Annotated in this window: 51 protein-coding genes (2 of these 51 running past the window's edge); 31 read left to right on the top strand and 20 right to left on the bottom strand. The window is 56.8% G+C overall.

What is annotated here, in order from left to right:
* The 12 genes from cmk to ACGSLL_RS17770 form a co-directional block, all read left to right on the top strand.
* Window positions 1-253: the end of a (d)CMP kinase gene (gene cmk, locus ACGSLL_RS17825; RefSeq protein WP_203418935.1), read on the top strand. Its footprint begins 437 nt before the window's first position; the window shows 253 of its 690 coding nt (coding positions 438-690); its start codon lies off the left edge, out of view; its stop codon occupies window positions 251-253.
* Window positions 254-372: 119 nt separating this feature from the next.
* On the top strand, window positions 373-2,058 hold the full coding sequence (gene rpsA / locus ACGSLL_RS17820) for a 30S ribosomal protein S1 (RefSeq protein WP_016770920.1): 1,686 nt from the start codon (window positions 373-375) through the stop codon (window positions 2,056-2,058).
* Between the two features lie 194 nt (window positions 2,059-2,252).
* Window positions 2,253-2,531: a hypothetical protein gene (locus ACGSLL_RS17815; protein WP_394507354.1), complete on the top strand. Its 279-nt coding sequence runs from the start codon at window positions 2,253-2,255 to the stop codon at window positions 2,529-2,531.
* A gap of 152 nt (window positions 2,532-2,683) precedes the next feature.
* On the top strand, window positions 2,684-2,980 hold the full coding sequence (ihfB, locus tag ACGSLL_RS17810; protein ID WP_007950920.1) for an integration host factor subunit beta: 297 nt from the start codon (window positions 2,684-2,686) through the stop codon (window positions 2,978-2,980).
* 30 nt (window positions 2,981-3,010) lie between these two features.
* Window positions 3,011-3,250, top strand: coding sequence for a lipopolysaccharide assembly protein LapA domain-containing protein (locus ACGSLL_RS17805; RefSeq protein ID WP_394507353.1), 240 nt, complete (start codon window positions 3,011-3,013; stop codon window positions 3,248-3,250).
* 222 nt (window positions 3,251-3,472) lie between these two features.
* Window positions 3,473-4,549 (top strand): dTDP-glucose 4,6-dehydratase, encoded by a 1,077-nt coding sequence (gene rfbB, locus ACGSLL_RS17800; RefSeq protein ID WP_394507352.1) that lies wholly within the window; start codon window positions 3,473-3,475, stop codon window positions 4,547-4,549.
* On the top strand, window positions 4,546-5,439 hold the full coding sequence (rfbD, locus tag ACGSLL_RS17795) for a dTDP-4-dehydrorhamnose reductase (RefSeq protein ID WP_394507351.1): 894 nt from the start codon (window positions 4,546-4,548) through the stop codon (window positions 5,437-5,439). The genes rfbB and rfbD overlap by 4 nt, the downstream gene beginning before the upstream one ends.
* Complete coding sequence (gene rfbA, locus ACGSLL_RS17790) at window positions 5,436-6,326, top strand: glucose-1-phosphate thymidylyltransferase RfbA (protein ID WP_394507350.1); 891 nt, start codon at window positions 5,436-5,438, stop codon at window positions 6,324-6,326. Before rfbD ends, rfbA begins: the two co-directional genes overlap by 4 nt.
* Before the next feature lie 249 nt (window positions 6,327-6,575).
* Window positions 6,576-8,018, top strand: a complete 1,443-nt coding sequence (locus ACGSLL_RS17785) for a mannose-1-phosphate guanylyltransferase/mannose-6-phosphate isomerase (RefSeq protein WP_394507349.1) — start codon at window positions 6,576-6,578, stop codon at window positions 8,016-8,018.
* A gap of 145 nt (window positions 8,019-8,163) precedes the next feature.
* Entirely contained in the window at window positions 8,164-9,528 is a 1,365-nt protein-coding gene (locus ACGSLL_RS17780; RefSeq protein ID WP_394507348.1) for a phosphohexomutase domain-containing protein, read from the top strand.
* Between the two features lie 51 nt (window positions 9,529-9,579).
* Window positions 9,580-10,845, top strand: a complete 1,266-nt coding sequence (locus tag ACGSLL_RS17775; protein ID WP_394507347.1) for a glycosyltransferase family protein — start codon at window positions 9,580-9,582, stop codon at window positions 10,843-10,845.
* Window positions 10,842-12,227, top strand: a complete 1,386-nt coding sequence (locus tag ACGSLL_RS17770) for a glycosyltransferase family 4 protein (protein ID WP_394507346.1) — start codon at window positions 10,842-10,844, stop codon at window positions 12,225-12,227. Before ACGSLL_RS17775 ends, ACGSLL_RS17770 begins: the two co-directional genes overlap by 4 nt.
* Window positions 12,228-12,275: 48 nt before the next feature.
* On the opposite strand, the gene ACGSLL_RS17765 is transcribed toward ACGSLL_RS17770, so the two are convergent.
* Genes ACGSLL_RS17765 through ACGSLL_RS17730 form a run of 8 tightly spaced genes read right to left on the bottom strand, consistent with a single transcriptional unit; the run spans window position 12,276 to window position 20,343 of the window.
* Window positions 12,276-13,571 (bottom strand): glycosyltransferase, encoded by a 1,296-nt coding sequence (locus tag ACGSLL_RS17765; protein ID WP_394507345.1) that lies wholly within the window; start codon window positions 13,569-13,571, stop codon window positions 12,276-12,278.
* Entirely contained in the window at window positions 13,568-14,605 is a 1,038-nt protein-coding gene (locus tag ACGSLL_RS17760; RefSeq protein WP_394507344.1) for a glycosyltransferase family 4 protein, read from the bottom strand. The genes ACGSLL_RS17765 and ACGSLL_RS17760 overlap by 4 nt, the downstream gene beginning before the upstream one ends.
* Window positions 14,602-15,639, bottom strand: coding sequence for a glycosyltransferase family 4 protein (locus ACGSLL_RS17755; protein WP_394507343.1), 1,038 nt, complete (start codon window positions 15,637-15,639; stop codon window positions 14,602-14,604). The genes ACGSLL_RS17760 and ACGSLL_RS17755 overlap by 4 nt, the downstream gene beginning before the upstream one ends.
* Window positions 15,639-16,742: a DegT/DnrJ/EryC1/StrS family aminotransferase gene (locus ACGSLL_RS17750; protein ID WP_394507342.1), complete on the bottom strand. Its 1,104-nt coding sequence runs from the start codon at window positions 16,740-16,742 to the stop codon at window positions 15,639-15,641. Before ACGSLL_RS17750 ends, ACGSLL_RS17755 begins: the two co-directional genes overlap by 1 nt.
* Window positions 16,743-16,752: 10 nt before the next feature.
* Window positions 16,753-17,382, bottom strand: a complete 630-nt coding sequence (locus ACGSLL_RS17745; RefSeq protein ID WP_394507341.1) for an acetyltransferase — start codon at window positions 17,380-17,382, stop codon at window positions 16,753-16,755.
* Window positions 17,383-17,395: 13 nt separating this feature from the next.
* Window positions 17,396-18,757, bottom strand: a complete 1,362-nt coding sequence (locus tag ACGSLL_RS17740) for an FkbM family methyltransferase (RefSeq protein WP_394507340.1) — start codon at window positions 18,755-18,757, stop codon at window positions 17,396-17,398.
* 5 nt (window positions 18,758-18,762) lie between these two features.
* Window positions 18,763-19,506, bottom strand: a complete 744-nt coding sequence (locus ACGSLL_RS17735; protein ID WP_394507339.1) for an ABC transporter ATP-binding protein — start codon at window positions 19,504-19,506, stop codon at window positions 18,763-18,765.
* A 12-nt stretch (window positions 19,507-19,518) separates the two neighbouring features.
* Window positions 19,519-20,343: an ABC transporter permease gene (locus tag ACGSLL_RS17730; RefSeq protein WP_394507338.1), complete on the bottom strand. Its 825-nt coding sequence runs from the start codon at window positions 20,341-20,343 to the stop codon at window positions 19,519-19,521.
* Window positions 20,344-20,694: 351 nt separating this feature from the next.
* Here ACGSLL_RS17730 and gmd point away from each other — a divergent pair, with 351 nt between their 5' ends.
* The 5 genes from gmd (at window position 20,695) to ACGSLL_RS17705 (ending at window position 27,036) form a co-directional block, all read left to right on the top strand.
* A complete protein-coding gene (gene gmd, locus ACGSLL_RS17725; protein WP_394507337.1) occupies window positions 20,695-21,726 on the top strand; it encodes a GDP-mannose 4,6-dehydratase in 1,032 nt (343 codons plus the stop codon).
* Window positions 21,726-22,622 carry a GDP-mannose 4,6-dehydratase gene (locus ACGSLL_RS17720; protein ID WP_394507336.1) on the top strand — a complete coding sequence of 299 codons (897 nt, stop codon included), beginning with the start codon at window positions 21,726-21,728 and terminating at the stop codon, window positions 22,620-22,622. The genes gmd and ACGSLL_RS17720 overlap by 1 nt, the downstream gene beginning before the upstream one ends.
* Window positions 22,623-23,768, top strand: coding sequence for a glycosyltransferase family 4 protein (locus ACGSLL_RS17715; RefSeq protein WP_394507335.1), 1,146 nt, complete (start codon window positions 22,623-22,625; stop codon window positions 23,766-23,768). It abuts the gene before it with no gap.
* Entirely contained in the window at window positions 23,765-24,892 is a 1,128-nt protein-coding gene (locus tag ACGSLL_RS17710; RefSeq protein WP_394507334.1) for a glycosyltransferase family 4 protein, read from the top strand. The genes ACGSLL_RS17715 and ACGSLL_RS17710 overlap by 4 nt, the downstream gene beginning before the upstream one ends.
* Window positions 24,893-25,005: 113 nt before the next feature.
* Complete coding sequence (locus ACGSLL_RS17705) at window positions 25,006-27,036, top strand: acyltransferase family protein (RefSeq protein WP_394507333.1); 2,031 nt, start codon at window positions 25,006-25,008, stop codon at window positions 27,034-27,036.
* A gap of 126 nt (window positions 27,037-27,162) precedes the next feature.
* Here ACGSLL_RS17705 and ACGSLL_RS17700 read toward each other — a convergent pair whose 3' ends face one another.
* From ACGSLL_RS17700 to ACGSLL_RS17675, 6 genes are all read right to left on the bottom strand, one after another.
* Window positions 27,163-29,382 carry a hypothetical protein gene (locus ACGSLL_RS17700; RefSeq protein WP_394507332.1) on the bottom strand — a complete coding sequence of 740 codons (2,220 nt, stop codon included), beginning with the start codon at window positions 29,380-29,382 and terminating at the stop codon, window positions 27,163-27,165.
* Window positions 29,383-29,507: 125 nt separating this feature from the next.
* The gene (locus tag ACGSLL_RS17695; RefSeq protein WP_394507331.1) at window positions 29,508-31,700 is read right to left on the bottom strand and encodes a hypothetical protein; all 2,193 of its coding nucleotides are present in this window, start codon (window positions 31,698-31,700) and stop codon (window positions 29,508-29,510) included.
* Window position 31,701: 1 nt separating this feature from the next.
* Window positions 31,702-32,112 (bottom strand): GtrA family protein, encoded by a 411-nt coding sequence (locus ACGSLL_RS17690; protein ID WP_394507330.1) that lies wholly within the window; start codon window positions 32,110-32,112, stop codon window positions 31,702-31,704.
* Window positions 32,109-33,065 carry a WxcM-like domain-containing protein gene (locus tag ACGSLL_RS17685; protein WP_394507329.1) on the bottom strand — a complete coding sequence of 319 codons (957 nt, stop codon included), beginning with the start codon at window positions 33,063-33,065 and terminating at the stop codon, window positions 32,109-32,111. Before ACGSLL_RS17685 ends, ACGSLL_RS17690 begins: the two co-directional genes overlap by 4 nt.
* Window positions 33,058-34,002: a glycosyltransferase family 2 protein gene (locus ACGSLL_RS17680; RefSeq protein ID WP_394507328.1), complete on the bottom strand. Its 945-nt coding sequence runs from the start codon at window positions 34,000-34,002 to the stop codon at window positions 33,058-33,060. The genes ACGSLL_RS17685 and ACGSLL_RS17680 overlap by 8 nt, the downstream gene beginning before the upstream one ends.
* Window positions 33,999-35,096 (bottom strand): DegT/DnrJ/EryC1/StrS family aminotransferase, encoded by a 1,098-nt coding sequence (locus tag ACGSLL_RS17675; RefSeq protein WP_394507327.1) that lies wholly within the window; start codon window positions 35,094-35,096, stop codon window positions 33,999-34,001. The genes ACGSLL_RS17680 and ACGSLL_RS17675 overlap by 4 nt, the downstream gene beginning before the upstream one ends.
* A 380-nt stretch (window positions 35,097-35,476) precedes the next feature.
* Here ACGSLL_RS17675 and ACGSLL_RS17670 point away from each other — a divergent pair, with 380 nt between their 5' ends.
* From ACGSLL_RS17670 to fabF, 5 genes are all read left to right on the top strand, one after another.
* Window positions 35,477-36,448, top strand: coding sequence for a UDP-glucose 4-epimerase family protein (locus ACGSLL_RS17670; RefSeq protein WP_394507326.1), 972 nt, complete (start codon window positions 35,477-35,479; stop codon window positions 36,446-36,448).
* A complete protein-coding gene (locus tag ACGSLL_RS17665) occupies window positions 36,445-37,476 on the top strand; it encodes an MraY family glycosyltransferase (RefSeq protein WP_394507325.1) in 1,032 nt (343 codons plus the stop codon). Before ACGSLL_RS17670 ends, ACGSLL_RS17665 begins: the two co-directional genes overlap by 4 nt.
* A gap of 95 nt (window positions 37,477-37,571) precedes the next feature.
* Window positions 37,572-39,566: a polysaccharide biosynthesis protein gene (locus ACGSLL_RS17660; protein WP_394507385.1), complete on the top strand. Its 1,995-nt coding sequence runs from the start codon at window positions 37,572-37,574 to the stop codon at window positions 39,564-39,566.
* Window positions 39,567-39,676: 110 nt separating this feature from the next.
* Entirely contained in the window at window positions 39,677-40,012 is a 336-nt protein-coding gene (locus ACGSLL_RS17655; protein WP_394507324.1) for a ComEA family DNA-binding protein, read from the top strand.
* 255 nt (window positions 40,013-40,267) lie between these two features.
* A complete protein-coding gene (gene fabF, locus ACGSLL_RS17650) occupies window positions 40,268-41,542 on the top strand; it encodes a beta-ketoacyl-ACP synthase II (protein WP_394507323.1) in 1,275 nt (424 codons plus the stop codon).
* On the opposite strand, the gene ACGSLL_RS17645 is transcribed toward fabF, so the two are convergent.
* The 3 genes from ACGSLL_RS17645 to eat all read right to left on the bottom strand — a co-directional run bounded on the left by ACGSLL_RS17645 (window position 41,539) and on the right by eat (window position 43,892).
* Window positions 41,539-42,093 (bottom strand): TetR/AcrR family transcriptional regulator, encoded by a 555-nt coding sequence (locus ACGSLL_RS17645; protein WP_394507322.1) that lies wholly within the window; start codon window positions 42,091-42,093, stop codon window positions 41,539-41,541. The genes fabF and ACGSLL_RS17645 overlap by 4 nt on opposite strands.
* A 138-nt stretch (window positions 42,094-42,231) precedes the next feature.
* Window positions 42,232-42,399 carry a DUF2897 family protein gene (locus ACGSLL_RS17640; protein ID WP_016770901.1) on the bottom strand — a complete coding sequence of 56 codons (168 nt, stop codon included), beginning with the start codon at window positions 42,397-42,399 and terminating at the stop codon, window positions 42,232-42,234.
* Window positions 42,400-42,527: 128 nt separating this feature from the next.
* Window positions 42,528-43,892 carry an ethanolamine permease gene (eat, locus tag ACGSLL_RS17635; RefSeq protein WP_394507321.1) on the bottom strand — a complete coding sequence of 455 codons (1,365 nt, stop codon included), beginning with the start codon at window positions 43,890-43,892 and terminating at the stop codon, window positions 42,528-42,530.
* Window positions 43,893-44,291: 399 nt separating this feature from the next.
* Here eat and kdpF point away from each other — a divergent pair, with 399 nt between their 5' ends.
* The 6 genes from kdpF (at window position 44,292) to ACGSLL_RS17605 (ending at window position 52,479) form a co-directional block, all read left to right on the top strand.
* Window positions 44,292-44,381: a K(+)-transporting ATPase subunit F gene (kdpF, locus tag ACGSLL_RS17630; RefSeq protein ID WP_007899818.1), complete on the top strand. Its 90-nt coding sequence runs from the start codon at window positions 44,292-44,294 to the stop codon at window positions 44,379-44,381.
* Window positions 44,382-44,389: 8 nt separating this feature from the next.
* Window positions 44,390-46,084, top strand: a complete 1,695-nt coding sequence (kdpA, locus tag ACGSLL_RS17625) for a potassium-transporting ATPase subunit KdpA (RefSeq protein ID WP_394507320.1) — start codon at window positions 44,390-44,392, stop codon at window positions 46,082-46,084.
* A gap of 10 nt (window positions 46,085-46,094) precedes the next feature.
* Complete coding sequence (kdpB, locus tag ACGSLL_RS17620) at window positions 46,095-48,152, top strand: potassium-transporting ATPase subunit KdpB (protein WP_394507319.1); 2,058 nt, start codon at window positions 46,095-46,097, stop codon at window positions 48,150-48,152.
* Window positions 48,153-48,386: 234 nt separating this feature from the next.
* Window positions 48,387-48,932, top strand: coding sequence for a potassium-transporting ATPase subunit KdpC (gene kdpC, locus ACGSLL_RS17615; RefSeq protein WP_394507318.1), 546 nt, complete (start codon window positions 48,387-48,389; stop codon window positions 48,930-48,932).
* A gap of 146 nt (window positions 48,933-49,078) precedes the next feature.
* Window positions 49,079-51,730: a DUF4118 domain-containing protein gene (locus ACGSLL_RS17610; RefSeq protein ID WP_394507317.1), complete on the top strand. Its 2,652-nt coding sequence runs from the start codon at window positions 49,079-49,081 to the stop codon at window positions 51,728-51,730.
* 50 nt (window positions 51,731-51,780) lie between these two features.
* Window positions 51,781-52,479 (top strand): response regulator, encoded by a 699-nt coding sequence (locus ACGSLL_RS17605; RefSeq protein ID WP_394507316.1) that lies wholly within the window; start codon window positions 51,781-51,783, stop codon window positions 52,477-52,479.
* 122 nt (window positions 52,480-52,601) lie between these two features.
* On the opposite strand, the gene ACGSLL_RS17600 is transcribed toward ACGSLL_RS17605, so the two are convergent.
* Window positions 52,602-53,639: a patatin-like phospholipase family protein gene (locus tag ACGSLL_RS17600; RefSeq protein ID WP_332767487.1), complete on the bottom strand. Its 1,038-nt coding sequence runs from the start codon at window positions 53,637-53,639 to the stop codon at window positions 52,602-52,604.
* A gap of 213 nt (window positions 53,640-53,852) precedes the next feature.
* Here ACGSLL_RS17600 and ACGSLL_RS17595 point away from each other — a divergent pair, with 213 nt between their 5' ends.
* The 3 genes from ACGSLL_RS17595 (at window position 53,853) to ACGSLL_RS17585 (ending at window position 56,028) form a co-directional block, all read left to right on the top strand.
* Window positions 53,853-54,131, top strand: coding sequence for a hypothetical protein (locus tag ACGSLL_RS17595; protein WP_090285007.1), 279 nt, complete (start codon window positions 53,853-53,855; stop codon window positions 54,129-54,131).
* Window positions 54,132-54,237: 106 nt separating this feature from the next.
* Entirely contained in the window at window positions 54,238-54,999 is a 762-nt protein-coding gene (locus ACGSLL_RS17590; RefSeq protein ID WP_394507315.1) for a CHAD domain-containing protein, read from the top strand.
* A 234-nt stretch (window positions 55,000-55,233) separates the two neighbouring features.
* A complete protein-coding gene (locus ACGSLL_RS17585; RefSeq protein WP_208940287.1) occupies window positions 55,234-56,028 on the top strand; it encodes an acyl-CoA thioesterase in 795 nt (264 codons plus the stop codon).
* Between the two features lies 1 nt (window position 56,029).
* Here ACGSLL_RS17585 and ACGSLL_RS17580 read toward each other — a convergent pair whose 3' ends face one another.
* Window positions 56,030-56,395, bottom strand: coding sequence for a DUF962 domain-containing protein (locus tag ACGSLL_RS17580; RefSeq protein ID WP_007908547.1), 366 nt, complete (start codon window positions 56,393-56,395; stop codon window positions 56,030-56,032).
* Between the two features lie 212 nt (window positions 56,396-56,607).
* Window positions 56,608-57,032, bottom strand: partial view of a methyl-accepting chemotaxis protein gene (locus tag ACGSLL_RS17575; RefSeq protein WP_394507314.1) — the final stretch only. The gene runs 1,057 nt beyond the window's last position; only the last 425 of its 1,482 coding nucleotides appear in the window; its start codon lies beyond the right edge, outside the window — the gene reads right to left on this strand; the stop codon is at window positions 56,608-56,610.

Genomic DNA, 57,032 nt, shown 5'->3' with positions numbered 1-57,032 from the left:
GATTTTCCTCACCGCCAGTGCCGAGGAGCGGGCGCGCCGTCGATATTTGCAGTTGAAGGGCAAAGTCGAGGGTGTTAGTCTGTCGAGTCTGCTAGATGAGATCCGTGCACGCGATGAGCGTGACACCCAGCGCGCAGTAGCCCCGCTCAAGCCGGCGGCCGACGCGATTCAGCTGGATTCCACGGAGCTTTCCATCGATCAGGTGCTTGAACGCATCATGAGCGAGATCGCCATTCGCGATATCGCCGGGTGACCAAGAGGGTCGCAGGGGACCAGTCATAGTCCTGCGGTGCTTCTTTTAAATGAAACTAACCCACACCGTCTGGGGTGTGGAGATGGGCGTTTACTTCGCCCTCATCTACAGGAATTAAAATGAGCGAAAGCTTTGCGGAACTCTTTGAAGAAAGCCTGAAAACCCTGAACCTTCAGGCAGGCTCCATCATCACCGGTGTTATCGTTGATATCGATTACCAGGCTCGCTGGGTAACCGTTCACGCTGGTCTGAAGTCTGAAGCACTCATCCCGCTTGAGCAGTTCTACAACGATGCTGGCGAACTGAACATCAACGTTGGTGATGAAGTTCACGTTGCTCTGGATTCGGTTGAAGACGGCTTTGGCGAAACCAAGCTGTCCCGTGAAAAAGCCAAGCGCGCTGAATGCTGGATCGTTCTGGAAGCAGCCTTCGCAGCCGAGGAAGTGGTCAAGGGCGTTATCAACGGTAAGGTTAAAGGCGGCTTCACTGTCGACGTTAACGGCATCCGTGCGTTCCTGCCAGGTTCCCTGGTTGACGTCCGTCCAGTGCGCGACACCACGCACCTGGAAGGCAAAGAGCTGGAATTCAAGGTCATCAAGCTGGACCAGAAGCGCAACAACGTTGTCGTTTCCCGTCGCAGCGTCCTCGAAGCCGAGAACTCCGCCGAGCGTGAAGCTCTGCTGGAATCCCTGCAGGAAGGCCAGCAAGTCAAAGGTATCGTCAAAAACCTCACCGATTACGGCGCATTCGTCGATCTGGGTGGCGTGGACGGCCTGCTGCACATCACCGACATGGCCTGGAAGCGCATCAAGCATCCTTCCGAGATCGTCAACGTTGGTGACGAAATCGACGTCAAGGTTCTGAAATACGATCGCGAACGCAACCGTGTTTCCCTGGGCCTGAAGCAACTGGGCGAAGATCCATGGGTTGCTATCAAAGCCCGTTACCCAGAAGGCACTCGCGTTACCGCTCGTGTCACCAACCTGACCGACTACGGCTGCTTCGCTGAGCTGGAAGAAGGCGTTGAAGGTCTGGTACACGTTTCGGAAATGGACTGGACCAACAAGAACATCCACCCTTCGAAAGTCGTACAAGTCGGCGACGAAGTGGAAGTCATGGTTCTGGACATCGACGAAGAGCGTCGTCGTATCTCCCTGGGCATCAAGCAGTGCAAGTCGAACCCATGGGAAGACTTCTCTGGCCAGTTCAACAAGGGCGACAAGATCTCCGGCACCATCAAGTCGATCACCGATTTCGGTATCTTCATTGGTCTGGACGGCGGCATCGACGGTCTGGTTCACCTGTCCGACATCTCTTGGAACGAAGTGGGCGAAGAAGCCGTACGTCGTTTCAAGAAGGGCGACGAGCTGGACACCGTCATCCTGTCGGTTGACCCAGAGCGCGAGCGCATCTCCCTGGGCATCAAGCAACTGGAAAGCGATCCGTTCTCCGAGTACGTCTCGGTTAACGACAAGGGCGCTATCGTGACCGGTACCGTGAAAGAAGTTGACGCCAAAGGCGCCATCATCGTTCTGGCCGACGACATCGAAGCTACCCTGAAAGCCTCCGAAATCAGCCGTGACCGCGTTGAAGACGCGCGCAACGTTCTGAAAGAAGGCCAGGAAGTTGAAGCCAAGATCATCAGCGTTGATCGCAAGAGCCGCGTAATCCAGCTCTCGATCAAGTCGAAAGACGATGCTGAAGAGAAAGAAGCCATCCAGAGCCTGAAAGCAGCTCCGGAAGGTGAAGCAGCTGACACCACCATGGCGGCACTGCTGCGTCAAGCAATGGCCAAACAGAACTGAGTTCTGCTTGATCATGAAAAAGGGCGACTTCGGTCGCCCTTTTTTGTGCCTGCGATTTGCTCTTTGTACGTCCGTGCATGAAACCAATGTCGTGGCCTGCGGGTCTGTTTCTTTAATCGGATCAATCGCCTATTCACGACTAAGCTTGGTCTTGAGCGTGTAGTCGTCGGGCATGGCCTGGCATAAGGAAGTGGATGAACAAGTTTATTGTGTTGGCAGCAGCGTTGGCGCTGGCAGGGTGTACTACCAGCGCGAAGACTCATGCAGTACGCGGTGTCAGCGGAATCGAGGTCGACTGCTCGGGTCTTGGCTCCGGTTGGGAGAAGTGCCAGAAGCGCGCAGCGAAGGAGTGCAAGGGCGCCGGTTACAAGGTCGTCACAAGGTCCGATGATGCAAAGGAGGAGGACGAGTATCCGTTCGGCTTCAACCCCGCAGGCTATCTGACCCGGACCATGCTGGTGATCTGTCGTTGATGATGCAGTGATCCGACTGTCGGCGGGGTGCCCTGAAAATGGGCATTTCAACGCCGGGAAAGATATGTCAATCCCTGGGCTGTTCAAATTCTTCCGGGCATGCTAAAACCTTTCAAGCGCTGATCTAGCTGCTTGAAAAAGAAGGGAAAAATATGACGAAGTCGGAGTTGATCGAACGAATTGTCACCCATCAAGGGCTACTCTCATCCAAGGATGTGGAGCTGGCCATCAAGACCATGCTTGAACAAATGTCCCAATGCCTCGCCACCGGTGATCGTATCGAGATCCGTGGATTTGGCAGCTTTTCCCTCCATTACCGCGCGCCTCGCGTGGGCCGTAATCCGAAGACCGGTCAGTCGGTGAGCCTGGACGGTAAATTCGTTCCGCACTTCAAGCCGGGCAAGGAATTGCGCGACCGCGTGAATGAGGAAGAGGAGGAGGGCGCTTGATCTTCGCTATTCAAATTCGAGGAGGCGTGAATGCGTAATCTGAAACGCATACTGCTTGGCGTTTTTCTTCTGCTGATGGTTCTGATTGTTCTGGCGTTCGTGCTGGAGAATCAGCAATCGGTTTCGCTTTTGTTTCTGGGTTTTGCCGGCCCGCAATTACCAGTGTCTGTGGTGGCCGTGTTGGCGCTGTTGATTGGTATGCTCATCGGCCCTGTATTGGCCTGGTTTCTGGGGCGTTCGTCCAGAGCTGCACGCAAGCGACTGGTGTAAAGAAGGAAGGCGCACGGCATCTGTCGAAATTGCGCCTCAGCCTGTCTTTATCCATTAGTAAAACCATCATTAAGCTGTAAAATGCGTCCCTTGTTCGATCATGCTTCCGGCATGTCGATTCAGACTGACTCTGACGGATGCCAACCGATAGTGGCTTCTGCATTCATGGATTAGATGGCGCTCGCTGGCAGCGCTGTCTGCAGCTCAAGGGTATCGCTTCGCGTGAAAATTCTAGTTACCGGCGGTGCCGGCTTCATTGGCTCGGCAGTCATCCGCCACATCATCTCCAACACTCGTGATGCGGTTGTCAATGTCGATAAGTTGACCTACGCCGGCAACCTGGAGTCGTTGACAGAGGTCAGCCAGAATTCACGTTACGCCTTCGAGCGCGTCGATATCTGTGATCGTGATCAGATCGACCGTGTCCTGCGTGAGCACCAACCCGATGCAATCATGCACCTGGCCGCAGAATCTCACGTCGACCGCTCGATCTCGGGCCCGTCTGAATTCATCCAGACCAATATCATTGGTACCTACACACTCCTCGAAGCTGCGCGCCATTATTGGGCTACGCTGGATGACGCGCGCAAAACCGGGTTCCGTTTTCACCACATTTCGACTGACGAAGTCTACGGCGACCTCGAAGGTCCGCAAGACCTCTTCACCGAAACCACGCCTTACCAGCCAAGCTCACCCTACTCGGCGAGCAAGGCCAGCTCCGACCACCTGGTTCGTGCCTGGGCGCGCACTTATGGTCTGCCTACGCTGGTGACCAATTGCTCGAACAACTATGGGCCTTGCCATTTCCCGGAGAAGTTGATCCCGCTGATCATTCTCAACGCGCTGGAAGGCAAGCCGCTGCCGGTGTACGGCAAAGGCGATCAGGTCCGCGATTGGTTGTACGTCGAAGATCACGCGCGCGCGTTGTACAAAGTCGTTACTGAAGGCGTCATCGGCGAGACCTATAACATCGGTGGTCATAACGAAAAACAAAACATCGACGTGGTGCATACCTTGTGTGCATTACTCGATGAGTTGCGTCCTGATTCGGCCCACCGCCCCCATGCCAGTCTGATTACCTATGTGCAGGATCGCCCAGGGCATGACCTGCGATATGCAATCGATGCGAGCAAAATTGAGCGTGAACTGGGTTGGTCGCCTGAAGAGACCTTTGAAACCGGGATTCGCAAGACAGTCGAGTGGTATTTGAACAACGCTGAGTGGGTTGAGCACGTGAAGAGCGGTAGCTACCAGCAGTGGATCAATCAGAACTACAAGGATCGCTCGACCAAGGCATGAAAATTCTGCTGCTGGGCAAGAACGGTCAGGTGGGTTGGGAGCTGCAACGTTCGTTGGCCCCGCTTGGAGAATTGATTGCTCTGGATCGTCATCCGGCTGGCGGATTGAATGGCGATCTGTCCAATCCCGAGGCACTGCGCGCGACGATTCGACAGGTACAGCCCGACGTTATCGTTAACGCTGCTGCTTACACGGCGGTAGATAAAGCCGAGTCGGAAACCGAGTTGGCCGAACGTGTAAACGGATTGGCAACTGGCGTCATGGCTGAAGAAGCTGCAGCCTCGGGCTGCTGGCTGGTTCATTACTCGACAGATTTCGTTTTCGATGGTCAGGGTACGACGGCCTGGCGGGAGACGGACGGCGTGGCACCGTTGAATCACTACGGCGTCAGCAAACTCGCCGGTGAGCAGGCAATAACTGCTTCGGGTTGCAAGCATCTGATCTTCCGAACCAGTTGGGTCTACGGTGCTTACGGTAACAATTTCGCAAAAACCATGCTCCGGTTGGCAAGGGAGCGGGAAACGTTGAGCGTGATCGCGGATCAGATCGGAGCGCCTACGGGTGCCGATCTGATTGCCGACGTGACGGCTCTCGCTCTTCGCCAAGTGTTGCAACAGCCCGAGCTGGCAGGCTTGTACCACTTGGCGGCTGCTGGCGAAGTGTCGTGGCATGGATACGCGAGCAAGGTGATCGCGTTCGCGCAAGCCAGCGGTGAGTTGCTCGCTGTGAAAACCATCGATCCGATCAAAACCGTTGCCTATCCAACGCCTGCGCGACGACCTTTGAATTCAAGACTGGATACTCGGAAGCTGCGCGATAATTTTTCTCTACACTTGCCGGATTGGCAAAGTGGTGTAACCCGAATGCTCAGGGAAATTCTGAATAAATGATCAAGACCAATCGTAAAGGCATCATTTTGGCCGGTGGCTCCGGGACACGTTTGCATCCGGTCACGCTGGGGGTGTCGAAGCAGCTTTTGCCTATCTACGACAAGCCGATGATTTTCTACCCGTTGTCGGTGCTCATGCTCGCGGGCATACGTGAAATCCTGATCATTTCCACCCCTGAAGACTTGCCCAATTTCCGCAAGTTGCTGGGCGATGGCAGTCTGTATGGCATCGCGTTGAGTTATGCCGAGCAACCGAGTCCGGATGGCCTTGCGCAGGCTTTCATTATTGGCGAGTCGTTTATCGGCACCGATCCTTGCTGCCTGATCCTGGGCGACAATATTTTCTATGGGCAATACTTCACCGAAAACCTGCGCTCGGCCAACGCACAGCCCTCTGGCGCGACGGTGTTCGGTTACCACGTTTCCGATCCGGAGCGCTTCGGGGTCGTTGAGTTCGATGCCAGCGGCAGCGCGCTGAGCATCGAAGAAAAGCCAAAGAAGCCGAAGTCCAATTACGCAGTGACCGGGCTGTACTTCTACGACAACCAGGTCGTGGAAATTGCCAAAAACATCCAGCCGTCAGAACGTGGCGAACTGGAAATCACCGATATCAACCGGGCTTATCTGGAGCAGAAAACCCTCAACGTCGAAATGTTGGGGCGCGGCTTTGCCTGGCTGGATACCGGCACGCATGATTCGCTTCTGGAAGCCGGGCATTTCGTCCATACGATCGAGCACCGTCAGGGGCTCAAGGTCGCGTGCCTGGAGGAAATCGCCTACCACAACGGCTGGATTACTGCAGAGCAGGTCGAAGCTCAGGCGCAGCGCCTGAAGAAAACCGGATACGGGCAATACTTGTATAAGTTGCTGGAACAGTCAGCGCGTTGAAGGCTGTGTGTTTGGCCGCGTCGTTTGTTGCATTCTGCCAAGCTATCGATTGCGGTTAGCGCTGTAGAATGGTGGCCAATCAGGCAATGAATAGTCGCTCGCGAGGGCGCGCGTGTCATAAGCTCCGTCGTCTTGATACTGGCAGGCGGGGAAGGATTCTGCACCGCGTTCGGTGTAGTTCAACTGCAAACATAATTGAGACCGCTTTCCTGAAATGAAATGCAGGGGAGAGGGTTAAGGACTTTGAGCATGGAACTGATTCCCGTAATTTTGTCTGGCGGAGTGGGCAGCCGGTTGTGGCCTGTATCCCGTGAAGCCCATCCCAAGCCCTTCATGGAATTGCCGGATGGTCAGAATCTGATCCAGAAGACGTTCCTGCGCGCCTCACGGCTGGATGGTGTGGTGGAAGTCCTCACCGTGACCAATCGTGAGCTGCTGTTCAAGACTGAAGATGAATACGGGCTCGTCAACACGGCCAGGCACGCGCAGGGCTTCATTCTCGAGCCGTTCGGGCGCAATACTGCAGCGGCGGTCGCGGCGGCAGCCTTGCAACTGGAAGCCACCCATGGCCCTGATGCGCACATGCTGGTGCTCGCAGCCGATCATTTGATCCAGGACGAAAAAGCGTTTGCCGCGGCGGTGTCCAATGCCGTGGCGTTGGCCAGTGAAGGCTGGCTGGTCACGTTTGGCATTCAGCCAACCTATCCGGAAACCGGTTTCGGTTACATCGAAGCGCAGAAAGAGGCACCTCTCAAGGGTGGTTTGAAAGTTGCCCGCTTTGTAGAGAAGCCAGATCTGGAAACAGCAAAGACGTATATCAGTGCCGGTAATTATTTCTGGAACTCGGGAATGTTCTGCTTCCGTGTCGGAACCGTACTCGAGGAGCTGCGCACGCACGCTCCCGATGTTGTCGACGCGGTTGCCAAGACCATTGAGGTATCTCGCCTGTCATCGTCCAGCAAATACCGTTGCCTGGCGCTGGACAGCGAAAGCTTTGCTCAAGTACCCGATATTTCCATCGACTATGCATTGATGGAGCGTTCCAACAAGGTCGCAACCATTCCATGCGATATTGGCTGGAGCGATATCGGTTCATGGAATGCGGTAAGTGAACTTACCGCACCGGATGAAAACGGCAACCGCTTCGAGGGCGAAGTGCTGTCTCACGGGTCTCGGAATAATTATGTGAACAGCGAAGGGCGTCTGACTGCGCTGGTCGGCGTGGAAGATTTGCTGATCATCGATACTCCGGATGCCGTGATGATCGCCCACAAGGACCATGCTCAGGACGTCAAGCACATCGTCAATCAGCTGAAGGCGTGCAGCCATACCGTGCATCTACTACACCGCACTGTGCATCGCCCATGGGGTACGTACACCACCCTGGAAAATGGCGAGCGCTTCAAGATCAAGCGGATTGTAGTCAAGCCCAAAGCTTCCCTGTCATTGCAAATGCACCATCACCGCAGTGAGCACTGGATCGTCGTCAGCGGTATGGCGGTCGTGGTCAACGACCAGCAGGAACTGATGCTCAACACCAACGAGTCGACGTTTATCCGTGCCGGTCACCAGCATCGCCTGATGAACCCGGGCGTCATTGACCTGGTGCTGATCGAGGTGCAAAGCGGCGATTATCTGGGTGAAGACGATATCGTCCGTTTTGAAGACAACTACGGTCGCGTAGACCAATAACGATCGAGGCAGCCTGAGCCTGAGCGGTAAAGATTCAACCAGTCGGGCTTATTTGCATATTGCTGCTCGTGGCTGCTCCTCCCATTCACGCTTACAGTCGTGGCTTGTCGCGCGACTGTCTCGGATTTCCAGGCAAGAGACTAAAATGCATACCCCGATCAAAACCCATTGTTTCAAGGCTTATGACATCCGTGGCGAGGTCCCGGTCGATCTAAGTGTGGAGATTGCTTACCGGATCGGTCGGGCCATGGTTGTCGAGTTGCAGGCCAAGAGCATTGTGCTGGGGCGTGACATGCGATTGGAAAGTCCGATGCTTGCCGAGGCGATGACCCATGGACTGAGGGAAGCAGGTGCCGAAGTCATCGACATCGGGCTTTGTGGTACTGAGGAAGTTTATTTTGCCACCAGCGCCTTCAATGCCGACGGCGGAGTGATGATCACGGCCAGCCACAATCCCAAGGGCTACAACGGCATGAAACTGGTCAAGTCGCAGTCACGGCCGATCAGTGGCGACACGGGCTTGAATGCCATTCGCGATCGGGTGGAGAGCGGCGACCTTGGTGTGGTGGCCGATTCCATTGGAACGGTTCGGTATGAACTGGACAAAAGCCGCTACATCGATCATTTGCTGACCTACATCAATGTCGCGGACCTCAAGCCGCTGAAGATACTGGCAGACCCAGGCAATGGTGCAGCCGGTCCGGTCCTGCAAGCTTTGATCAACAAGTTGCCCTTTGAGTGGGTTCTGATCAACGTTGAACCGGACGGGAACTTCCCCAACGGCGTACCCAATCCACTGTTGCCGGAAAATCGTGAGCTGACTCGCCAGGCCTTGCTCGATAATAACTGCGATGTCGGATTGGCTTGGGACGGCGATTTCGATCGTTGCTTCTTTTTCGATGAGGCCGGTCGTTTTATCGAAGGTTATTACCTTGTCGGTCTATTGGCGGAAATGCTGCTCAAGCAACACCCCGGCAGCAAGATCATCCATGACCCTCGTCTGACCTGGAACACCATTGAACAGGTTGAGCAGGCGGGAGGCGTGCCTGTCTTGTGCAAGACCGGACATGCATTCATCAAAGAACGCATGCGTCTGGAAGATGCCATTTATGGCGGCGAAATGAGCGCCCACCATTATTTCCGCGATTTCGCCTATTGCGATAGCGGGATGATTCCGTGGTTGCTGGTTACAGCCTTGATGTCCACAACTGGCAAGACTCTCGCCCAATTGGTGGATGAGCGTATTGCGGCTTATCCATGCACTGGCGAGATCAACTACCGGGTTGAGAATGTACCGGCGATGTTGCAAAGCGTGCTGGAACATTATCTTCCACTGAATCCCGCAGTCGACAGGACTGACGGTATCAGCGTGTCGTTCGACGATTGGCGCTTCAATCTGCGTGGTTCCAATACAGAACCACTGTTGCGCCTGAATGTCGAAACCCGCGGCGATCAGGCATTGATGTGGGCGTGTCTGAAAGACATCGAGCTGTTGATCAAAGGCGCTTGAGCGTTCGACTCCCTGGTATTCAAAGTGCTTCGGTGAACGAAATATTGCGGTGTGATCGCGGGTTGGCAAATATCATTTTTATGGGTTCTCACTTTGAAAACGGTTTTATTATTAAGCACGTATCCGATTGCCAGTCCCCGCCATGGTGGACAGGTTCGGGTCGCCAATATCGCTAAGACTTTTGGCGAAAATGGCTGGAGTGTGACTCATCTGGCTGTTTATGAACCAGAGGGCTATCCACCATCGACCTTGGGCGGCAACGATGTCAGTTTTCCCGCCGACAGTGAGTTCAGAAAATATAAAGGCACCTATGTGCCTTTAATCAACGATTTGTTATCAGGCGAGTTCGCAGCGTCGGAACGCGGCGGTTTTGCCGATATTCTCAATAAGCTGCCTCCGGCAATCGATGTCATTCATGTCGAGCAACCTTGGTTATGGCCACTGGTGCTGAAAATTCACCAGATGCCGCAGTACGCCCACGCCTGCCTGATTTACGGCTCGCAGAATATCGAGGCTCCGCTGAAGCAGGAAATTCTCGATAGCTATGGCATCAAGGGTGCCGAGTCGGTCATTGCTGACATTGAGACGCTCGAGCGCAAGGCTGCGCTGGAGGCCGATATTGCCGTAGCGGTGACTCAGGCAGATTTCGACATTCTCGAGGCCTGGGGAGCAAAGAAACCGCTGCTTGCCTCCAACGGAATCGCGCCGTGGTCAGCCAAACCGGAGCTGCTCGCCAGTTGGAAGGAGCGCCTGCCGAAGTCGCCCTGGATTCTCTATGTTGCCAGCGCTCACCCGCCCAACTTCACAGGTTTTAATGAGTGCCTCGGCAGCTCTTTGGCGTGCATTCCGCCGGACAGCAAGCTAGTGGTGGTCGGGAGTGTGTGTGAGCATCTGGAAACGACACTTCGCGACAGTCGCTGGGGCCAACTGAATCTGTCGCGCCTGCAACTGCTTTATATGTTGCCAGATGAAGATCTGGATGCCGTAAAGACCCTGGCGCACGCGTTTCTGTTGCCGATCCCTCATGGCGGCGGCTCCAATATCAAAACCGCAGAGGCCATCTACTCGGGCAAGTACGTTATTGGCACCGAGTCTGCTTTCCGTGGGTTCGAGCGGCATCTGGATTTGCCGGAGATCAGCGTGGCCCGTACACCGAGTGAGTTTCATGCGGCGATCCGCATGCGCTTGACCGGGCCGGCGACGATTGATGGTAGCGGTCCGGATAGGGCAACGCGTGAGCCGTTGACCTGGGCTCGCAGCCTGGAATCGATTCCCCTTGCAGCGGCACAAGTCATTGAAAAAAAGGCGCAGGCATGAGTATCTGGTTTGATGTAACAACCATCCTCGGCTGGCGTCGGCCGGCGGTGGGCATTATCCGTACGGAGGCTGAGGCAGCTGCTCATGCGCTGGAGCTGATTGCTGCCGGCGAGGACGTAAAGTTTTGCTCTTACAGCCACGCCAGAGGTTACAGCTCGGTCGATGCGGATGACGTTGCGACGACCTTGAAAAGAATTTCAGGGGCGCACACGACAGCGCCTGGGCAGGTTGTCACGAGCAGTCCGAATAGAAAATCGATCGAGGCTCGGTTAAAGGAAAAAGCGATCAAGGTCCTCAATCGGTTGCCACCCAAGTTGAGCGGCCGCATCTATCAGTTCCTTCAACAGCGCCGTGTTTCTATCGTGGAGGCGGTAATCGGGCTTCGCCACCTGCGTTCGGCTATACGGGCGTTTTTCAAGCCGGCGAATCGCCCTCATGTGTTCAGTCCTTCAACCAGAAAAACGGATGCCCTCGGCCATCCCTTTGCGAAAGGCGACAGCTATATATCGGTCGGATTGGACTGGGATAATAAAAATCTTCCCTATCTTTATGAGCTCAAAAAGCGAGTCGGCTTGCGCATCGTTCTTTTCTGCTACGACGTGATTCCGGTCCGTTTACCTCATTTATGCGTAGGCGATGTGGCGGCCAGGTTTGCCAACTACTTTACCGACGTCGCATGGTGCGCTGACAAAATCCTGTGCATATCGGAATGTACCCGCAAGGATTTGATGTCGCTGCTCAATGAGTTAGGTGCGCCCGTTCCCGAAACGGCGGTCGTCAAATTGGGTTGCCAACTCTCTCATGAGTTGAGCGAGACCATCAGTGATGATGTGCGCTCTTTGTTGCAAGAGCGCTTCGTTCTGTTCGTATCAACGATCGAGCGTCGCAAAAATCATGAGGTGCTTTACCGCGCCTACACACGCTTGATCGACAATGGTGTCAAAGACTTACCCAAACTGGTGTTTGTCGGGATGCCGGGTTGGGGAGTAGGGGACTTACTATCCGACATTCAGCTGGACCCGAGGACAAAAGACTACATACGCATCCTCAATAATGTCTCAGACTCTGATCTGATGTATCTCTACCGTCATTGCATGATGACGGCGTTTCCGTCTTTGTACGAAGGGTGGGGATTGCCAGTCGCGGAAAGTCTGGCTGCTGGTAAATATTGCCTCGCTTCCAACGCAGCCTCGATTCCTGAGGTGGGTGGTGAGCTGCTCGATTATCTCGAGCCCTGGGACGTTACGGTGTGGGCTGCGGAGCTGCAGAAATACGCGTTCGATTCTGAAGCGCTGGCAGCGAAGGAAGCAGCCATCAGGCGCGAATACATGCCTGTGGCTTGGGAAGATACTGCAAGATTTGTTTTTGACAGCCTGAAGTAATAACGGCGACGTAGCGGTGGATCAGGCTACTGATCCACCGCTTGCTTGCTACACGATGGTGTTGGTGTTGAACAGGTTCAATGGCTGCAATATGTCTGGAGTACTCAGCAGCTCTGGATTGACGGACCATCTCTCGAAAATCTTCGAAAAATGATCAACTGCCGAAAGAATCACCTTCGCTCTTAGTGCGGCAGGGACAGCTTGCTCGATTTTGAGAGCGTAGTTTTCAGCAGTGAAAGTACCCTCTGCCCATTTCCGGGCTTCCTTCCCGAGATGGTCGACAGAAGACGGTTGGTTGTGAAGCTGAAGAAAGATTCTCTTCAGATCCTCCACTTCGTTATCTGCCGAAATCTTCAGAACATATTGGTCAGGTAGTTCGCTGTAGAAACCGGTGTCGGTCACAATTGTGGCTTTACCGTATAGCATGGCTTCAATCGCGGAAGCCGATGCCGCCTCCAGGCTGGGCCAGCGCAAACAACTGATGACGTCGGCTTCTCTGATCGCTTCTGACAGAGTTGCATCGTCAACCTCATTGGAGATGATCAGCTCGACTCCATTGTCGTTCGCCAGCTCGGTCAGTCTTTTTTCGGTTTCCGGAAGAATGGCACCGACGAGTCGATAGCGAACATTCGCCCGCAGAGCCGGGCTGTCAGCGATTGCCAGGATGCAGCTTTCGACCCGTTTGTTCGGGTTGACATGGCCGATAGTCAATACATTCAGTTTGCCTTGAGAACGAATATCGGCACCTGTGGCACCAGGAGCGTCGTAGGCCAGCGGTGTGACAAAAACAGGTCCGGGACAAGCCGCCATTACCCGATCACATCCCCAATTGCTGTGCGTGATTACACACGTAGCCATTGAGCTGATCCACTCTGTAAGTGGGGCTTCGGTACGCGTCTTATTGATGAACGTGGCACCGTCATGGATCTGGAAATATTCCTCTGCAACCGTCTTCCCGTACCACTGTTCCAATATTTGAACGGCTTCGCTGCGACGGCTCTGAGCCCAGCCGAAGAACAAGTGCCCGAGGAAGAAGTCATGAAGGCATACGATGCCGGGGACTTTACCGATCCATGCGATTGCGCCTTCATGGAATTCGAAACTGTTTCCGATCTGATAGACGCAGCAGTCAGCGTCGTTAATGGCATGCTCGACTTGCTCGTCGTTTGTCCATGGCACAACGGTGCAGTTGAAGTCATGCGACTCACTGATTTGAACGTGTTGGCTTTCAGTGCGGATCACTACAACTTCATGCTGCCTGGCCAGAAGTTGATGCACAACAAGACGGGTCATGCGGCCAATCGCCGAGGTCTTGACTGCCGGTGTGAATATGACAACTTTCATTTGAGAAGAGCCTCGACAGTTTCTGGCCAGTTAATGCCCAGGCTGTTCCACAAAAACTGCGCTCCCTCTCCATACTGGCGAGTTCGAGCCTTGTTTTCATATGCAGCGTTCATTGCTTCGGCCAGGCCTTCAGCGCTCGGTTCCGCTCTCCAGCCGGTCTCTGCGGGGACCACCAGGCCAAGAATGCCGCCACTGTCGGTTGTGGTAATCAATGCCTTGCGGGCGGTAGCCGCTTCCATGCTTACATACCCCAGTGAGTCTTCATCGAACGGAATGTAGGCAACGGCGAGTGCGCGATTGACGTAGTCAACGTAGACAGCGCGTGGCAGAAAGCGCAAGTCCAGCTTTACACGGTCCTGCAGACCGAACTCTTCGATGATCTTGTGCAGTTGCCGGGTGTCGGCCGGGGACTCTGGTGGACCGGCGATAATCATCTTGACTCTGCGATCGGCTTTCGCCAGTGCCTGCAGGAGCAGGTACTGCCGTTTCATGCTGTTTACGCGGCCACCGGCAAATATATAGTCACCGCATTCGCCGCCGGTGAACACTTCAGGGTCATTGACTGGTGGCAGCAAAACCTTGGAGTCGAAGCCGTTGTACTTGAGCAAGCGCTGCCTGGTGACTTCAGAGTTGGTATAGATGTGCCGGCTTTCGGTAAAGCTTTCATTGTCAGCCTGCGCAATCGCTTTGCGAATATCCGCGCCAGCGTCGCCGGGCGGCAGGTTGGTCTGCCCTGCATCGAAAAGGTCATACGCCTGGCGATACTGGTGTAGCAGCCACAACGATTTGCGATGATGCCGAACCAGGTAGGCCGGAAATTTCAAGGCAATCACATGTTCGGTGTTGGCGATCTCCATGGTCCGTGCCAGCAGCATTTGCGAAGGGATGCGAGTGCTCGGCTCCCATTGAAACGGAATGCGCAGAATTTCTGCATCATGGCCAGAAACGATCAGATTTTTCTGCAGATTGACAGCGAGCTCTTCTGCGCCACCCCAAATGAAGGGCGCCATGTTGTTTACGATTAATACTTTCATGCCAAAAGACGCTCCAGCACCTGCGACCATGAAATCTTCAAATCGACCAATCTCTGCCTGGCGTTGATGCCCATGGCTTCGGTCGCGTTTTTATCCTGGTACAGTTTGTCCATGGCGCGTGCCAGTGATTCGGGAGTCGATTCGGTAATGTAGCCGTTGTAACCGTCCTGAATCAGTTCCAGCACTCCGCCGGAGTCGCGGGTGGTCAGAACAGGTTTTTGCGAATGGCTGGCTTCCAGGCTTGGATAGCCATATGAATCTTCGTCCAAGGGGAGATAGGCGGCCGCCAGGCATTGTGACAAGTGCAGCACCTTTTCTTCCTCCGTGATCCAGCGGTCTTCAACAATCACTCGATCCGCGACGTTCAACGCCTCGCTGCTTTGTCGCAGGGCATTCGCATAGTCCGGGCTCGCACCCGTCCCCATGATTCGCAACCGAACCGGAGTGGTCGTGTGGCTCAGGGCCTCGACCAGCAAATGCTGGCGCTTATAGTGTTCCAGACGACAGATGCAGACGATTTCGTCGTTGTATCCTGCGTTGAAGAACCGTTCAGGCTCGAACACCGGCGGGTACAAAACCTGACTGTCGACATCATTGAATTTTTTGAGTCGATCAGAGACCACTTTCGAATTGGTGAAAATGGTCTTTGCTTCTCCCATTGCCCGGCTGTCAATTTCGATCAGGGATTCACGGATGGCGCGGTTATGTGGCGTATCTGGAAAATCGCGATATGGCGTATCCCACAGATCGTAAAAAGTACGAATGTGGTGAATGAACCACAGAATCTTGTGCGGATGAGGAATCAGATGCGCCTGGGGGCGGAAGCAGATGATCCGATCAGCCGCTTGAAGATCCACCCAGCGCAAAGCCATCATCTGTTGGAAAAGGATATCGGGCGGAGAATCAAGTTCCGGGAGATAGACGACTTCCACCTCATGGCCGGCCTCGAGCAAAGTCGAAGCCAGCCAGTCAACGATATTTCTTCCGCCGCCTCGGATGAAGGGCATAAACGAAGAACAAAGGGCGATTTTCATCAGTCCGCGAGGACCTCGCGCAAGCTGGCCGCGATTCGGATAATGTCTTGTTGGGTCAGATCCTGGTGGGTTGGCAGATTGATTCCGCGTCCCGACCACAGGTCTGCTACCGGATAGCTCTCGTCTTCCTTGTAAGGAGGCAAGACGTGCATCGGATAGAAAACCGGACGGGTTTCAATGCCCTTTTCATCGAGCTTTCGCATGACCGCGTCGCGCTTATGCTCATCACCATCGGCAAGGAAAATGTTGTACATCCAGAATACTTGCTTGGCCCAGGATGCTTCGGTTGGCAAAACGATCTTGTCTTTAAGGTCCGCCAATGCTTCGTTGTACCAGCCTGCCAAGCGCTCACGATCGGCGAGAGCCGTGGCGATGCCTTCCATTTGTGCCAACCCGATGGCCGCCTGGATATTGGTCATGCGATAGTTATAACCGATTACCGGGAACCAGTAGCGGCGGTTCGGATCCATGCCCTGTCCGCGGAACAGGCGTAGCTTGGCCGCCAGTTCGTCATCATTGGTGGTGACCATTCCACCTTCGCCAGTAGTAATAATCTTGTTGCCAAAGAAGCTGAATGTGGCGCACGTACCAAGGCTGCCAACCTTATTACCCTTTACTTGTGCGCCATGAGCCTCGGCGGCATCTTCAACCACCCAAAGATTATGTTTGCGAGCAATTTCGTTGATAACGTCCATTTGCGCCGGATGACCGTACAGGTGGACCGGGATGATGCCTTTGGTCTTCGCGGTGATCTTGCTTTCGATCGTTTGAGGATCGATGTTCATGGTGTCGGCACAGACGTCCACCAGGACCGGTGTTGCTCCGCAATAGCGCACCGCGTTGGCGGTTGCGATGTAAGTCACGGTTGGAATGATGACTTCATCACCAGGTTGCAAGTCGAGTACAACCAGCGCCAGGTGCAGAGCTGTCGTGCCATTGTTGGTAGCGATCGCGTGCTTGACGCCGCAAAAGGCAGCAAAGCTCTCTTCGAAGGCGCCGATATATTTGCCGTTTGAAGATATCCAATTGGTATCCAGGCAATCGAGCACGTAATTGCGTTCGTTTCCTGCAAGCTTCGGTTGTGCCACGGAAATACGTTTCATGTCTCTTCCTTCAAATTTTGTGTAAAGCTTTGGCAGGCACACCCACAACGGTGACTGCTGAATCGATATTCGAGATGACGACGCTGCCGGCTCCAACCACAGCGGATTCACCGATGTAGATTTCCGGAATGATTTTGCTGCCTACGCCGATAAAGCTGAGACTGCCGATGTGCACATTGCCCGCCAGTGCACACTGAGGTGCGACGTGCACCCCCAGGCCCAAAACACAATCATGGTCGATGGTAGCCCCGGTATTTACGATGCACAGGTCACCAATCGACGCTTCGGCATTGATGACGCTACCGGCCATCACGGCAATGCCCAGACCCAGGCTCGCCGATGGTGAAACGATGGCTGCCGGACTGATTGCATTGACCAGCTGAAAACCCATCTCGGTAGTTTTCGTAGCCAGTTTTTTTCGTACAGCATTAGAGCCGATCGCAATGAACACTCGCTCATAACCTTCCGTGCGAAGTGCCTGCAGGTGGTCGTCGCTTTTCAGGACCTCGATACCCAGGCATGAGTCCACACTGTCCGGATTGCCGACGCAGTATGCGACTTTATCACCTTGAGCCTGCAGCAGCTCAATACACACCTTGGCGTGCCCACCGGCACCGACAACTATAATTTCAGGCCTCATCAGTCGCATCCTCTTACTTGAGTCCATTCGGGCGATGAAACAGCAGATTCACCGATTCCGTGCGGGCCAATTGTTCAACGGACCAGTCCTCAAGTTCACCGGATTGCTCATTGATGACGCTGAACGCCAGTCCCATATTTGTGAAGTGTTTGATCCAGTCTTCAAGGCCTATCGCGTTTCTTTTCAAATGTACGAGGCCCAGCTCGACGATCATCATCATTTGCGGATTGGCAAGAATTGCTTGTCTGGCGCCTTTGATAATGTCGATTTCAGCGCCTTCGGCATCGATCTTCAGCAATTTGATCTTGATTGGTTCGTTCAGGTATTCATCAAGGGTGATGGTTGAAATTTCAACCGATGTTGTTGGCGTGAACGAGGGCGTTTCCAGCTCGTAAAGCGAGTGGTGCCCGCTGGTTGCGCCCAAATGAAGCTTGTCAACGCGCTTGCTGTCCGACAGCGCATAGTGAGAAATCTCGCTGATGTCGGAAAAGCCATTCAACCAGAGATTTTGCTCAAGCAGTTTTCGGGTGGGCTCAAAAGGCTCAAAGGCAATGATCTTTCCTTTACCGGACATGGCCCGGGCCGCCGCGATGGTGTGCAAGCCAATATTGGCGCCGATATCAATGAATACGTCACCCGGCTGCACCAGACGCTCTATCAGCTTTCGCGTGCCAGGCTCGAGTTCGCCGGCCTCCATCAGATTTGCCAGCAAGGCATGATCTTTAGCGTCGCAAAGAACATAACCCACGGCGGTTTTGACCAGGGTTTCCTCTGGGCCGGAACTGATTGCGATGCGATTTACATCCAGCAGGGCATATTGTTCGATTCGATCAAGCTGGGGGCCTGTATTTTCCTGCGACAGCTGGCTTGCAGAGAATTTCTGCACTAGCGACGTCTGCGTATCCGCCGAATTGGCAAGGCGTTGGAGTTCCTGGATGACCAGCCTGTTCTGTTCCAGTAGTTGAGCCTGCATCTTGAGCTGTTGCTCGTGTAGCTTGGCCAGTTCGCCGAGCATTTCCTGGCGAATGCCAGAGCTGGAAGCTTGCTCCTTCAGCTTGGCGAACTCGTTGAGCATCTCGTGACGAATGCCGGAGCTGAAGTATTCCCGCAGACGGAAGAACACCGGTCGCGCAAAAGGGCGTGTAACGTGATAAGTGTCGCGCGCAAGGCGCCGCAGTATCCGCTTGATGTGGTGGCGAATCATTGTCGTCTTCCTCGGCTGGACACTCGAAGCCTCCATGGCACAAAGAACAGCATCAACAAAATCGGTAGGCGGCGTCTCAACAGGTTGAGTGCTCGTACGTGCTAGCAGGCGCCGGGAAGCTAGCGAAAGCGCGACTCCCATGTCCACGCCATTGCGCTTTATGCTGTTCATTGCCTTCAAGCTCCAAAATAGGCCGCAGTGACTGTTTCCGGATCACCATCCATTTTTATCTTTCCGTGCTCCAGCCAAAGCACTCGATTACATGTATGCATCACGAGTTCGCGAGAGTGGCTGGCGATGACCAGGATGTTGGTCGACTTCACCAGTTCATTCATGCGGATCTCGGCTTTGTGTTTGAACCCTTCGTCGCCCACCGACAGCCACTCATCCATCAACAGTATTTCCGGCTTGATGGTGGTCGAGACCGCGAACGCAAGGCGCAGGTGCATGCCCGAGGAGTAAGTCCGAATTGGCATGTCGACAAAGTCACCCAGCTCGGAGAACTCAATGATCTCTTCGAGTTTCTCGGTGATCTGGGCCTTGGTCATGCCCAGAATGCCGCCGCGCAGATAAATATTTTCCCGTCCGGTCGCTTCCGGGTCTGTACCCAGGGATATATCGATCAGTGAGCCGATCTCACCCTGTATACGTGCGGTGCCCGAGGAAGGTTCGTAGACGCTGCTGAGCAAGCGCAACAAGGTACTTTTGCCCGCGCCGTTATGACCAAGCAGTCCGACACGGTCGCCATCGCGCAGGGTGAAAGTCAGGTCTTCGAGCGCTCTGACGATAACGCGTCCCTGTTGGTCGGCCCCAAGTTGCCCGCCAGTGGCGACCTGGATCAAGCGCTTCTTCAGGGAGCGGCCGTTAGCGTTATAGATCGGAAAATCTACACAAACATTTTTGAATTCAATCAAGGACATTAGGAGTTCTTCTTAGAGCCAGTATGCAATGCGGCGCTTGTAGCGGCCATATATAACGAGCGCAACAACCCAGCCAACAATGGCCATCCCCACGGAGACCCACCAGTTCGTCTCGGTTGGCAGTTGCCCGATCAGGGGCGAGCGCACCACCGACATGATGTGATAGACAGGGTTCAGATCAAGCAGGTACAAGCCGGCACGTTGTGGCAGCAGGTTAGGCATCCACATGATAGGTGTCAGATAGAAAACCACTTGCAGCAGACTGCCGACAATTTGCGGCAGGTCGCGGTAGCGCGCGCACAAGACGCCCAGCAGCAAGGCAATCCAGGTCAGGTTCAGCAGGGCCAGGATGAACCCGGGAATACTGATGAAGGCGAGCCAGGTGATTGGCTTTCCAACCGCCAGTAACACCAACGGAAATATGACGATGTTATGGCCCAGGATGAGAATGTTGCGCCAGATCATCCGCATGATGTGAGCAAACATGGGAATAGGCAGTTGCTTGATGATGCCTTCGGCCGCAATGAAGCCGGTACATCCTTCCGTGATGACGGTGGACATGAAGCTCCAGAGAATCATGCCAATGGCGAGGAACGGCAAGAATTCCTGGATCGGCGAGTTGAAAATCTGTCCGAATACTACGCCGATGGTGCCAATCATCACGCCCATGCTGATTGTCAGCCAGAAAGGACCCAACGCGGACCTTCTGTAGCGCTGCCGAACGTCTTGCCAGCCGAGCATCCCTACCAAAGCGTATCGTTTGGTCGCTGCGACGATATCCAACAGCGCGATACTTACTGAACCATTGCGCATTAATAGCACCAGATTATTGATCAAAAAAACACGCCATTTTAGGCCTGGGTGCCGGCAGTGTCACTCTTTCTAAGTCTTTTCTTTCTCATTGTCCGCGCAAGGCTTTGCGCTGGCTGTCGCGATGCTCGAATGAGGTTTTCCAGGCGGGATCGATGCGCACAAGGATATTCGTACACAGCCGTGAAAACAGGGTTGTACGCGTTGGGTGGCAGAGGCGAGTCGGCTGGTACATCTGTTGCAAAAGGTTAAGGTATCGTCGTGCGCGGCAGCATTCTGTATGATTGCGGAAATTTGCGGCTCTCATCGAGAAGAGCCCTTATCGCGTCAATACTACAGAGCCTGTCAAGGCACTCAAATGGAGTTCAGAGGATTCGCATGAAAGCTATCGTTACTGGCATCACTGGGCAAGACGGCGCCTATCTGGCGGAACTGCTGCTGGAAAAGGGCTACACGGTTTATGGCACCTATCGTCGGACCAGTTCTGTCAATTTCTGGCGTATCGAGGAGCTGGGGATCGAAAAGAACCCTAATCTGCATCTGGTCGAATACGATCTGACCGATCTGTCGGCCAGCATCCGCCTGCTCCAGACGACGGAAGCGACCGAGGTATATAACCTCGCTGCCCAGAGCTTCGTAGGCGTGTCTTTCGATCAGCCTCTGACCACGGGTGATATCACCGGTATGGGCTGCGTGAATCTTCTGGAAGCGATTCGTATCGTCAATCCGAAGGTGCGTTTCTACCAGGCTTCGACTTCGGAAATGTTTGGCAAGGTGCAAGCCATTCCGCAAATCGAAAGCACCCCGTTTTATCCTCGCAGCCCCTATGGCGTTGCCAAGCTGTATGCCCACTGGATGACTATCAACTACCGCGAATCCTATGGAATCTTCGCCACCAGCGGCATTCTTTTCAACCATGAGTCCCCATTGCGTGGTCGCGAGTTCGTGACTCGAAAGATCACTGACTCGGTCGCCAAGATCAAGCTTGGTCTGCTTGATAAGATGGAACTGGGTAATCTGGACGCCAAGCGCGACTGGGGTTTTGCCAAGGAATACGTAGAAGGCATGTGGCGCATGCTGCAGGCAGACGAGCCGGACACTTTCGTTCTGGCGACCAACCGCACCGAAACCGTACGTGATTTCGTCACCATGGCGTTCAAGGCGGTAGGCATTGACCTGGACTGGAGCGGCGTTGCCGAGGACGAGCAGGGCACGGATGCGGCCACTGGCAAGGTGCTGGTGACGATCAACCCGAAATTCTATCGTCCGACCGAGGTGGAGTTGCTGATTGGCAATCCGGCCAAAGCCAAGGCAGCATTGGGTTGGGAGCCGAAAACCACGCTTGAAGAGTTGTGCCGCATGATGGTCGAAGCTGACCTGCGTCGAAATGAAAAAGGATTTTCGTTCTGATGATTATTGCCGGTAAACGCGCGCTGATTACAGGGATTCAAGGTTTCACCGGTCGATATATGGCCGCCGAGCTCAAAGCCGTTGGCTATGAGGTGTTCGGAACGGGAACACAACCCTCGGATGAGGCTGGGTATTTTCAGGTGGATCTGGCTGACGGCTCTGCTTTGCGTGATTTGCTGGCAAATATTCAACCTGATGTGGTGGTGCATCTTGCGGCATTGGCCTTTGTCGGGCACGGTGCGGCGGATGCTTTCTACCGGGTCAACCTCATCGGCACTCGCCATTTGCTGGAGGCGATTGCTGCTTGTGGAAAAGTACCGGACTGCGTACTGCTAGCGAGCAGCGCAAATGTCTACGGTAATGCTTCAGCCGGGCTGTTGAGTGAAATAACAGCCCCGGCTCCGGCCAATGATTATGCTGTTAGCAAGCTCGCAATGGAGCATATGGCGCGTCTTTGGCATGACAGATTGCCAATTGTAATCACGCGCCCCTTCAACTACACCGGCGTTGGTCAGGCTTACAGCTTTCTGCTACCCAAGATTGTTGCGCATTTTCGCCAACGGGCTGAAACGATTGAATTGGGGAACCTGGATATCTCGCGAGATTTCAGCGATGTCCGGGCAGTGGTCAAGGCCTATCGAGGATTGATTGAGGCCAGGCCGGTCGGAGAAACCGTCAATGTCAGTTCCGGCACGAGTCATACGCTTCGCGAAATTATCGATATGTGTTCCGCATTCACCGGCCATCAACTCAGGGTCGAAGTAAATCCTGCTTTTGTGCGTGCCAATGAAGTGAAAATCCTGTGCGGTGACAACTCCCGCCTGCGTGAATTGGTACGAGGCTGGGAGACCCCAAGACTGGCTGAAACTTTGAGTTGGATGCTTTCGGCGGAATAAATGAAGCTAGTCCTATCTGCCGAGCCGATCCGCTTCCCGCTGACCGGTATTGGCCGCTATACCTATGAACTGGCGTTGAGGCTTCAACGCAACTCTGAAATTACCGACCTGCAATTTTTTGCGGGTCGCCGTTTGTCGCTTGAATTGCCCACTGCAGCTGATGAATCCGGCCGCAGTTATGGCTTGAAGCGAGCAATACAAAAAAACTTTCTGGCCGTAGAGGCCTATCGTTTGCTGATGCCGATGCTGCGAAAGGCCGCACTCAAGGGGCATGGCGACTTCCTTTACCACAGCCCCAATTACTATCTGCCGCCTTTCGCGGGACGTAGTGTGGCGACATTTCATGATCTCTCGCCTTTTACCTGGTCTCATTGCCACGCACCACAACTCGTTCGCTATTTGCAGAAGGAACTGAAAACTACGCTGGTTAGAGCTGATGCCTTGATAACGGACTCAGAATTCACACGGCGAGAGCTTTCTGACTATTTCTCTTGGCCGATCGAGCGAATACACACGGTGCCGTTGGCCAGTTCCCCAGAGTTTTATCCAAGGCCGGAGCATGAAATCAGTGTCACCCTGGCTCGGTATGGTCTTCATTCAAACGGCTATACGCTATTCGTTGGCACTATCGAGCCACGCAAGAATATCGAGACGTTGCTGGCTGCCTATGAGCGGCTTCCCTTGGCCATGCGTACTCGTTGGCCCCTCATATTGACGGGTTACCACGGCTGGCGCAGTGATGCGATTCATCAAAAGCTGGAGCGTGCACGACGCGAAGGGTGGGCGCACTATCTCGGGTTTGTGCCAAGTGCAGATCTCCCTTTGCTGTTTGCCGGGGCACGCTTATTTGCCTTTCCTTCCCTCTATGAAGGATTCGGATTGCCGGTGCTCGAAGCCATGAGTTCCGGCGTGCCAGTCGTATGTTCCAACAGCTCTTCCTTGCCCGAAGTGGCAGGTGAAGCAGCGCTGATGTGCGCACCCTTGGATATCGACATGCTCACTGCTCTGCTGGAGCAAGGATTGACTGATGAAGCATGGCGTGAAACGGCAATTATCAACGGTATTGCACATGCACAACGTTTCTCCTGGGAGCGTTGCGCCCAGGAAACCTTTGAGGTCTACAAACGGGTGGCTGGTAAGAAATGATCAAGGTCCTGCATTTTTTCAAAACTTACTATCCAGACACTATGGGTGGTATCGAGCAGGTCATTTTTCAGATCGCCCAAGGGGGCGCCAGGCACGGTTATTCGTCACAAGTGTTGTACCTCAGTGAGCGAGGGGCAGCTCGCAACGAGCCGGTGGGCAATCACATAAGTCACCGTTCGAAGCTGGACATGCATGTAGCTTCGACAGGGTTCTCGCTGTCGGCTTACAAGGATTTCTCACAACTGGCCCAAGAGGTGGATGTAGTTCACTACCATTTTCCGTGGCCCTACATGGATTTGCTGCATTTTGCCAGCCGGCATGGAAAGCCCACAGTCCTTAGTTATCACTCCGACATCGTCAAGCAAAAGACTCTGCTCAGGCTTTATCAGCCATTGATGAACCGGTTTCTAGCCAGTGTTGACTGTGTTGTGGCGTCTTCGCCCAACTATGCGCAGAGCAGCCCCGTACTGACTCGCTTGCGCGACAAGTTGCAGATCATTCCGTATGGTCTCGATGCATCGACGTATCCTGTGGCGACTGAGCAGCTGCGTGCCGAATGGCGCACCAGAGTTGGTGCGAAGTTCTTCCTGTTTGTCGGCGCGCTGCGCTATTACAAGGGGCTCGATTATCTCCTTGAGGCAGCCAAAGTGACGGGATTACCGGTTGTCATTCTCGGCGGTGGACATGAGGAAGCAAATCTCAAAGCGCAAGCTGTGCGACTTGCGCTAACGAATGTGCATTTCCTCGGTGGCTTGGGTGATGAGGACAAGGCCGCATTGTTGACGTTATGCCATGCTTTTGTGTTCCCCTCGCACCTTCGTTCGGAATCATTCGGTATTTCTCTGCTCGAAGCTGCTATGTATGGCAAGCCCCTGATTTCCTGTGAAATCGGCTCCGGCACCACCTTTATCAATATCGCAGGAGAAACCGGTCTTGTGGTTCCGCCGCGGGATTCGGCCGCGTTGGCCGGCGCCATGAATGCGCTATGGAACGATGAGCAGATGGCCAGCGACATGGGTCAAAGAGCCTTGCATCGCTACGAAGATGTATTTTCGGCCGACGACATGGCTAAAGCCTATGCCGCAATCTATGAAGGCCTCTGCAGAAAAAAACATAAAGGCTGATAAAGGACTCACGCCCTCTCGTGGGAGAAGGGTAACTGAACAGAATGTCAGACGATGTGATTCGCCTTTCTGAGTTCCCGGAATATGAAAAGTCGGCCGCCCGGTAGCTATCCATGACTGCAAACGAAATGCAAAACAACAGGTTGTCCGCCTCCGTTGTGATCGGCAATGTCCGACACATTGGTTATCGTCCAGATATTGATGGTCTGCGCGCTATCGCTGTTTTGGCCGTATTGGTTTTTCATGCATTTCCAGCCTGGTTGCCGGGCGGTTTTGCCGGGGTGGATGTGTTCTTCGTCATCTCCGGCTTTCTTATTTCAAAGGTAATACTGGCAGCGTTGGAGCGAGGAACGTTCACGGTTGGTGAGTTTTACTCGCGGCGTATCCGGCGCATCTTTCCAGCATTACTAACGGTCCTGCTGTGTTGCCTTGCGTTCGGCTGGAACACAATGCTTGCCGAAGAATTCGCACAACTGGCGAAACATGTTCTTGGGGGGGCAACGTTTGTTTCAAACTTGATGTTGTGGAGTGAGGCTGGTTATTTTGACAGAGCCTCCGAGTTGAAGCCGCTTCTGCATTTGTGGTCGTTAGGAATCGAAGAGCAGTTTTATATTGTCTGGCCATTGTTGCTCTGGGCGGGCTGGAGACTGCGTATTTCCATATTGGCCATTGCGATTGTCGTGGTTCTCGCTTCACTTGCCTTGAACTTGGCGGATGTTCATGAGCATACGACCGCGACGTTCTACTCGCCGTTATCCCGGGCTTGGGAGTTGGGTCTTGGTGCGGTGCTGGTTTTAGGTATTCAGCATTTCCGGGGTGTCCCGAAAAATCCATTGTCCGGCACTGTCTTGTGCGTGTTGACTGCGCCAGTTGTTCGCGCAACGCTCTCAATCATCGGATTACTCCTCATCGGTTATTCGTTTCTAAGGTTCGAAAGCACGCTGCCGTTTCCTGGCGCATGGGCGCTGCTGCCCACCCTTGGCGCCGCGCTGATCATCGCCGCAGGATCCCGATCATGGGTTAATCGGGTAGTGTTAGGTCATCGTGCGATGGTTGCCGTTGGTCTTATCAGTTTTCCGTTATACCTTTGGCATTGGCCTGTACTGATCTTCGCCAGGCAAGCCTATCCGCAGGGGCTGTCCTGGGAGGTCCGATTGGCAGGGTTGTTGGTCAGCGTGATTCTTGCAACGTTGACTTACCTGTATATCGAACGCCCATTACGAGCGAGTACGAACAACCGAGTCAGCGTATTCGTACTCTGCAGCGTAATGGGCGTCCTGATCGCACTGGCGGGCACTATCTACAAGTCCAACGGTTACCCCTCTCGTTATCCTCCTATTATTCAACGAGCAACGGAGTACGATCTTGAAGGTTACCGTGCAGCATTACGCAACGGTATTTGTTTTATCGAGTTCGGTCATGATGCGAGGGAATACGCACCCGAGTGCGTGGATAACGGCGAAAAGCCTCTTTGGGTATTATGGGGAGACTCGGGAGCGGCCGCTCTTTATTCCGGGCTGCGCGGTCTCGCGGAACGTTCTGCCGCCTTCCGCATTGCGCAGTTCACGTCATCCTCCTGCCCTCCGATGTTGGGTTATAAGGGCAAAGGGGAGGGTTGTGAGTCGAATAATGAATGGACTATCGAAAAGGTCCGCGAGCTCGTTCCGGATACAGTAATTCTTGCCGGTATCTGGGAGGATTATGAAATAACGCAACTAGCCGCGACCATCGCGCAAATAAAGCAGGCGGGGGCTCGCCGAGTCATCGTGTTGGGGCCAGCGCCTGCGTGGAAAGATACGCCTTCACGTATCGCCTTCAATCTATGGCGAAATGATCCGTTCCATCGCGTGCCTTCTGAGCGGCTGGATTATGCCAAATACGGGATGGGGCAGGGCGCAATCGGCGAGAAAGGTATGGATACCCGTACCGAAGTCATAGAGCAAAACTTGAAATACATCGCCGAGCAGGCTGGCGCTTCGTACATATCGATTGTGCAGAAAATGTGCAACGAGGAAGGTTGTCTCATGCGCGAGTCAGCAATGAGCGGCGATGCTTTCTATCTGGATATTGTTCACCTTACACCTCACGGTTCTGCTTTTGTAATCAAGGCGATCGCTAGTGAAATGGGTGTCAATGATCGCTGATACAAGAAAGCAGTCGATTGTGGTCACCATACCGGTGCGCCGCAACCGACTGCTGGATCTCTTTACTCTGTTCTCCTGAGGGATGACACGTGTCATCCCTGTTGTGCGATCAGAACCAAACAACCATCATTTTAGCGGTGCAATGTGCACACCTGCCAATCTGGCCGACAGACCATAGTAGGTATCGTCGGTCGGTGAGTTGAACTCTAAAGTGTTAGTGCCACTGGTCAGGGCGCCTGCTTCGATTCTGGCCTGGAAATCACCCGCGCCACTCCACTGAACCGGCAAGACCTTTCCGTTGAGGCTAATAATCATGCTGCTGGAAGGTGATGTGCTGGCAAAGATATTGAAAGTGCCATTGAGTTCGTAGGCTTTCGATTGATCGGGCGCAAACTCGAAAACAAGGGTCGCTTCTTTCTCGACTTTCCAGGCGGTGGGTTGGTGGTGAAACTTACCAACGTCCCATTCGGTTTCACGCCATCCGGTACCGTGAGTGGGGATCTCCATGCTCCACCATTTGCCGAACGTCCAGTCAAACCGGTCGTTGACAATCGAGTCCCGGAAGTTGATGAAACGAGTTTTTGCATTGAGCGTCTCGAGGATGCTGGCACGGCGTTCCGGAATCGAACCTTTAACATTCGACGCAGGGGTAGGGTGCTCTAAACCTTCCGGTTGTTTACCGATTTCCAATGTAACGATCGATGATTTCGGTATCACCAGATCAGGGGGCGGAGCTGATGCCGGAAAGCCGGGGCCGCTAACCGACGTAGGGTACTGAAATGCCCAGTTCTCCGCAGTTTCTACGCACTTACCCTTGCGCCCGAGCTCATCCGAGTGTTGCCAATGCCTGCTCGGCATATGACAGACCTGAACGTTCCTCACTGGTTTGTTATATAAAAAGGACAGGGAACCCGTCAGGCTCTCATTAATGAACATCCACCTGTAGTCCAGTCGGTTGCCATAATCAAGAATCAATAAAGTCTTGTTCTCAATGTTGCCATCAAATTTTTCGGTGACTTCGTTCAGCACGCTTGCCTGAACTTTGGAGATCTCGACGTAGTGGTGAAATTGATACAGTTGAAAGGATAGGCCTACGGCGACAAAGAACCCCGCGCACAGGTACGCCACGATTCTGGACGCGCCATAAGCGACGCTCAGCAAGGCAATCACCAACAGGGCAGCGCCAGGCGTTGCGAACAGGAACGTTCGTTGGCTTATGAGAAGGTGCGAGTACGATATCAAAAAAGGAAAGTAACCGAGCAGTATCAGAATGATGCCTGAAATGGCCAGTCTGATATTTACGCTAAACGTATTGCGAACAGAATCGGTTTTGGTGTCGTTATCAAGTTTCAGGAAAGTCGCGACGACCACAAACAAGATTGCACAAGCGATCACCGTATAACCGTAACTGCTATATTCCTGAGCGGTTATACGAACGGCGTCAAACCATCCGCCCAGTGTGCTTCTGAGTAAACCGACACTGAACAGTTTCGGGTAGGTGACCTTGATCGTTGTCAGCCAGTCCGTACCGGCAACGCTGGCCTGATAACTGTTTATCAATGGCGCGGTACGTATAGCGTAAATGACGTACACGAGCGCGCCGGCGGCCCAGATCGCATGCTCGGCGAGTTTTTGCGTTATCTGGATAGTTGCAAGCTTGAGGCCGTCCCTTGAAAAGAGGATCAAAGCAGGAATGCAGGCGAGCAGAAGCGAAGCCTCGTACATGAAACATGCTGACGCAAACAACGCGCTGGATACGACACTCAACAGGCAGCCATGGAGTTTTCGCCGCTGCGATAACGCGTGCATGAAAATTGCGCTGCCGAGCAGTGCAAGGCTCAATGCCCAGTTGATATGCAGCCCCCTGAACGATAGCTGCATGGTGTCTGCTGGATAGACGATGACCAATATGCTGGCGATGATTGCCAGTCCCGCGCTACCGGTAACTTTTTTAATGATATAGCTGACGGTCGAGCCCTTGATAAGCAGCGCAAGCATCAGCAGCACGTGCCAAAAGAAGAACGAGTTGTTGTCCAGCCAGAAAGCCACCGCGTGAGGGAACACAGTCAGTGGTCTCATGGCATGCAAGGGCAGCGGACTGGAAGTGTCCGCCAGGAAGAACACGCCATGCTGGACGAAAAGTCCAAGCACTCCCCATTCCTCGATCAGGCCGGTCAATGCGAAGCCGAAGGGTAGCCAGAGCAGGAAAATGACCACGGTTGCTGGAAGAATATGTACCAGCCAGTGTTTTGCAAGAGGCCGAGGATCGTCAATTGAGGGATGTTCGGGCGTTAAAAACGGGGGACTCGTGTTCATCGATGGCCTTTCGCTCATTTTCAGTTCCATGGCTTTCTTGCAGGTTGAAGTTCAGATTCTCGGCTAGCCGAATTTGGAGACATCAACAATCAAAACAGCCGGTAATCGACTCGTCGTACAATCAAATGCTTGCAAATGAAATTGTGCGTCACGTTTCAGTTGTGCTGTCTTACAACTTTTATCCAGTCGAGCCTGGCGGAAATTCCCCCTTGAGCGGGATCTACGCTGGAAACAAACTCGATAATGTTGCGTCCGGTCTTGAGCGCTGACTGTGGCACATGACCGTTGAATTCGCCGTTTTCCTTCCATTGCAGCGTTACGGGATATCCATTTACCTGAATCTCCATCTCGGAGCGGATGTTGGCATTGGCAAAAGCGCTAAAAAAACCGCTGATGCTGTATCGGTCTGGTTTCGGTTCAAGATCAAAAACAAGCGAAGCCTGTGGTGCATTTATCCAGGCGGAGGCAATGTGAGCAGTCCGCCGGGTTCGCCATTCGGTGTTACGCCACCCCGATCCCGCTATAGGGGGAGCCATGCTCCACCATCTGCCAAAATCCCAGTGATACTCATCGTCGGCCCGGTTGCGAAACTTGAAAAAGGCGAACCAAGGGTGCGTCTCGGTGATGCCGCGTAAGCGAATACCCGTAGCGGATGTGCTCGATGACAGTTGCTCTCGCCAGGCTTGCAGTTCTGCACTTGCCGACATTGTCAGACCGTTACCTACCTCGACGGTAATGACTTGTGCCTCGGTCAGTTTTTTGCTGACAGGCGCCTGTGAGCCAAACGGGGCAGGATAGTTGAGTGTCCAGCCTTCTGCGGTTTCTTCGCATGTTCCCTTGCGTTGCAAGGGGGCTGTCTGCTGCCATTCGTGACTGGGCATATAGCAGACTTCGAGGGCATCGACAGGTTTGCCATACAGGTGAAATAACAGGGCGCTCAGATCAGGATTGAGAAACATCCAGTCGTGGTTCAGCTCATTCGAATAATCAAGGATCAGCACGGTTTTGTTAAGTGCATTGCCATCGAAATTATGCGCGATGTCATCGAGAATCGATTGTTGTCTTTTTGAAATGTCGATGTAGTGCTGGAACTGAAACAGCTGTGCTCCCAGTCCCGTAAAAATGAACACGGCAGCGAATATCCCTGTGCTGATCTTCGAATAACGATAAAGAACTTGAAGTACAGCGAGTAGCACCAATATGGCGCCAGGTGCGGTGTAGAGGAATGTCCGCTGGCTGACAGCCATGTGTGCAGGATTGAAAATGAACGGTAAATAGCCGAGACAGACGAGAATGAGGCCGACGGCAATCACACGACTTGTCAGCTGCCACTTCAGTTGCACTTCCGCCACTGAAAGTGCTTGAGTTCGCAGGCTTCTTGCAAGAACGGCGATCAAGCCCAGAAGCGTCACGGTGGCAACGACGAGGTACCAATAGCTGCCGATTTCGGACCAGGTTATGTTCCATGCATCGATCCAGCCACCGAGGATGCTTCTGTTCAGGCCCAGGCTGAATATCTTCGGGAAAGAGGTCTTGAATGAGTTGAACGCGCTGTCGCCGACCACAGCACTTTGATAGCTATGTACTTGGGGCAACGTGTAGAAGACGTAAGCGATATAAGCAATCGGCGCGGCGGCCCATATAACGTACTGAGCGTAGAACACCTTAAAGTGCGCGATCACTCCGGACGCTCCGATCCGGATAAAAACAATCAGTGCCGGAGTTGCAGCCAGCAGCAGCGCTACCTCGTACATTGTGCACGCTGCTGCGAGCAGCAGACTGGCGAGCGCACTCATTGCCAATGAGCAAGCCTTTCTTTTCTGTTCCAGAGCATTGAGAAACAAGGCGCTGGCGATCAATGTCAAGCTAAGTGCCCAGTTGATGTGAATCGACCGGAATGACAACTGCATGGTATCGGCAGGAAATACGATTATCAGGACGCTGGCCAGCATTCCCCATTTCAGTGTCCCGAAGATGCGCGTTATCAACATGCTGGTGGCCATGCCTTTCACTACCAGCGCGACAATCAGCAAAATATGCCAATAGTTGAACGATGCAGGGTCGAGGCTGTAACCAATGGCGTGAGGAAAAACCGTCAGGGGGCGAAGTGCGTGTGCTGGCATTGCACTGGATGCGTCAGCTAGGAAAAATACCCCGACTCTGCTGAATAGCCCGATAACTCCCCATTCTTCCAACAGACCGGTAAGGGAAAAGCCAAATGGCAACCAGATGAAGAGTACGATCATTGCGGCTGGTGCGATATGCGCCAGCCAGACCGGTTTTTTGTCGTGACATGACAGCGCGCCGAAAGATGGCGCCGCTCGATGCAGGGGTGTTTTGCGAAGCATGTCAGTCTCGTGATGGAATTTTTTTATGTGTGAGCTTCAGGACGAATTTATTGAGTAGGTAACTGCACGGAAGCAATAACAGTATGACTATTATCGGCGCGATGGTCTTGTCCAACAGAAACTGCTCAACCAGTAATTTTAGTAATAGCGCGCCTATTACGTACTGCCCGATATAAATACTTGGGTAGATAGCCATGCCCAGCCACGACTGTTTTACCCTGAACACAACTTTAGAATTGAAGAAGTAAGCGAAGACTATCCCTGCTGCGTAGGCTATTGCGTAAGCTATTTGATAGTTCATCAAATAGCTTAACAATAGGTAGAGGCAGTATGTCAGGCCAGTGTTCAGGCCGCCGCCAATTAGAAAATTAATCCAGCGGCGGGCCTTCGGGCTATCCTTGAGTGCGTTCACGTAAGCGCTTTTTGCGAGGTGATTTTGGTAAACTCTGAATAATCACGGATGTAATCGTCCGCTTCGTAGTAATCCGAGGTGAACACCAACAATACCGCATCTTCTGAATATTTGTACTGAATGCCCCAGGTCAATGGTGGCAGATAAATGCCTTTGTTCGGCGCATCCAGCAATACTTCGGCGCGATTGGTGCCGTCATCCACCACCACGGCGCAGCTGCCTTTAACGCAAATCAGAAACTGGTGGCACTTGTGGTGGGCATGTTCGCCGCGGGTTTTCTGGCTCGGAACGTTGAACACGAGAAAGTACCGCTTGGGGGTAAACGGAATTTCCTTGTGGAACTCACCTACAGACAGATCGCCCCGCATGTCCGCAATGTATTTGAAGCGGTGGGTAGTGACATCCCCGACGCCAATACGCACTACAGCCTCGTCCTGCCCCTGGTTATTGACCGCAGGAGGTTTGACGGCATTGCTGGAGGCAGAGTTTTCCACGTAACCGGTGATGCGTGCGGGCGAGCCGGTAACAATCGCATACGGTGGCACGGACTTGGTGACGACCGCGCCTGCACCCACCATCGCGCCGGTGCCAATCGTGATGCCAGGCAAAATGACCGCGCCGCCGCCGATCGAGGCGCCGTCCTGGATGACCGTCTGGGAAAACGACTCCGGATACACCTTGGAGCGGGGGAACTTGTCATTGGTGAACGTGGCGTTGGGGCCGATGAAGACGTCCGAGCCGATCCGCAGGCCGTCCCACACGTAAACGCCCGACTTGATAGTCGTGCGGTCACCGATGACCACGTCATTTTCAATCAGAGAGTGAGAGCAGACGTTGACGTCGTCTCCAATCACTGCATTCGGGAACACCACCACGTATTGCCAGATGCGAGTGTTCTTGCCGATGTTCGAGCTTTTGACGTCGGCGCTGGCGTGGATGAACGGCTCAGTCATTGGAGTGTTCCTTGTTGTCGAGTTTCATGCAGACAATTGCGAGCGGTCGTTGTTTGCTGTTTTCGTAGGCTCGCCAGGCATAGGTGCCCACCAGGCCGATGCCGAGCAGGTTCATCGTTCCCAGCAGCAATACCATCAGGATCGTGGCGGCATAACCGGGCACGTCGATCGCTCCGGAAAGTTTCGCGATGATCACCATCAGGCCGATGAACAATGACAGCAGCGTGCCCATGGCGCCCATGCGCGTCAGCAGTCTGATCGGGTAATCGGTAAACGCGAATACACTGTCCATCATGTACTCGAGCTTCTTCTTGAAGGTCCATGCCGATTTGCCTTCCAGGCGTGTCTGCCGTTCGTACTCGATGAACTTGCGACGAAAGCCCAGCCAGAATATCAGCGCAATCAGCGACGAACGCGATTCGTTCAACTGCAGCAACTGCTCGCGAAACGCTTTGTTGCAGCCGAAGATATCAACGCCACCCTTGGGCATGTCGTGAACTACCAGGCGGCGGTACAGACCCCAGAACATCGACGATGCCATGCGACTGGAGAACGGATCCTGGCGGGCATTGCGCGTGCCGATGGCAACGTCGCATTCGTCGTTGGAAAGCGACTTGAAAAAGTTGATCAAAAGCTCTGGCGGCTCTTGCAGGTCAGCGGCCATCACTCCGAAATAATCACCCTTGGCAGCCATCAGGCCGGTGCGAATGGCTGGAAACGAACCGAAGTTGCGCGAATGTGCCAACAGTTGGGCAGAAAAACTCATGCTGCCCAGTGCCTGTTTGAGCAGCACAAACGAATCGTCCGGACTGCCGTCTACGACAAACACCACCTCGAGCTGGTTCTCGAGTGTGGTGTTCATGTCGGTCAGCGCCTGGATGAGCCGGGGGATGGAGTCAGCGTTCTTGTAGACCGGGACGATGACCGAATATCTCATGCAGCCCATCCATTGACCGCCGCGATGACATTACCGACTTCCTCATCGCTCATTTCCGGGTAGCAGGGCAGCGTCAGGATCAGCGATGCCAGTTGCTCCGTGTTGGTCAGATGCACTCCGGCAAACTGCTCACCGAACACCGGTTGCTTGTAGTCGGGGATCGGATAGTGAACGTCAGAGGCGATCTGTGCCTGACGCAGGTGCTGCTGCAGGGCGTCGCGCTTCGGTGACTTGATCACGTACAAATGCGCTACCGAGGCCAGGCCAGCGTCCTGCGCATGATTGATCTCGCCGTGGCGGATCTCGTTGCGATAGCGCTGAGCAATTTCGCGACGGCGGGCATTGCCCTCATCAAGATGAGGCAGGAACTCGGACAGAATGGCAGCCTGCATTTCATCGAGGCGGCTATTGCGCGCGCCCGCGAGCTCGACGCAATACTTGGACGACCAGCCGTACTGGCGCAATTGCGCAACACGTTGGGCAATTGCAGCCGAGTTGGTCACGACAGCGCCGCCATCGCCAAGGGCGCCAAGGTTTTTCGTGGGATAAAAGCTGAAGCTCGAAGCGTCACCGAAGGTGCCAACACGCTGACCATCGCGTTCGGCGCCATGAGCTTGAGCGCAATCTTCCAGCAGGGCCACCTTGTGCTCAGCGCAGTACGCGGCGATGGCCTTGATGTCCGGCACTGCCAGACCGTACAAATGGGTCACGACGACTGCTTTGGCCCCGGCTTCGATCGCTTGCTTGACGCCCGCCAGCGTGACGACGTGAGTGTCTGCATCGACATCCATGAACAGCGGGGTCGCGCCGATGGCCAGCACCGATGTGGTGGTGTACATGCCGGCGTTGGCAACAGTCGCAACCTGATCGCCTTCAGCGACACCGAGTGCCTTGAGGGCCAGCTCAATGGCGTCGGTTCCATTGGCGACGCTGACGCAATGCCCGGCCTTGAGGTATTCGGCGAAAGCTTTTTCAAAACGTTTGACTTCCGGTCCTAAAACCACCCAACCGCTTTCGACCACGCGTTGCACCGAAGCATTTATCTGCGACTTGTATTTGTCGATCTTCGCCGCAAGGTTGTTGATCTGCTGCATGGGTGCTCTCCATTTCGAAGCAAAAGGCGTCTGGTATCTTGGTTTTGCCCGGCGTTAGCCGAAATTTGGCGTGATGACGGAGCTGAAATCCTTGAAGCTGCGAGCGCTCCGATCACTTTTCCGCACGGATTCTATCCGTACCCTGAGTCCGCTCCAACTGCAAAGTGCGATTAGCCTGTGTGCCGGGCTTGAGCGGTGGTGGCGGCCAGCAGGATTGCCGTCGCGCCAGAAGTGGCTATGACGTCGTGGATTCAATAAACTGCCCGCCTCGAGTCGATCTCCAAACAGATTCTCCTGGCGCGGTGCCAGACGCATCGATTCGTTACTTGCAGCAGGGTCGCTGAAGTGCGTTCGCAGTTCCATTTCTTCAAGGGTCGCCCATGAGCACCAAGACATTTCTGGTAACGGGTGGCAGCGGTTTCGTCGGTCGGGCGTTGATCGGGCAATTGCTCGCGTCAGCGCACTGCCGTGTTGTGGCCCTTTCGCGCCGCGCTGAAACGGCTGTGGACCCCAGCGTGCGGACGGTCCAGTGGTCCGGCCTTGACAGCGGGCAGGACTTGTCGGAGGCATTGCAGGGCGTTGATTGCGTCGTTCATACCGCAGCTCGCGTGCATGTCATGAATGAGGTGACGGCTGATCCGCTGGCAGCGTTCCGTCAGGTCAATGTACGAGGCACTCTGGAGCTTGCGCGGCAAGCCGCGGCGGCCGGGGTGCGGCGTTTCATCTTCGTCAGTTCGATCAAGGTCAACGGTGAGGGGACTGCGCCGGGATGCGTATATACCGCCGATGACTTGCCCGCGCCGGTCGATCCTTACGGCATTTCCAAGCACGAGGCCGAACAGGCGTTGCAGTCGTTGGCGTTGGACACCGGCATGGAGGTGGTCATCATTCGCCCGGTGCTGGTCTACGGCCCGGGTGTCAAAGCCAACTTTCTCAGCATGATGCGCTGGCTCGACCGCGGAGTGCCACTACCCTTCGGCGCTGTCGACAATCGGCGCAGCCTGGTGGCGCTCGATAATCTGGTGGATCTGGTGCTGACCTGTATCGAGCATCCGGCAGCAGCCAATCAGATTTTCCTGGCCAGCGATGGTGACGATGTGTCGACCACCCGGTTATTGCGCCTGCTCGCTGCTGCCATGGGCAGGACCGCGCGCTTGTTGCCGGTGCCTGTGGCATTGATGGATGGTGCGGCCAGAATGCTGGGCCGTTCCGCGCTGGCGCAAAGGGTCTTCGGTTCCCTGCAGGTCGATATCAGTAAAAACCAACGACTTTTGAACTGGGTGCCGCCGGTCACTCTCGATCGCGCCTTGCAACGCACTGCGCAGCATTTTCTGGATACTCGCCAAACATGAATGACGGATGGTTCATCGCGATCTTTGCGCTTCTCTCTCTGACCCTGACCTGGGTTTTGCGCTATTACGCCCTGTCACGAAGTCTGATGGATATTCCCAACGCGCGAAGCTCGCATTCGGTGCCAACTCCGCGCGGTGGCGGGGTGGCGATTGTTCTGACATTCGTATTGGCGCTGGTTTATCTGCTGTGGCGGGATTTGATCGCGGTCCCGGCGTTTCTGGCCATCGCCGGGGCGGGTACGCTGGTCGCCGTGGTGGGGTTTATGGACGACCATGGACATATCGCTGCACGCTGGCGCTTGTTGGGACATTTTGCCGCGGCGATCTGGTTGCTCTGGTGGATGGGCGGGCTGCCTGCCGTGCAGCTTTGGGGCGTGGTGGTCGACCTGGGTTTTGTCGGTGAGGTGCTGGCGGCGTTTTATCTGGTCTGGCTGCTCAACCTATACAACTTCATGGATGGTATTGACGGTATCGCCAGTGTCGAAGCGATTTGCGTGTGCCTGGGCGCCTGTCTGCTTGGCTGGCTTGGTGGTTGGCCGCAACTGGTCTGGGCTCCGCTGTTGCTCGCGGTTTGCGTCGGCGGTTTTTTATTCTGGAATTTCCCGCCTGCACGAATCTTCATGGGCGATGCCGGCAGCGGCTTTCTGGGAATCGTGTTGGGAGGCTTATCGCTGCAGGCGGCCGGGCAGAGTGCCGAGCTGCTGTGGGGCTGGCTGATTCTGCTCGGTGTGTTCGTCGTCGACGCGACCTTCACGCTGTTTCGGCGCTTGCTGCGCGGGGATAAAGTCTATGAGGCGCACCGTAGTCACGCTTATCAATATGCCTCTCGTCGGTTCGGCAGTCACCTGCCCGTCACTATTGCCGTTGCCGTGATCAATATGTTCTGGTTGTTGCCGATTGCCGTGGCCGTCATGCATTTCGGGCTGGACGGGAGCTTGGGCGTTATTGTCGCCTATGCTCCGTTGTTGTGGCTTGCAATCAGATATCGCGCCGGCGCACTGGAAAACGACTCAAAGCTTGTCCGGTAACAGATCGGCCATTTGGGTTTACAGTGCATGCATGCCAGCAGTTCTGCAGAGGAATACCGCAGTTGAAGGGAGAAAACTGAGTGTTTGAAGAGTTGATGGACAAGGTACGGGAGCGGCTCGTTGCATTGCCGAGGCGACGCAAACGGCTGATCCAGGTGACGACGGACATCGTCCTGGTCTGGGCAGCCCTCTGGCTGGCGTTCATCGTCCGCCTGGGCATCGATGACATGTACAACCCGTTCAGAGTGCATGTCTGGCTGTTTGTCTGCGCACCTGTCGTGGCTATTCCCCTGTTCATCCGCTTCGGCATGTATCGGGCGGTCATGCGGTATTTCGGCAATGATGCCCTGATTGCCATCATCAAGGCGGTCAGTCTTTCTTCGCTGATCCTGGCTGTGGTCGTGTACTGGTACAGCAACCATGAGGCCGTGGTACCACGCTCGATCATTTTCAATTACTGGTGGTTGAGTCTGGTCATTATCGGCGGCCTGCGCCTGTGCATGCGCCAGTACTTCATGGGGGACTGGTTTACCGCAGCCCAGCACGTGCCTTTCACCAGTCGCGATAATGGCCTGACCAAGGTCGCCATTTACGGGGCCGGTGTGGCAGGCAACCAGTTGGTAGCGGCGTTGCGCATGGGCAAGGTCATGCGCCCCGTGGCTTTCATTGACGATGACGCCAGTATTGCTGACCGTTCGATCTCGGGTTTGCATGTCTACAAACCCAAGCACATTCAGGAGATGATCGACGTTACCGGCGCGCAGGAAATCCTGCTGGCCTTGCCATCCTCCACTCGGGCCAGACGACGCGAGATTCTCAATCTGCTGGAGGGTTTTCCCCTGCATATCCGCAGTGTGCCGAATTTCACCGATCTGGCCAGTGGCAGGGTGAAAGTCGAGGATATTCAGGAAGTCGACATCGCTGACCTGCTGGGACGCGATGCGGTGCCAGCGCAACCGGACCTGCTCCAGCGCTGCATCAAGGGCAAAGTCGTCATGGTGACCGGTGCAGGTGGATCGATCGGATCCGAGCTGTGCCGGCAGATTTTTGCCTTGGGACCGACCACGCTTCTGTTGTTCGATCATAGCGAATTCAATTTGTACAGCATTCTGTCCGAACTGGAGCAGCGCGGCTGCCGGGAGGCGGTCAAGGTGCGCCTGTTGCCGATGCTCGGCTCCGTTCGCCATCCGCACAAGTTGCTGGATGTGATGAAAACCTGGCAGGTCGATACTGTTTATCACGCTGCCGCTTATAAACACGTACCGATGGTCGAGCACAACATCGCCGAGGGTGTGCTGAATAACGTGATCGGCACCCTGAACACTGCGCAGGCTGCCCTGCAGTCGGGTGTTGCCAACTTTGTCTTGATCTCTACCGACAAGGCCGTTCGCCCGACCAATGTGATGGGCAGTACCAAGCGCCTGGCCGAGCTGGTGTTGCAAGCATTGAGCCATGAGATTGCGCCGGTGCTGTTTGGTGACAAGTCCAACGTTTCACGAGTGAACAAAACCCGCTTCACCATGGTTCGGTTCGGTAATGTGCTGGGGTCGTCCGGTTCGGTGATCCCGTTGTTCCACAGCCAGATCAAATCCGGTGGTCCGCTGACCGTCACCCATCCGAAAATCACCCGCTATTTCATGACCATCCCCGAGGCCGCCCAGTTGGTGATTCAGGCGGGTTCCATGGGGCAGGGTGGCGATGTGTTCGTGCTGGACATGGGCGAGCCGGTCAAGATCGTTGAGCTCGCCGAGAAAATGATCCACCTCTCGGGTCTCAGTATCCGCTCCGACCGTAATCCGCAGGGCGACATCTCCATCGAATTCACCGGTTTGCGTCCTGGCGAAAAGCTTTATGAAGAATTGTTGATAGGCGATAACGTCGCCGCCACCCCTCATCCAATGATCATGAGCGCCAATGAAGACCATTTGTCCTGGGATGTATTGAAAGCGCGGCTAAGCGAACTGCTGACGGCCGTTGAGGGCGACGACTACGCCCGCGTCCGGCAGCTCCTGCGCGAAACCGTCTCCGGTTACACGCCCGACGGTGAGATCGTGGACTGGATCTACCAGCAACGCCGACTCGAGCCCTGATTGTTTCACATCCTGTAACGCAGGCATTTTTGACTTCGCTCTATCTTGACCTACGTTTGTAGAGCAGCTTGGGAAAAGCTGCTTTCTAAAACGATGATGGAGCGTCACTTATGCGTACCGGTTATTTTTACTCGCTGATTTTTGCTGTCCTCACCAGCGCCTCGATTGCTGCGATTGCCGCTCCAGTAGAGCCTGTGCAGACAACCAAGGCGCCTTTGGTGATGGATGCTGCTGCATCGTCTCAGAGTGCCAAGGTCGATCTCAACGAAGCGGACGCGGCGACGTTGCAGAAGGAGTTGGCGGGCGTGGGCGAAGCAAAGGCGCAGGCGATTGTTGCGTATCGTGAAACAAACGGGCCTTTCGCCTCGGTGGATGAATTGCTGGAAGTGAAGGGGATTGGCAAGGCCATTCTGGATCGTAATCGTGAAAAGCTGGAAGTGAACTAAGCTGACAGTTCAGCGCCGAGAGGCCGGTCATTGACCGGCCTTTTTATTGGGCGTTGATCGGGTGAATGCCGAAAAGCTGAAAATTATGGCTATCATAATTCTTTTTGATTATGCCTATAATAAAATCCGCTCGGGACTGATCAGCAGCTAAACGGCGTCGCCCGAGCTGTTCACCATTGTTCCAATGATGAACTTGTCCAATCGCAACACAGCGTTACACGTCGAATTTGTGAATTGATAAGGGGTAACCACGATATGAACCAACGTCGAGTCGTCGTCACGGGCATGGGCCTGGTTTCACCCTTGGGCAGTGATGTGGAAATCGTCTGGCAGCGTTTGCTTGCCGGGCGCTCCGGTTTGCGCAATTTACCGGACACGGTGGTAGCGGATCTGCCGACCCGGGTTGGCGGCAGTGTGCCGACGGTGGAGGAGGATGCCGAGGCCGGATTTGATCCGGATCGCGCGACCCCGCCCAAAGAACAGAAAAAAATGGATCGCTTCATCCTCTTCGCCATGGAAGCGGCGCGGCAGGCGTTGGAGCAGGCCGGTTGGCAGCCAGCGAACACGCAAAGCCAGGAGCGTACCGCGACGATCATCGGTTCCGGTGTCGGTGGCTTTGGCGCGATCGCCGACGCGGTGCGCACCACAGACAGCCGTGGCCCTCGGCGTTTGTCGCCGTTCACCATTCCATCGTTTCTGGTCAATCTCGCCGCAGGGCACGTGTCTATTCAGCATGGTCTGAAGGGGCCGCTGGGCGCGCCGGTCACCGCATGTGCAGCGGGTGTTCAGGCGATCGGCGATGCGGCGCGGCTGATCCGCGCCGGTGAGGCCGATATCGCGGTGTGCGGCGGGGCCGAGGCCTGCATCGACCGAGTCAGTCTTGCTGGTTTCGCCGCAGCGCGGGCGCTCTCCAGCGGTTACAACGACACGCCGCAGCGTGCATCGCGTCCGTTCGACAGCGGGCGTGACGGTTTCGTGATGGGCGAGGGCGCCGGTCTGCTGGTTATCGAATCACTCGAACATGCCCTGGCTCGCGGCGCGCAACCGTTGGCCGAACTGGTCGGCTACGGCACCAGCGCCGACGCTTACCACCTGACCGCCGGGCCGGAAGATGGCAGTGGTGCGCGGCGTGCGATGGAGCTGGCGTTGGCGCAGGCCGCCATCGAGCCGGTTCAGGTCCAGCATCTGAATGCTCATGCAACGTCGACACCTGTAGGCGATCTTGGCGAACTGGCGGCGATCAAGGCGGTGTTCGGTGCCGAAAACAAAATCGCTGTTACTTCGACCAAATCCGCTACCGGTCATTTGCTCGGTGCTGCCGGCGGGCTGGAAGCGATCTTCACGCTGTTGGCGATTCGTGATCAGGTCGTGCCACCGACACTCAACTTCGACAACCCGGACCCGGCGAGTGCCGGGGTGGACATCGTCCATGGCCAGGCGCGATCTACGCCGATCGAATATGCACTGTCCAATGGTTTTGGCTTTGGCGGGGTCAATGCCAGCGTGTTGTTCAAGCGCTGGCAGGCTTAGTCGCGGTTCTTCAGATGGTCGCGGGTGACGTCGAGGATGCGTTGCGCAAACCCGGCATCCGCGACACTGCGTGACAGCAGCAACGCGCCGACCAGGGTCGACATGATGACGACGGCGCGGTCCGCATTGTTCTCGCCGTCGAGGCTGTTCTCGATCTGCGTCAGCCGTGCGTTGAGCACTTCGTCACTGGTGGGGCTCGGTTGTCCGCGCAGGCCCAGTTCCGAGGAAATGGTCAGCAGCGGGCAGCCTTCGTCGGGTGAGGTCTGATGCCATTCGGAGAGGTAGGTCTCGATGAACAGATCCAGCGCATTGTTCTGGGCGAAGATTTCTGCGCATAAACCGTCGACCTGATTGCCGGCCTCCTGCAAGGCCTTTTCGACCAGATCATCCTTGGATTTGAAATGTGAATAAAAACCGCCATGGGTCAGCCCCAATGCTTTCATCAGAGGTTGCAGGCCGGTGGCGCCGATGCCGTCCTTGCGAAAGCGCGCCGAGGCTTCCTTGATGATGCGCTGATGGGTCTGGGCTTTATGGTCCTGCGAATAACGCATCGGGAACTCTCCGCAACAATCCACGCATCTTAACCAAGGAAAATTAGATGGTGACTGTACTTCTACATTCTTAAAATCGTGCGGTCAGACTCGATGGCTATATAAATGCGAACCCCGCCGATCAAGGCGGGGTTCGTGTCAGCGGTCCTGTGCGTCCTTGGCGTCGGCTTCGGCATTGCGCTGTGCGACGCGCTTGCGTTCTTCATCGGTCAGTTCGACCTTGTTGGCGGTGTCGCGCAACATCATCAAGCCACCGACGATCGAGCCGATTGCAACAACCAGAATCAACCAGGCATACCAGGGCATAACGGCTCTCCTTAAGGGCAGCGCGACGGGCGAGGATTCGCCGTTCGACGCTGCATACCACGTTTGAGCGAAACGTCTTCGCAGTGGTTCCATTCTAGGCCGCTTCTGCCCGGCACACCCGGCCCGGGTCAATTTCCGGTCAACATCGCATCGGCCGGCGCATCGGCGCGCAATTGGCCGGTCATCATGAAGTAAGCAAAACCAACCGCCATGAAGCCGAGGAAAATCAGCCCGATCAGCGTGTTGAACCATGCCATCGCCACCAGGCACACCACCGCCAGTACCAAGGCGATCATCGGCACCAACGGATAGCACGGCGCACGGAAGGTGCGTTCCAGATTCGGCTCGGATTTGCGCAGTTTGAACAGGCTGAGCATGCTCATGATGTACATCACGATGGCGCCGAACACGGCCATGGTGATCATCGCTGCGGTGAGTGTCATGCCGCCGAGGTTGATCAGCCCGTCGCTGTAGATCGCGGCGATACCGATCAGACCTCCCGCGATGATTGCGCGGTGCGGGGTCTGGAAGCGTGACAGTTTCGCCAGTGAAGCGGGCAGATAGCCGGCGCGGGCGAGGGCGAAGAACTGTCGCGAGTAGCCGAGGATGATCCCGTGGAAACTGGCCACCAGACCGAACAGGCCGATCCACACCAGCATGTGCAGCCAGCCGGAGTTGTCGCCGACGACGGTTTTCATCGCTTGCGGCAGCGGGTCGTTGATGTTGGCCAGGGTGCGCCAGTCGCCGACGCCGCCAGCGAAGAACATCACGCCCATCGCCAGCAAAACCAGGGTCAGAATGCCGCTGATGTACGCCTTGGGAATCGTGCGTTTCGGGTCCTTGGCCTCTTCGGCAGCCATCGCCGCGCCTTCGATAGCGAGGAAGAACCAGATGGCGAATGGAATCGCCGCAAACATCCCGGCAATCGCCGGTGCGCCAAATACATCTGAGCCGGCCCAGCCGTTGAGGGCGAAGTTGCTGAAGCTGAACGCCGGCGCGACCACGCCCATGAACACCAGCAATTCAGCCACTGCCAGCACACAGACGATCAGCTCGAACGTGGCGGCCAGTTTCACGCCGAGAATGTTCAGGCCCATGAACACGATATAAGCGCCGACGGCAGCGTGTTTCGGGTCGAGCGCGGGAAATTGCACGTTCAGGTAGGCGCCAATCGCCAATGCAATCGCTGGCGGTGCGAAGACGAATTCGATCAGCGTCGCCAGCCCGGCGATCAATCCGCCTTTCTCACCGAAGGCGCGGCGGCTGTAGGCAAACGGCCCGCCGGCATGAGGAATCGCGGTGGTCAGTTCGGTGAAGCTGAAGATGAAGCAGGTGTACATGGTCGCGACCATGAACGAGGTGACCAGAAAGCCCAGTGTGCCGGCGACACCCCAGCCGTAACTCCAGCCGAAATATTCCCCGGAAATCACCAGCCCCACGGCAATGCCCCACAAGTGCAGCGTGCCCAGCGTGGGTTTGAGTTGTGTGTTCATGCGCTTGCTCCCTGAAGGATTGGAAAGCTTCGAAGGGGGCGTGTGCAGTGGGCGTGCCATTACGCTGAAACAAGTCGTAATGAGTTCAAAGCTGTCGCAGCGGGGATGATCGGCGCTGGATGTGCCGGTATTGTGCGCCAGTTGGGTGCGATGTTGCTTACGCCGCCGCCTTCGCGAGCAGGCTCGCTCCCACAAGGGAATGCGTTTCAGAAATGTGGGAGCGAGCCTGCTCGCGAAGAGGCCAGCCCAGACACCACTAAAACCACCTGTAACAAACGCATAAACCCACTCTTTACGCATTCTTTATGCCCCGCGTTCACCCTCGCTCTCGTTCCTTTACAGCCTCCTTCCCGACAATCACCCCACACGCGGCAATACGCCGTTACACGGAGATCATCCATGAGCGTTCTGGACGGGGTGTCACTGCTGTTGGCAGTGGGGCTGTTCATTTATCTGTTGGTTGCGCTGTTGCGCGCGGACCGGAACTAGGAGCGGCTATGCACGGTTATGACTATTGGCTGATCCTCGGCTTCTTCGCGCTGGTCTTGCTGCCAGCGCCGTTCCTGGGACGCTTCTACTACAAGGTGATGGAAGGCCAGCGCACCTGGCTGACGCCGATTCTCGGGCCGGTCGAGCGCGGTTGCTATCGTATTGCCGGAGTCGATCCGCAGGCAGAGCAGAGCTGGCAGAAATATACGCTGGCGCTGCTCGCGTTCAACCTCGCCGGGTTTCTGCTGTTATTTGCGATTCTGCTGTTCCAGGATCACCTGCCGCTGAACCCGCAGAACCTGCCGGGGCAGGAGTGGACGCAGGCGTTCAACACCGCGGTCAGTTTCATGACCAACACCAACTGGCAGTCCTACAGCGGTGAGGCGACCCTCAGCTACTTGAGCCAGATGGTCGGCCTCACCGTGCAGAACTTCGTCAGTGCCGCCACCGGCCTCGCCGTGCTGGTCGCGCTGTGCCGTGGCATCGGCCGCAAATCGGCGCAGACCCTCGGCAACTTCTGGGTCGACATGACTCGCGCCACCCTCTATGGCCTGCTGCCGCTGTGCCTGTTGCTGGCGCTGTATCTGGTCTGGCAGGGCGTGCCGCAGACGTTTGCGCAGTACGTCAACGCGGTGACGCTGCAGGGTGTCGATCAAGTCATTCCGCTGGGCCCGGCCGCCAGCCAGATTGCGATCAAGCAACTGGGCACCAACGGTGGCGGTTTCTTCGGCGTCAACTCGGCGCATCCGTTCGAGAACCCGACCGCCTGGAGCAATCTGTTCGAAGTCGCGTCGATCATTCTGATTCCGGCAGCGCTGGTGTTCACCTTCGGCCACTACGTCAAAGACCTGCGCCAGAGTCGCGCGATCATCGCCTGCATGCTGGCGCTGTTCCTGATTGGCGGTGCGACTTCGCTGTGGGCCGAATATCAACCGAATCCGACCCTGAACAACGCTGCAGTCGAGCAGACCGCGCCGCTGGAAGGCAAAGAGGCGCGCTTCGGCACCACCGCCACGGTGCTGTGGTCGGTGACCACGACGGCGGCCTCGAACGGTTCGGTCAATGGCATGCACGACAGCCTCAACCCGCTGAGCGGCATGGTCGCGCTGGTCAACATGATGGTCGGCGAAGTGATCTTCGGCGGCGTCGGTGCCGGGCTCTACGGCATGTTGCTCAACGTGCTGATCGCGGTGTTCCTCGCCGGTCTGATGATCGGGCGCACCCCGGAATACCTCGGCAAGAAACTCCAGGCGCGTGAAGTGCAATTGCTGGTGGTCACGCTGTTGGTGATGCCGGTCAGCGTGCTGGTTCTCGGTGCGGTCGCCGCGGCCTTGCCTGGCCCGGCAGCGACCATCAGCAACCCCGGCCCGCACGGTTTCAGCCAGTTGCTTTACGCCTACACCTCGGCGGGCGCCAATAACGGCTCGGCATTCGGTGGCCTGAGCGCGAACACGCCGTTTCACAACCTGATGCTCGGCCTGGGCATGTTGATCGGCCGCTTCGGCTACATCCTGCCGGTATTGGCACTGGCCGGCAGCTTGGCGTTGAAGAAAACCGCACCGATCGGCCAGAACAGCTTCCCAACTCACGGCCCGCTGTTCGTGACCCTGCTGACCGTGACCATTTTGCTGGTGGGCGGCCTGACCTTTCTGCCGACCCTGGCGCTGGGCCCGATTGCCGAACATCTGAGCCTGGGCTTCTGAGGAGCTGACGATGAATATGCCCGCAATAAAACCCGTCGCCGCCAAAGCGCCGGAACAAGCAAAAACCGCGATCTCGGCGCTGTGGCGCCCGGCGCTAGTGCAAGCGTTCGTCAAGCTTGACCCACGGCAGCTGAAGCGCTCGCCAGTGATGCTGGTGGTCGAACTGACCGCGATTTTCACCACGGTGTTGTGCTTTATTCCGGATGCCAATGTGCCGACCTTGGTTGCTGCACAAATCGCCTTGTGGCTGTGGTTCACCGTGCTGTTCGCCAACTTCGCCGAAGCCTTGGCTGAAGGGCGTGGCAAGGCCCGCGCCGATAGCCTCAAGGCCGGCAGCGAAGGCCTAAGCGCTCGGCGCCGGCAGGCCAATGGCAGCTTCCAGGTGGTGCCCGCAGCCAACCTGCGCAAGGGTGACGTGGTGCGCGTCGAAGCAGGGGAGATGATCCCCGGCGACGGCGAAGTGATTGAAGGGATCGCCGCGGTCAACGAAGCGGCGATCACCGGTGAGTCGGCGCCGGTGATCCGCGAGTCCGGCGGTGATCGCTCGGCGGTCACTGGCAATACGCGACTGGTATCCGACTGGCTGCTGGTGAAGATCACCGCCAATCCCGGCGAATCGACCCTCGACCGGATGATCGCGCTGGTCGAAGGCGCGAAACGCCAGAAGACTCCCAACGAAGTGGCGCTGGATATCCTGCTGATCGGCCTGACTCTGATCTTCCTTTTGGTGGTGGTCACCCTGCAACCGTTCGCCCACTTCGCCAATGGCAGCCTGCCGCTGGTGTTCCTTGTGGCGTTATTGGTCACGCTGATTCCGACCACCATCGGTGGCCTGCTCTCGGCCATCGGCATTGCCGGGATGGACCGGCTGGTGCGCCTCAACGTGATCGCCAAATCCGGTCGCGCGGTGGAAGCGGCGGGCGACGTGCATGTGCTGCTGCTCGACAAGACCGGCACCATCACCTTCGGCAACCGCCGTTGCAGCGCGGTGTATGCCGCGCCGGGTGTGTCGGGACGGGATCTGGCCGAGGGCGCGTTGTTCGCTTCGCTCGGCGACGAAACCGCCGAAGGCAAATCCATCGTCGAGTACCTGCGCGGTCTGCATCCGCAGCCCGAGCCGGCGCCCGAAGTGCTGACAGTGGTGCCGTTCAGCGCGGAAACCCGTTTGTCTGGCGTCGACCATCAGGGCCGCGTGTATCGCAAAGGCGCAGTGGATTCGTTGCTGACGTTCATCGGCCAGCAACGCGCCGATCTGGCCCCGGCGCTGGCGCGCGAGATCGACAAGATCGCCCAGAGCGGCGGCACGCCTTTGCTGGTCTGCGCCGACGGCAAACTGCTCGGTGCGATCCACCTCAAAGACGTGGTCAAGCCGGGCATTCGCGAGCGTTTTGCCGAACTGCGCAAACTGGGGATTCGCACGGTGATGGTCACCGGCGACAACCCGCTGACCGCTGCGGCGATCGCTGCGGAAGCGGGCGTCGATGACGTGCTTGCCGAAGCCACGCCAGAAAAGAAACTCGCACGCATCCGTCACGAGCAGAACGACGGTCGCCTGGTCGCAATGTGCGGCGACGGCGCCAACGATGCCCCGGCGCTGGCCCAGGCTGACGTTGGCATGGCGATGAATGACGGCACGCAAGCGGCACGCGAAGCGGCGAACATGGTCGATCTCGACAGCGACCCGACCAAGCTGCTCGACGTGGTGCAGATCGGCAAGGAGTTGCTGGTGACCCGTGGCGCGCTGACGACCTTTTCCATCGCCAACGACGTGGCCAAATACTTCGCCATCCTGCCGGCGCTGTTCGCCGCGATCTATCCGCAACTGGGCGTGCTGAACATCATGCATTTGACCAGTCCGCAGAGCGCGATTCTCTCGGCGATTGTGTTCAACGCCTTGATCATCGTCGTGCTGATTCCGCTGGCACTGCGCGGCGTACGGGTGCAGGCGGCAAGTGCGGCGGCGTTGCTGCGGCGCAATCTGCTGATCTATGGCGTGGGCGGGATTCTGGTGCCGTTTGTGGGTATCAAGGCGATCGACATGCTGCTCACGGCGTTGCACTTGGTGTGACGATTAGAAAAGAGCCCCTCACCCTGGCCCTCTCCCGGAGGGAGAGGGGACTGACCGAGGTGATTTTGAGCGGTGTACCGATTTGAAATTCGGAGCCGAACTCAGGTTTTGAACAGCGTGAAGATCGGCTCCCTTTCCCCCTCGCCCCCTTGGGGGAGAGGGCTGGGGTGAGGGGGAAAAGATCTCCCTGACACCCCACCAAAAGTTTGCCCAACCGAATTCGAGGATCAACCAATGTCCACAATGCTACGTCCGGCCCTGAGCCTCTTGGTGCTGATGACCCTGATCACCGGCATCGCCTATCCACTGGCTGTCACCGGCATCGCCCAAGTCGCCTTCCCCGAGCAAGCCAATGGCAGTCTGGTCCGTGACGCCGACGGCAAAGTCCGTGGCTCCTCACTGATCGCCCAGGATTTCACCGGCGATGCGTGGTTCCACCCACGGCCATCCGCCGGCGCCTTCGCCACCGTTTCCAGCAGCGCCAGCAACCTCGCCCCGAGCAACCCGGCGCTCGCCTCTCGGGTGATCGACGAGGCCAAAAAAATCCAGGTTCCCGCTCAGGGCCCGGTGCCGCTGGCGTTGTTGACCACCTCGGCCAGCGGCCTTGATCCGCACTTGCCACCGGCGGCAATTGCCTATCAACTGGCGCGTGTTGCGCAGGCGCGCAACCTGCCGCTGTCGACAGTGCAGCAACTGCTCGATGCGCACATCGAACAGCCGCTGGTGGGGCCGCCGGTGGTGAATGTGCTGGCGCTGAACATGGCGCTGCAGAAAATGTAGTAGATGCTCGTTCCCACGCTCTGCGTGGGAATGCATCAACAGACGCTCTGCGTCTGCTCTTATGGGACGCAGAGCGTCCCGGGCGGCATTCCCACGCAGAGCGTGGGAACGATCAATCAACGATCAATCAAAAACAGAGACCCCGCATGAGCGACTCCGGCCGCGCCGACGCGCTGTTAGCAGATCTGCCCCGTGACGGCCGTGGCCGGCTGAAAGTATTTCTCGGCGCCGCCCCCGGTGTCGGCAAGACCTACGCCATGCTCCAGGCCGCGCACAGCCAGTTGCGCCAAGGCGTGAAAGTCCTCGCCGGCGTGGTCGAAACCCACGGCCGCGCTGAAACCGAAGCGTTACTCGGCGGCCTGCCGCAGCAACCGCTGCTGCGCTCGGAATACCGTGGCGTGATGCTCGAAGAAATGGACCTCGACGGCATCCTTGCGGCGCGACCGAAACTGGTGCTGGTCGACGAGCTGGCGCACAGCAACGCCCCCGGCAGCCGTCACGCCAAGCGCTGGCAGGATATTCAGGAACTGCTCGCCGCCGGCATCGACGTGTTTACCACGGTCAACGTCCAGCATCTGGAAAGCCTCAACGATCAGGTGCGCGGCATCACCGGTGTGCAGGTGCGCGAAACACTGCCGGACTGGGTCCTGCAGGAAGCCTTCGAACTCTTGCTGATCGATCTGCCGCCGCGTGAACTGCTTGAGCGCCTGCGCGAGGGCAAGGTCTACGTGCCCGAACAGGCGCGGGCGGCAATCGATGCATTTTTCACCCAGACCAACCTCACCGCGTTGCGCGAACTGGCGATGCAAACGGCTGCTGCGCAGGTCGATAACGATCTGGCGCAGGGTTATCGCCAGCTCGGTCAGGCCGCGCCGGCGGTGCGCGGGCGCTTGCTGGTCGGCGTCGATGGTGATGCCCAGGCTGAGCGTCTGGTGCGTCACGCCAGTCGCGTCGCTCAGCGTCGGCATTTGCCGTGGAGTCTGGTGCATGTCGACAACGGCAGTGTGCGTGACGAGCAATCGCGCCTGCGCCTGCAAAGTGCCCAGCAACTGGCTGAACGCCTCGGCGGCGAAGTGGTGCTGCTGCGTGCCGGCGAGGTGGCGAAAACCCTGATCCAGCACGCCGCGGAACGTCGCGCCAGTCTGGTGCTGGTCGGCCAGTCGCGGCCGCGTCTGCGTCGTCGGCTGTTCGGCGGTGGGCTCGCTGCGCGATTGTTGCGTCAGGCCCATGGCCTGGAAATCAACGTCCTCGACAGTGATGAACAACCGCAGCAACCGCGTCCGCACAATGCGCTGACGCTGGTGTGGTTCGACTACGCATTGGCGCTGGTTGCGACGCTATTGGCGACGGCACTGGCATGGGCGGTGTCGAGCGTGTTGCCGCTGCCGAACATCTCGCTGGTGTTCCTCGCTGCGGTGTTGCTGGTGGCGGTGCGCAGCAGTCTCGGCCCGGCGCTGGCGTGTGCGGCGCTGTCGTTTCTGACTTACGACTTCTTGTTCATTCCGCCGAATTTTTCTTTCAGCATTCAGCGCGAAGAAGACGTCCTGACCTTACTGTTTTTCCTGCTGATGGCGGCGCTCACCGGTAACCTCGCAGCGCGCCAGCGCCGACAGTTGCAAGCCTTGCGCGACACCCAGGAGGAAACCAGCGAACTGCTCGACCTGTCGCGCAAGCTCACCGCTGCCACCGATCGCCAGGCCGTGGTCAGCGCCGCCGCGCAGCACCTCAATGGCTGGAACGATCTGCAGCTGTGCCTGCTCAATCGCGACGGCCAGGGCGGCTGGAAAGTCGAGACCGGCGGACCGCTGCAATTCACCGAGGCCGAGCGCGCCGCCGCCGATTGGGCGTGGCAGCACGATCAACCGGCGGGCATGGGCACCGGCACGCTGCCGTTCGGGCGTTGGTGGTGGTGGCCGTTGTCGGTCGAGGACGGGCCGTTGGCGCTGCTCGGCGTGTGCGCCAAAGAAGGCCAGACCCTGAGTGGCCAGCGCCGTCGCCTGCTGACCGCGTTGAGCCAGCCGCTGGCGCAGGCACTGGCGCGCGCGCAGTTGGCCGACGATCTGGAAGCCGCGCGCCTGCACGGCGAAACCGAACAGTTGCGCAGTGCCTTGCTGGCCTCGGTGTCACATGACCTGCGCACGCCGCTGACCGCCATGCGCGGCAGCATCGACAGCCTGCTGGCACTCGGCGAAGCGATCCCGCTGGAGGACCGCCGCGAACTGCTCGAAGGCACCCGCGATGAAGCCGAGCGCCTCGACCGCTACATCCAGAACCTGCTCGACATGACCCGCCTCGGTCACGGCGCACTGAAACTGGCGCGCGACTGGGTGTCGCCGGCAGACATCGTCGGCAGTTCGCTCAACCGCCTGCGCGCGGTGCTCGCGCCGTTGCAGGTGAGCACCGAGGTGCCGGCCGAGTTGCCGCTGCTGTATGTGCATGCGGCGCTGATCGAGCAGGCGCTGGTCAACGTGCTGGAAAACGCCGCACGTTTTTCGCCCGTTCACGGTCGCCTGCAACTCAACGCCGGCGCGGATGATCAGGAGATTTTTTTCTCGGTCAGCGACGAAGGGCCGGGCATTCCCGAAGACGAGCGGGCGAAGATTTTCGACATGTTCTACACCGCCGCGCGTGGCGATCGTGGCGGGCAGGGCACGGGCCTGGGGCTGGCGATCTGTCAGGGCATGGTCGGCGCGCACGGCGGGCGCATCAGCGTCGCCGCCGGTATCGATGGCCGGGGCACGTGCATCACCCTGCACTTGCCGTTGCAGACGCAGCCGGGGATGGACGGTGAAGCCTGAATCCGACTGCGCTACTCTCTTGCCACTCTTTTTTTTGTTGATGGGAATTCATGAGCCAGACCGCGACCATTTTGGTCATCGATGACGAGCCGCAGATCCGCAAATTTCTGCGCATCAGCCTGGCGTCCCAAGGCTACAAAGTCCTTGAGGCCGGCACCGGTGCCGAAGGCCTGGCCCAGGCAGCGTTGAACAAACCCGATCTGCTGGTGCTCGACCTCGGCCTGCCAGACATGGACGGCCAGCAAGTGCTGCGCGAATTTCGCGAATGGGCCACAGCGCCGGTGCTGGTGCTGTCGGTACGCGCCAGCGAGGGGCAAAAAGTCGAGGCGCTGGATGGCGGCGCCAATGACTACGTGACCAAGCCGTTCGGCATCCAGGAATTCCTCGCCCGGGTTCGCGCCTTGTTGCGTCAGGCACCGGCGGGGGAGGCGCAGCAGGCCGCGTTGAGCTTCGGCCCATTGACAGTGGATCTGGCGTATCGGCGGGTGCTGCTCGACGGCGTCGAAGTGGCGCTGACCCGCAAGGAATACGCGGTACTGGCGCAACTGGCGCGGCATCCGGGGCGGGTGATCACCCAGCACCAATTGCTCAAGGACATCTGGGGGCCGACGCACACCGAGGACAGCCACTACCTGCGGATCGTGGTCGGGCATCTGCGCCAGAAACTGGCGGATGATCCGACGCGGCCGCGGTTTATCGTCACCGAGGCCGGGGTGGGCTATCGCCTGCTGAATGAGGTTGGTCTGTAGGGATGTGGCGCCTGGTCTGACGCCTTCGCGAGCAGGCTCGCTCCTACAGGTGTATGCATTCCAAATGTGGGAGCGAGCCTGCTCGCGAAGAGGCCGGCAAATTCACTGAAAAACTTCGGTATTCAACCCTGCTCCTGCTCATACCGATCCAGCGTATCGCTGGCAATCTCGCGCCCGAGCGCGATCAGTTCCGGGGCTTTGTAGAACTCGAAAAACCGGCACACGCGCTTCGGCACGTTGATCAGGATATCCGGCGGGTACCCGGCGATCTTGTACTGCGCCAGCGAGGTCTGCATGACCTCGAAACTCTGGTTGATCAGATCAAGCAGCGAGGCCGGCCCGACGTTGTCGATGATGAACGAACCGGTGGCGGATTTCGGCGCGCCTTCACGCTCGGGCGCGGCGGCCGGTTGCTGGCTCTCCGGTTCGGCGCCTTCGAGCCAGGGATTGATGGCTGCCGCCTCGGCGCGCAGTGCTTCCTGTTCGAGCTTGAGTAATTGTTCGGCCTGTTTGCGGCGGAACGGCAGCTTCGAGCCCAGCGAGTTGATCAGGCTGTCAAAACGCGAGCGGAACGCTGGCGGGCGCTCAATGATCGGCAGTTTGTATTGGCGCTGGTTGGTCGCGTTGAGATTGACTGCAATGATCAGGTCACAGTGACTCGACACCACCGGCACGATCGGCAACGGATTGAGAATGCCGCCGTCGACCAGCATGCGATTGCCTTGCATCACCGGCGTGAACAGGCTGGGAATCGCCGCCGAGGCGCGCATTGCCTGATGCAGGCAGCCTTCCTGAAACCAGATCTCCTGCTGATTGGTGAGATCGGCGGCGACGGCGGTGTAGGGGATGCGCAAGTCTTCGATATTGATCTCGCCGACGATCTTGCGGATCTGCCCGAAGACCTTCTCGCCGCGAATCGCGCCGAGGCGAAAGCTCACGTCGACCAGCCGCAGCACATCGAGGTAGTCGAGGCGCTCGATCCAGTTGCGGTACTCATCAAGTTTGCCCGCGGCGTAGATCCCGCCGACCACCGCACCCATCGAACAGCCGGCGATGCAGGCGATTTCATAACCGCGTTTCTCGATTTCTTCGATGACGCCGATATGGGCATAGCCCCGGGCGCCACCGGAACCCAACACCAGTGCGACACGTTTTTTCATCCAGCTTCCTCCCGGCAAGCCTGCACAATGCACTGATCGCCGAGCAGGCTCAATCGTCAAGGTCGCGGAGCGTGGCAGCGACGTCGTTTTTTTGCCCTTGCGGCGCGCTTCGGCGCTATTCTTCAGCCGCTTGTTTCATGCGCCGGCGAGGCACTTTTTCGCCGCCTGACCGTCTTACCTGCACGACTGTTGACCTACTTTGAGGTGTGAGTGATGAAAGCCTGGATCTGTGTGCCGTTGTTGGCGCTGGCATTGGCCGGTTGCGCCGGTAAAACCGCTTACCGCGACAGCTGTGGCAGCCAGCTCGACGCCGCCTGGCACGAACTGGACCTGGCCAAGGCCGAGGGCTTTGCCGGCACCGTCAGTTATTCCAAAGCCTTGTCGCTGCTGACCGCAGCCAAGACCCAGCAGCAATTCGAAGGCTTCGAGGGCTGCAGCAAGAAAGCCGAAAAGGCGCGTTTCTACATCCGCGAATCCCGCGCCGGACGTTAAAACAGCAGCTGCAAGTTTCAAGCTGCAAGCCGCAAGCTCAAGTCAGTACGAGGTCAGCTTGCAGCTTGTAGCTCGCCACTTGAAGCTGTCTACGGAGTAGACCCCCATGATTGACCGGTTGGTGGCTCATATCCTGAGCCTGGAAGTGCGATTGCTGGCTTGTCAGGCGCGTATGACGGCGAGGACCGATCCCGAGGCGCTGCACGATTTACGTACAACGGTGCGGCGCTTGCGCAGTCTGTTGCGGCCGCTACGCGGCTTGCCAGGTGTCGAGCAGCTTGAGGGCGCCGCGTCGGCCGTCGGGGAGCTGACCACGCCGTGGCGCGATCGCGAAGTGCTGGCGGCGTATCTGTTCAAACATGATCAGCCGCAAGCCGCCGAGCGCCGTATGGCGCAGATGGCCGAGGCCTATCCGGCATTGGCGGCGAGCAACGAAGTGGCGTCGTTGATGATGATCCTCGATGCGTTTCCGCGTTTCCTGCGCGCTTCCCAGCGTCAGGGCCTGCTCAAGGGCTTGGACAAGCGCATTGAAAAACGTCTGGGCAAGCAGTGGCAGAAGCTCGATGAAGCGCTGCACGATCCCGCCCACGACCGGCATCGCTTGCGTCTGCTGATAAAACGCGTGCGCTATGGCATCGAAGCTTATCCCGAACTGGACCGCTTGCCTGCGGCGGCCTACAAGCGCTTGAAGTCTGCCCAAGGTGCGTTGGGTGACTGGCACGATTGCTGGCAGTGGCTGGCGAAGGCCGAGCTGGAAGCAGATCTGCAACCGTGTGTCGCCACTTGGCAGGCGGGGCTGATCAAGGCAGAACTGAAGGCTGATCAAGTGCTGGAAAAACTCGATACAGACTGCTTCAAATCTTCCTGAAGATGATCTCGTTCCCTTGTGGGAGCGAGCCTGCTCGCGAATAGGCCGTGCCAATCGCCATCACTGTCGATTGATCCACCGCTTCGCGAGCAGGCTCGCTCCCACAGGAGCATTTGTCGTTACGACGATGGTGCCTAGGCCTTTCTGTCAGCCCATTTGACCGGAATAGACGCTGCGGCGCGCGGCGGGTCTGGTTAAGATCCGCGCATCCCTTTCCCGTTTGCCGAGGTTGTCATGCGCTTTTGCGATCTGCTCGATGCTGTCCGCCAACAACCTGAAGTGACGATTCCTGCCGAATGGGGTCAGGGCCGGGCCAGTTTTGGTGGCCTGGTGGCTGCGCTGCAATATGAGGCGATGCGCGGCAAAGTGCCGGCGGAGCGCCCGGTGCGTTCGCTGGCGATCACCTTTGTCGGGCCGGTGGAGCCGGGCGTGCCGGTGAGCTTCGAAGTTGAAGTGTTGCGTGAAGGCAAAGCCGTCAGCCAGGTCTTGGGCCGGGCGTTGCAGAACGGGCAGGTGGTGACGATCGTGCAAGGCAGCTTCGGTGCCTCGCGGCCGTCGGAGGTGGCGGTCGAAGCGTATCCGGCGCCGTCGATGAAACACTGGGACGAGTGCCAGGAGTTGCCGTACATCAAAGGCGTGACCCCGGAATTCATGCGGCACCTGGCGATGCGCTGGAGCGTCGGCGGCATGCCGTTCACCGGCATTGCGTCGCGCTTGATGGGCGGTTGGGTGCGCTTGCGTGGGGATGTCAAGGAAGAGCCGGTCAACGAGGCGCATCTGCTGGCCCTGGTCGATGCCTGGCCGCCGGCGCTGTTGCCGTATCTGAAGAAACCTGCACCGGGCAGCACGCTGACCTGGACCATAGAATTCGTGCAACCGTTACACGATTTGAGCACGCTGGACTGGTGCCAATACCTGGCCGATATTGAATATGCCGCCGACGGTTATGGCCATGTTGCGGCCAAGCTGTGGAGCGCGAAGGGCGAGTTGATTGCGATGAGCCGACAGACCGTGACGATCTTCGCCTGAATCAATGCCGACGGTGGCGCTCACGCCAGGCGCGCCACCAGCCGCCACTCAAAAAGAACCGTGGGAAGGTCAGAAACTGCTCGACCAGCAAGCGCGACACGGCGTCTTTGCGATCACTGAACGGCTCGGAGGCTTGCGCCTCCAGGCTGTGGCCATGGCGCTGCAGACCCAGCGCCGCGACAATCCCGATCACGCCGATGGCGACGCTCGCCAGACTGAGGCTGAACACCCCGGATACGATCAACAGAAACGCCACGATAAACAGCGGTACCGCGATCAGATGCAGCACCAGATTGGTCGGGTGTTGGTGATTGCCAGGGTAGGCGCGCCATTGCCACGCGGGAAGGTTGGGGTGACGTTTGCCCATGTTGCTACTCCTCGATCCATGTTTGAACTCATGGTTGAAGAATAGGCCCGGGCGCGCAGGGCGGCGAATCAAGGTTGGCTATTGAAGTGATAGGCGTCATCGCAGGATTTGATGTAGATCCATCAGACGCCTTCGCGAGCAGGCTCGCTCCCACATTGAATGCGCCGCGCCCGCGGATCCTTGTGGGAGCGAGCCTGCTCGCGAAAACGGACTCAGAGTTTCAACTGCCCGATCGCCTTGTTGAGTTCCCCGGCCAACGTCGCCAACTCATTGCTGGTGGTCGCCGAATCCACCGTCTGCTGCACGGTATTTTCGGTTACATCGCGAATGCTCACCACCGCCCGGTTCATTTCCTCGGCGACCTGGCTCTGCTGCTCCGCCGCCACGGCAATCTGCGTGTTGCTCTCACGCATCTGCGCCACCGCCCCGGTGATTTCCGCCAGCGCCTCGCCGGCCTCTTGCGCCTGCTGCACGCAGTCGTCGGCCTTGTACGAACTCTCCTGCATGAAATCCACCGCATCACGGGTGCCGGCCTGCAGCGCGGAGACCATGGTGGTGATCTCGTCAGTTGAAGTCTGCACCCGTTTGGCGAGATTGCGCACCTCATCCGCGACCACCGCAAAACCGCGGCCCATCT

Source organism: Pseudomonas retamae (genome assembly GCF_043496865.1).
Lineage (GTDB): Bacteria > Pseudomonadota > Gammaproteobacteria > Pseudomonadales > Pseudomonadaceae > Aquipseudomonas > Aquipseudomonas retamae.
This window is presented reverse-complemented; position numbering and strand designations above follow the sequence as displayed.

Excerpts from the sequence above, each read along its gene's own strand:
- kdpC (WP_394507318.1), top strand. The coding sequence starts at position 48,387 with ATGTCCACAATGCTACGTCCGGCCCTGAGCCTCTTGGTGCTGATGACC.
- ACGSLL_RS17710 (WP_394507334.1), top strand. The coding sequence starts at position 23,765 with ATGATCAAGGTCCTGCATTTTTTCAAAACTTACTATCCAGACACTATG.
- ACGSLL_RS17640 (WP_016770901.1), bottom strand. The coding sequence starts at position 42,399 with ATGCCCTGGTATGCCTGGTTGATTCTGGTTGTTGCAATCGGCTCGATC.
- ACGSLL_RS17720 (WP_394507336.1), top strand. The coding sequence starts at position 21,726 with ATGATTATTGCCGGTAAACGCGCGCTGATTACAGGGATTCAAGGTTTC.
- ACGSLL_RS17610 (WP_394507317.1), top strand. The coding sequence starts at position 49,079 with ATGAGCGACTCCGGCCGCGCCGACGCGCTGTTAGCAGATCTGCCCCGT.
- ACGSLL_RS17815 (WP_394507354.1), top strand. The coding sequence starts at position 2,253 with ATGAACAAGTTTATTGTGTTGGCAGCAGCGTTGGCGCTGGCAGGGTGT.
- ACGSLL_RS17585 (WP_208940287.1), top strand. The coding sequence starts at position 55,234 with ATGCGCTTTTGCGATCTGCTCGATGCTGTCCGCCAACAACCTGAAGTG.
- fabF (WP_394507323.1), top strand. The coding sequence starts at position 40,268 with ATGAACCAACGTCGAGTCGTCGTCACGGGCATGGGCCTGGTTTCACCC.
- kdpA (WP_394507320.1), top strand. The coding sequence starts at position 44,390 with ATGCACGGTTATGACTATTGGCTGATCCTCGGCTTCTTCGCGCTGGTC.
- ACGSLL_RS17600 (WP_332767487.1), bottom strand. The coding sequence starts at position 53,639 with ATGAAAAAACGTGTCGCACTGGTGTTGGGTTCCGGTGGCGCCCGGGGC.
- ACGSLL_RS17660 (WP_394507385.1), top strand. The coding sequence starts at position 37,572 with ATGGACAAGGTACGGGAGCGGCTCGTTGCATTGCCGAGGCGACGCAAA.
- ACGSLL_RS17785 (WP_394507349.1), top strand. The coding sequence starts at position 6,576 with ATGGAACTGATTCCCGTAATTTTGTCTGGCGGAGTGGGCAGCCGGTTG.
- ACGSLL_RS17740 (WP_394507340.1), bottom strand. The coding sequence starts at position 18,757 with ATGAACAGCATAAAGCGCAATGGCGTGGACATGGGAGTCGCGCTTTCG.
- ACGSLL_RS17705 (WP_394507333.1), top strand. The coding sequence starts at position 25,006 with ATGACTGCAAACGAAATGCAAAACAACAGGTTGTCCGCCTCCGTTGTG.
- ACGSLL_RS17655 (WP_394507324.1), top strand. The coding sequence starts at position 39,677 with ATGCGTACCGGTTATTTTTACTCGCTGATTTTTGCTGTCCTCACCAGC.
- ACGSLL_RS17595 (WP_090285007.1), top strand. The coding sequence starts at position 53,853 with ATGAAAGCCTGGATCTGTGTGCCGTTGTTGGCGCTGGCATTGGCCGGT.
- ACGSLL_RS17700 (WP_394507332.1), bottom strand. The coding sequence starts at position 29,382 with ATGGAACTGAAAATGAGCGAAAGGCCATCGATGAACACGAGTCCCCCG.
- ACGSLL_RS17715 (WP_394507335.1), top strand. The coding sequence starts at position 22,623 with ATGAAGCTAGTCCTATCTGCCGAGCCGATCCGCTTCCCGCTGACCGGT.
- ACGSLL_RS17750 (WP_394507342.1), bottom strand. The coding sequence starts at position 16,742 with ATGAAACGTATTTCCGTGGCACAACCGAAGCTTGCAGGAAACGAACGC.
- ACGSLL_RS17665 (WP_394507325.1), top strand. The coding sequence starts at position 36,445 with ATGAATGACGGATGGTTCATCGCGATCTTTGCGCTTCTCTCTCTGACC.
- ACGSLL_RS17580 (WP_007908547.1), bottom strand. The coding sequence starts at position 56,395 with ATGGGCAAACGTCACCCCAACCTTCCCGCGTGGCAATGGCGCGCCTAC.
- ACGSLL_RS17685 (WP_394507329.1), bottom strand. The coding sequence starts at position 33,065 with ATGACTGAGCCGTTCATCCACGCCAGCGCCGACGTCAAAAGCTCGAAC.
- ACGSLL_RS17590 (WP_394507315.1), top strand. The coding sequence starts at position 54,238 with ATGATTGACCGGTTGGTGGCTCATATCCTGAGCCTGGAAGTGCGATTG.
- ACGSLL_RS17805 (WP_394507353.1), top strand. The coding sequence starts at position 3,011 with ATGCGTAATCTGAAACGCATACTGCTTGGCGTTTTTCTTCTGCTGATG.
- ACGSLL_RS17770 (WP_394507346.1), top strand. The coding sequence starts at position 10,842 with ATGAGTATCTGGTTTGATGTAACAACCATCCTCGGCTGGCGTCGGCCG.
- ACGSLL_RS17760 (WP_394507344.1), bottom strand. The coding sequence starts at position 14,605 with ATGAAAGTATTAATCGTAAACAACATGGCGCCCTTCATTTGGGGTGGC.
- ACGSLL_RS17745 (WP_394507341.1), bottom strand. The coding sequence starts at position 17,382 with ATGAGGCCTGAAATTATAGTTGTCGGTGCCGGTGGGCACGCCAAGGTG.
- ACGSLL_RS17755 (WP_394507343.1), bottom strand. The coding sequence starts at position 15,639 with ATGAAAATCGCCCTTTGTTCTTCGTTTATGCCCTTCATCCGAGGCGGC.
- rfbD (WP_394507351.1), top strand. The coding sequence starts at position 4,546 with ATGAAAATTCTGCTGCTGGGCAAGAACGGTCAGGTGGGTTGGGAGCTG.
- ACGSLL_RS17780 (WP_394507348.1), top strand. The coding sequence starts at position 8,164 with ATGCATACCCCGATCAAAACCCATTGTTTCAAGGCTTATGACATCCGT.
- ACGSLL_RS17605 (WP_394507316.1), top strand. The coding sequence starts at position 51,781 with ATGAGCCAGACCGCGACCATTTTGGTCATCGATGACGAGCCGCAGATC.
- ACGSLL_RS17670 (WP_394507326.1), top strand. The coding sequence starts at position 35,477 with ATGAGCACCAAGACATTTCTGGTAACGGGTGGCAGCGGTTTCGTCGGT.
- ACGSLL_RS17695 (WP_394507331.1), bottom strand. The coding sequence starts at position 31,700 with ATGCTTCGCAAAACACCCCTGCATCGAGCGGCGCCATCTTTCGGCGCG.
- ACGSLL_RS17645 (WP_394507322.1), bottom strand. The coding sequence starts at position 42,093 with ATGCGTTATTCGCAGGACCATAAAGCCCAGACCCATCAGCGCATCATC.
- rpsA (WP_016770920.1), top strand. The coding sequence starts at position 373 with ATGAGCGAAAGCTTTGCGGAACTCTTTGAAGAAAGCCTGAAAACCCTG.
- ACGSLL_RS17675 (WP_394507327.1), bottom strand. The coding sequence starts at position 35,096 with ATGCAGCAGATCAACAACCTTGCGGCGAAGATCGACAAATACAAGTCG.
- kdpF (WP_007899818.1), top strand. The coding sequence starts at position 44,292 with ATGAGCGTTCTGGACGGGGTGTCACTGCTGTTGGCAGTGGGGCTGTTC.
- ACGSLL_RS17735 (WP_394507339.1), bottom strand. The coding sequence starts at position 19,506 with ATGTCCTTGATTGAATTCAAAAATGTTTGTGTAGATTTTCCGATCTAT.
- kdpB (WP_394507319.1), top strand. The coding sequence starts at position 46,095 with ATGAATATGCCCGCAATAAAACCCGTCGCCGCCAAAGCGCCGGAACAA.
- ACGSLL_RS17680 (WP_394507328.1), bottom strand. The coding sequence starts at position 34,002 with ATGAGATATTCGGTCATCGTCCCGGTCTACAAGAACGCTGACTCCATC.
- ACGSLL_RS17765 (WP_394507345.1), bottom strand. The coding sequence starts at position 13,571 with ATGAAAGTTGTCATATTCACACCGGCAGTCAAGACCTCGGCGATTGGC.
- ihfB (WP_007950920.1), top strand. The coding sequence starts at position 2,684 with ATGACGAAGTCGGAGTTGATCGAACGAATTGTCACCCATCAAGGGCTA.
- gmd (WP_394507337.1), top strand. The coding sequence starts at position 20,695 with ATGAAAGCTATCGTTACTGGCATCACTGGGCAAGACGGCGCCTATCTG.
- rfbA (WP_394507350.1), top strand. The coding sequence starts at position 5,436 with ATGATCAAGACCAATCGTAAAGGCATCATTTTGGCCGGTGGCTCCGGG.
- eat (WP_394507321.1), bottom strand. The coding sequence starts at position 43,892 with ATGAACACACAACTCAAACCCACGCTGGGCACGCTGCACTTGTGGGGC.